Origin of the sequence: Bacteroides sp. An279, assembly GCF_002159615.1 — a bacterium.
Taxonomy (GTDB): domain Bacteria; phylum Bacteroidota; class Bacteroidia; order Bacteroidales; family Bacteroidaceae; genus Phocaeicola; species Phocaeicola intestinalis.
The window spans coordinates 1-43083 of record NZ_NFJA01000024.1 but is presented as its reverse complement, the minus strand read 5'-3'; the positions used below and the strand labels follow the sequence as shown (position 1 = coordinate 43083).

The window sequence follows — 43083 nt, the reverse complement described above, 5'->3', positions numbered from 1 at the left end:
TGACGAAGAACAGGAGCGAAAAGGACCAAAAAATCGCCCAAAGCACACACGAAAACGGATACATCAAGCCAAGAAAAACTTTTTGGAGAAATTCAAAACAGCTTCTTACAAACAATGCAGATATATTGGGATGAGTTTTTGAGGCATTTCCGTTTGTGTGATGAGGAAGATAGCGGGCTATCTCTGACGAAAACAAAAACGGGAAGAACCCCCAAAATCGCCCAAAGCACACACGAAAACGAATACATCAAGCCAAGAAAACTTTTGGAATATTTCAAAACAATTTCTTATTGCCATACAAAGATTATTTTTTCACCCAATCATGGAAACTAAGGAATAGGTTTCTTTGACAGAGAAGGTAAAAAAATGTATCTTTGTAAAAACATCAACCCAACCATTATCAACTTTTTACATAAAATACAATAGAGCAACATGAAACTTCAAAAACTGATTGGCTTGACGGCTGGTTTGTGCCTAAGCAGCATAATTTACGCCTCCGCTCAAACGCAACTGACCGACTATGTAGACCCGCGCATCGGGTCGGAAGGACTGGGACGGGTATTTATCGGTCCGTCTTGCCCTTATGGAATGGTCAAACCTTCGCCCGACTGCACTCCTTCACCCAATAGCGGCTGGCTGCCCATGCCCGAACGGGTGGACGGATTCTCGCAAGTACACGTAAGCGGAACCGGAGGAGGTCCCAAGTATGGGAATATTTTAGTGACGCCTTTCTGCAACGGAATGGACCAAACCCAACACTTGGATTATCGGGCTTACGAAAACATCCGGCTGGGATATTACGATACCCGATTTAAGCAGAGCGGCATCCGTACGGAAATCACCACTACGGAGCGGGCTTCGTTCTACCGCTTCACCTATCCCGCTGATTCCTTGAAATCATTGGCTATCGATGCCGGTTTCTTCTTGGGAGAAAGCCCCGTGCCCGATGCACGTGAAGCCCAACAGTTCGTAGGTTCGGAAATAGAAATCCTGTCCGACCATGAAGTAAGCGGCTATACCCGAATCCGGGGAGGCTGGAACAACGGACGCGCCTATACGGTTTACTTTTACGCCGAAACCGACAAGCCTTTCACCCAGTGCCGCACATGGAAAGGAAGCAAGATAACCGACGAACGCTCCCAATTCGATTCGTATGAGAAAACCGGCGCCTTGCTCCGTTTTGCCCAAGGAGACTCGGTGGTGCAACTGAAAATCGGCATCTCTTTCCTGAGCAGCCAACGTGCCAAGCACAATGCCCATACCTACATTCCCCACTGGTCTTTCGAGAAAGTGCATAACGGCCTGCTGGCACAATGGGAAAAGCTGTTCAAGGCGATTGAAATCGCTCCCGAAACTCCTGAATCGCAAAAGCGGATGTTCTATACCGCGCTCTACCACACGATGATTATGCCCGTAGACCGCACCGGAGAGAATCCGCTTTGGAACGACCCTGAGCCTTATTACGATGACTATTACGCCATTTGGGACACTTACCGCACCTCTACCCCACTCATCACACTTATCGACCCGCAACGCGAAACCGACATCGTGCGCTCGCTCATCACCATCTATAAACGGGATGGATACATGCCCGACGCACGAAGCGGAAACGCCAACGGACGTACGCAAGGAGGCTCGAATGCCGAAATCGTCATCGCCGACGCTTTTGTGAAAGGCTTGAAAGGCATCGACTATGAACTGGCACTGAAAGCGATGTTGCAGGATGCTACCGTGCCTCCCGGAGGAAACCAGGAAGCGGAAGGACGGGGCGGACTGGTCCCCTACCTGGAATTAGGCTACATCCCGTATGGCATTCCACGTGCAGGAAACCGCACCGTAGAATATGCGTATTGCGATTATGCCATCGCATTGGTAGCCAAAGGACTGGGAAAAGAAGACCTCTACCGACACTATCTGAAACAATCGGAGAACTGGAAAAACCTGTGGCGGAGCGATTACGAACACGAAGGGGCAAAAGGATTCATCATGCCGCGCGACAAGGAGGGGAACTGGCTCGACCAGATACCTTTCGGTAACTCGAAAGTGCAGAAGCCTACGTACACCTACACACCGGTCACCTTCGAAGGACCGTGGTACACCCCGTGGTGGGACATGTTCTTCTACGAAGCCAGCTCGTGGGAATACTCGCTCAGCATCCCTCACGATGTGCCGGGGCTTATCGCACAATGCGGAGGGAAGGAGAAATTCGAAGAACGCCTCGACATCTTCTTCGACAAAGGCTTTTATAATGTGAACAACGAGCCTTCGTTCCTTACCCCCTGCCTGTATCACTGGATAGGGAAACCCTGGCGGAGCGATGATCGCATCCGCGAAATCATCACCACCCACTTTAACGACTCTCCGATGGGACTTCCCGGAAACGATGATTCGGGAGCGATGTCTTCGTGGCTTGCCTTCCACATGACAGGACTTTATCCCAATGCCGGACAAGACTATTATCTGATACATGCCCCGATGCTGAAAGAAACCACCTTCCATCTGGAAGACGGAAAAGACTTTACCATCCGAGCAGAACGCCTCTCGGACGAGAACCGGTACATCCAGTCGGCGACTTTGAACGGAAAGGATTACCCTTACTCCGCCCTGCGCCATAAAGACCTCGTGGCTGGCGGCAAACTGGTATTGAAGATGGGAAACAAGCCCGGCAAATGGGGAACAGAATTAGGATTATAAACGAATATAGTTGCATCATGAAAAAGATATATCTTCTCTCTTTATTGATTATAGGTGCATGCTGCACCGGAAGTATATGCGCGCAAACCGCCCTGCCTGATACATTACTGTTCGTGTTCAAACTCCACGGACAGACCCGCAAATACGAAATGTCATTCCGCGAAAAGAACTACACGTTGCGCATCGACTGGCGCATCTTGCGGAACCTGCATTGGCAAAAAGGAAGCTACCTGATGGCTCCCGCATCGCAAGAAGCGGGAAACACATTATGCTTCCTCCAGCCCGTAGACAAAGAAAACCGCCTGTTAGGCATAAACGAAACCGCCTACATGCTCTCACGCCAAGCCTACAAGGAACTGAAGACGACTGGGGCATTTCACTATAACCAGACGGTTTACAAGAAAGGAAACAAAAAAGGAGAAGCCTTGGGATGCCCGCTCATCTATTGCATAGACCAAACCGAAGGAGCAGAAATATGGATATTGGATAATGAGTCCCTGCCCTTGGTATGGAAGATGCAGAACAATCCGCTGAACGTAAACTGGCAGGTAGAGCATCCTTCGGCTACATACAAGGACCCGATAGAGGTAGTGGTACACCGGGGCGCCAACCATTTGGCACCCGAAAACACGGTAGCTTCGGCATACGCAGCTTTGGAACACGGTGCCACGTGGATAGAGCTGGATGTACGGAAAAGCAAAGACGGAGTGCTGTATAACCTGCACGACGAGTCCCTCGACCGCACCACCAACGGGCAAGGCGCATTAGCCGATATGAATTCTGACGAAGTGGACAAATTAGACGCAGGAAGTTGGTTTGGAAAAGAATATGCCGGCACACGTATCCCTCGCATCTCGGAAATGCTCGATTCGCTCTACGGAAAAGCAAATGTATTCTTCGATGTGAAACGCGGCACGCCCGTAAAAGACCTCGTAAGACTGGTCCGCCTGAAAGGATTCGCCACGAACAGTTTCTTCTGGTTCGCCGATGAAGGAATGCTGAAAGAGTTTGTCCGCCTTGCTCCGGAAATGAAAATCAAAGTAAATGCGGATGACATCGCCCGCCTGCAATATTGGATGACGGTATGCCGCCCATCGTACGTAGAAATCAATCCCGAACAAATCACACCGGAATTCAAGGCGTTCTGCAAGGCTAACGGCATCCGCATTATGGCAGCTATCCTAAACGCAAATGAAAAAGCCTATCGCACTGCTATAGAGAAAGAGCCAGACTTGGTCAATCTAGACCAGCCTGAACTTTTTCAGAAAGTGCTTGCCGAATAAAAGACGATTTCACTTATACACAAGAAAGAGGCTGTATCAAAATGAAAACTAATTTTTATTTTGATACAGCCTCCTTTTCTATCTAAAAAATCGACCTTTATTTATACTCGTCCCAACTCTTGATGGCAATGTCATCAATGCTCATCGAGCAAAATGCATTGATAAACGCACTTGCCAGACGGGCATTTGTTATCAACGGGATATTCAAGTCAATAGCCGCACGCCGAATCTTGTAACCATTGGTAAGTTCACCTACCGACAAGTCACGCGGAATGTTCACCACCATATCGATTTCTTTCTTGTGAAGCATCTCAAGTGCCTGCGGATGTCCTTCTTCGCTGGGCCAGTACACACGGGTATTCTCAATGCCGTTCTCGGTGAGGAACTTCGAAGTACCGCCAGTAGCATAGAGATTATAGCCTTTCGCTTTCAATGCACGCGATGCCTGAAGCATATCCACCTTCTGCTTGGTGCTACCCGTAGAAAGCAGAATATTCTTTTCAGGGATACGATATCCCACCGAAAGCATCGCTTTCAGGATGGCGCATGAAGTATCATCACCCAAACAACCGACTTCGCCCGTAGATGCCATATCCACGCCCAATACAGGGTCGGCTTTCTGCAAGCGGTTAAACGAGAACTGGCTCGCCTTGATGCCTACATAATCCAGTTCGAAGAGGTTCTTTTCGGGTTTCTCTACCGGAAGACCGAGCATCACCTTAGTGGCAAGTTCAATGAAGTTTATCTTGAGCACCTTGCTCACGAACGGGAACGAACGGGAAGCACGGAGGTTACACTCAATCACCTTGATATCATTGTCGCGGGCAAGGAACTGAATATTGAACGGTCCGGAAATGTTCAGTTCCTTGGCTATCTGACGGGAAATGCGCTTGATACGGCGCACTGTCTCCACATACAGTTTTTGGGGAGGGAACTGAATGGTAGCATCTCCCGAATGTACACCGGCAAACTCGATATGCTCGGAGATGGCATAAACGATAATCTCACCGTTCTGAGCCACGGCATCCATTTCCACTTCCTTGGCATGTTCGATGAACTGGCTCACTACTACCGGATGTTTTTTCGATACATTGGCGGCAAGCTGCAAGAAACGTTCCAGTTCGTCTTGGTTGGAACAAACATTCATAGCTGCTCCTGAAAGTACATACGACGGACGTACCAATACCGGGAAACCGACTTTCTGAATAAAGGCGTTGATATCATCCATCGAAGTCAATGCGCTCCATTCGGGCTGGTCTACACCGATACGGTCGAGCATAGCCGAGAACTTATCGCGGTCTTCAGCATTGTCGATACTCTTGGCAGATGTTCCCAAAATGTTCACTTTTTGTGCATCGAGGCGCATGGCAAGATTGTTTGGAATCTGACCGCCAGTCGAAACAATGATTCCATGCGGATTTTCCAAGTCAAGAATATCCATTACGCGTTCAAATGTCAGTTCATCGAAATAGAGACGGTCGCACATATCATAGTCGGTAGAAACCGTTTCGGGATTATAGTTAATCATTACCGAACGATAACCTTCCTCGCGGATGGTATTCAATGCCTGCACGCCGCACCAGTCAAATTCCACCGATGAACCGATACGGTAAGCTCCCGAACCAAGCACCACAATACTCTTGTGGTCGCCCAGGTAATGCACATCGTTTGCCACACCGCTATACGTCAGATACAGATAGTTGGTCTGTGCAGGATATTCAGCGGCAAGGGTATCAATCTGTTTTACGACCGGAAGTACACCGATGGCTTTACGGTACGCACGCACGGCAAGAATGCCGTCTTCCATCTCACCTTGATAACCGATGGCACGTGCCACCTGAAAATCGGAAAATCCCTGACGTTTGGCTTTATAAAGCAATTCTTTCGGAAGTTCGGAAAGCTGTATATGATTGTTCCCCCATTCGTGCAGTTCTTTGGAAGTCTGCATAATGTTTTCCAGTTTGTAAAGGAACCATTTGTCTATCTTGGTCAGGTCGTGGATTTGGTCAACGGTATAACCGGCACGCATCGCCTTCGAAATAACAAAGATACGCTTGTCGGTAGGTTCGCGCAATGCCTTGTCGATATCGGCAATGACCAGTTCTTTGTTTTCTACAAAACCGTGCATGCCCTGCCCTATCATACGAAGGCCTTTCTGAATCGCTTCCTCAAACGTACGTCCGATAGCCATAACTTCGCCTACCGACTTCATCGAAGAGCCTAACTCACGGTCTACACCGTGGAACTTGCCCAAGTCCCAGCGCGGAATCTTACATACCACATAGTCGAGTGCTGGTTCGAAAAATGCCGATGTGGTCTTGGTCACTGAGTTCTTCAGGTCGAACAGTCCATAGCCCAGTCCCAACTTGGCAGCTACAAATGCCAGCGGATATCCTGTTGCCTTCGATGCCAGTGCAGAGGAACGGCTCAGGCGGGCATTTACCTCAATCACACGATAGTCTTCCGATTCAGGGTCGAAAGCATATTGCACATTACATTCGCCCACGATACCGATGTGACGGATGATACGGATGGCAAGCTCGCGCAGCTTATGGTATTCACTGTTGGTCAGCGTCTGGCTCGGAGCAATGACGATACTTTCACCCGTATGAATGCCCAGCGGGTCGAAGTTTTCCATATTGCAGACCGTGATGCAATTGTCGAACCGGTCACGCACTACCTCGTATTCCACTTCTTTCCATCCTTTCAGGCTCTTTTCCACCAAAACCTGCGGAGAGAAGGAAAATGCTTTTTCCGCCAGCACATTCAGTTCTTCTTCGTTATCGCAAAAGCCTGAACCAAGACCTCCCAAGGCGTATGCTGCACGGATAATAACCGGATAGCCCAAGTCGCGTGCCGCCTGGCGTGCCTGCTCAATATTCTCGCAAGCCTCGCTCTTGATGGTCTTCACGTTGATTTCATCCAGCTTCTTCACAAAGAGTTCGCGGTCTTCCGTATCCATAATGGCCTGTACGGGAGTACCCAATACCTGCACGCCGTATTTCTCGAACACCCCTCCCTGATAGAGAGCGACACCGCAATTCAATGCCGTTTGTCCGCCAAACGAGAGCAACACCCCATCCGGACGTTCCTTATCGATGACTTTCTCCACAAAATAAGGAGTGACAGGAAGGAAATAAATTTTATCAGCCACACCTTCCGAAGTCTGCACCGTAGCGATATTGGGATTGATAAGCACCGTTTCGATACCTTCTTCCTTAAGAGCCTTCAGTGCCTGCGAACCGGAATAATCAAATTCGCCAGCTTCACCGATCTTCAATGCGCCGGAACCCAGCAACAATACTTTCTTTATGTTATCTTTCATTGATATTTCTATAATTAGTTGTTAGTTCTTATTCCTTTTTTGAAACGCAGATTAGCGCAGATTCACGCAGATTAAATTTTTTATTAAAATAATCCGCGGAAATCTGCGTTAATCCGCGTTTTATCCTAAATCTCAGAGCAGTTTCACGAACTCATCGAAAAGGAATTCCGTATCTGTAGGCCCGCTGGCTGCTTCCGGATGAAACTGAGCCGAGAACCAAGGATTGCATTTGTGGCGGATTCCTTCGTTCGAGCCATCGTTCATGTTGATGAAAAGCGGTTCCCAATCGGCTCCCAAGGTATTATTGTCCACCGCATATCCGTGATTCTGCGAAGTGATGAAACAACGCTCCGTCCCTACCATACGTACCGGCTGGTTATGGCTCCGATGACCGTACTTTAACTTATATATTTTTGCACCTCCTGCCTTCGAAAGCAACTGATTACCCATACAGATACCGAAAATGGGAAGTTTTTCGTTCTGCATCGCTTTGCGGATGTTCTGCACAGCCGCATCGCACGTATCAGGGTCGCCCGGTCCGTTGGAAATAAAAAGCCCGTCAAAGTCCAGTCCGTTAAAGTCGTAATCCCAAGGCACACGGATAACCTCCACACCGCGCTTGAGCAGACAACGGATGATATTGGACTTCACCCCACAATCCACCAACACTACCTTCTTGCGCCCGTTACCCTCGTTATAGCGAATCACGTCCTTACACGATACTTTATCCACATAGTTCACTCCGGCGTATTGCGCTTCGGGAACGTTGTCCGGTTCATCATCGAACACAATCTTTCCCATCATCACACCGTGCTCACGCAACACCTTCGTAAGTTCGCGTGTGTCAATGCCTGTGATACCGGGAATCTGCTCACGCTTCAACCAGTCTGCCAAGCTCTCCACAGCATTCCAGTGGCTATACCGCTCGCTATAATCACTCACGATAATCGCCTCAGCATGTATTTTTTCACTCTCCATAAAAGTAGGCAAACCGTTCGCCTCGAATGTGAACGGAGGCACCCCGTAGTTTCCTACCAGCGGATAAGTCAACGTCATCAGCTGACCTGCATACGAAGGGTCTGTCAGGCTTTCCGGATATCCGGTCATCGCCGTATTAAACACCACTTCACCCGCTACCGGCTTCTCATAACCGAACGACTTGCCGTGAAACCGGCTCCCGTCGTCAAGGATTAACGTCACGTTTCTCATTCTAATCTAATTCGTCTTTATTGTTTTGTGTTTTTTTCTTATTCTTAGTATAAAGATAAATTCCTATAGCAACTAAACAAAGGCCTATCAGCAAATTATCCGCTATTATCGCAATACCCATACCTAAAGCTATAAATACAAGCCAAAGATAATTTTTGTCCTTTTGTTCACTCATTGCTTTTTATTATCTTTCTTTCCTTTCAAACCGCAATCAATAGTAATGCCAACGAGTAAGCCTAAGGGCATCCATAAGGCTATGTTATCAAGGCAAACACCGATTGTCACTCCCAGCATCAGCCCTACTGCCAAACCATATCCGGCATCAAATTTCGATTTGTTTTTCTCTTCCATATCACTTTTTCATTTGTTCATCCGACCATTTCTGAAGGCGTTCGTATTCCTCTTTCGTAAGCCGCATAAACGAACCATGCTGAGGATGGGCTACGCCTTCAAGGGTAACGGGCGAATGAAAATTCTGAAGATATTCATCAGCCTGGCAAATGCGGTACCGCTTGGGATTGGATGAATATTCGATATAAGCAACGCGCCACGTAGAATCGCCCACCAGCTGGAATGCCGAGCAGCCTTCGCACTTCTTGTTGCCCTCGAACTTCACATAATCGTTTTCATCCTTTATCTTATAAGGTCCGGTCAGTTTGCCAGATGTAGCGGCAAAGATGCCCGGCGTACCTCCCTCTTTCTTGATAAGCATGTGGTAAAGCCCGTCGGCAGGCACATAGTTGATGTCAGCATCAATGGTAGCATAACCCCAGTCGACCAGCACACGAGGCTTGGTCAATCGGGTGAACGAAGCATCGGCGTACGAATAAAATACCCGGTCGTATTGGTCCTCGGCAGGATTGAGCAAGGAATAATAAATCATGTATCCTCCTTTGGTTCCGTCGGGCCATACATAAGCAGGGTCCCAAAAGATTTGAGGTGCCCATACCCGCTTGATGCCGGCATAATCCTTATACACATCCGGTGAATCGGGATCGCAGAAAATATCCGGTCCCTTGCGGAAGTCGAAGGTAGTAGAAGTCCAATGAATCAAATCATCGCTACGGAGCAGGTTGATGCCATAGTTAAACCATTGCTTGCTCTTTCCGACACACATGTCAGTAGTAACCATCAGATAACCTTTCCCGTCCGAAGTGCGGCAGATAAAAGCATCACGCGCGCCTCCCTCAATAGGCGAAAGCTTCTGCACATCATACACGGGACCTCCGTCCAACAGGTCGTGATAGTTCAGTCCGTCGCGGCTCAAGGCGTATGCCGTCCATTCCCCGCGTCCGCTCATGTGGCAATACAGATACCCGTAATCGCCTTTCTGCACATTTTGCGCATGTCCTCCGGCAAGAGCCAAAGCTGCAACCGAAGCCAAGAAAAATCTTCTCATACCTTATTATATATAGGAGTTAAAATTGGTATATTTGTTCAATGTAATCAATAAATGCCTTGTTGACCAGTTTCACGCCCCCTGGAGTAGGATAGTCACCGCTGAAGTACCAGTCTCCTTCATGGTCGGGACAAGCCTCGTGCAAGCCATCGAGCGTCTGGTAAACGATTTCCACTTTTGCCTGTGTGCCCACAGGGGTAAGAAGTTCCACCATCTTGCGTGAGATTTCCTCATCGGTAAATGGTGCATAGATTTCTTTCACATAATTCACCATGTCTTCTTTAGGCAAGCCCACTTGCTCTTTCGACTTACGGTATGCATCTTCGATGACGCGACGCATCCCCCTGTCCTCCAACAAGGCAATAGCGGCACGGAAAGCAATGAACTGCTCCATACTTGCCATATCAATGCCGTAATAGTCGGGATAACGCACTTGGGGCGAAGATGACACAATGACAATCTTTTTCGGATGCAAACGGTCAAGAATACTAATAATGCTCTGCTTCAGCGTAGTTCCCCGCACGATGCTATCGTCGATTATCACCAGGTTATCGGCATAGGGAACCAGACTTCCATACGTTACATCATATACATGGGCGGCAAGGTCGTTCCGCGTATTGCCTTCGGCGATAAATGTACGCAACTTGATATCCTTGATAGCTACCTTTTCGCTCCGGATGCGTTGCGACAGGATTTGTTCCAGTTCCGTATGGCTGGGCTTATGCCCCAATGCCTCGATGCGCTGCACCTTGAGCTGGTTCAGGTAATTGTCGAAACCTTCCAACATGCCATAGAATGCCACCTCCGCCGTATTCGGAATAAAAGAAAATACGGTATGCACCACATCGTAATCGATTACTTTCAGAATCGGATCCACCAGTTTCTGCCCCAAGAGTTTCCGTTCGCGGTAGATATCCATATCGCTTCCCCGGCTGAAGTAAATGCGTTCGAACGAACAAGCCTTCTTCTTCTTCGGCTCATTGATTTGCTCCAGACGCATCTGCCCCTTCTTGTTCACCCAGATAGCCTGCCCGGGCAAAAGTTCGTTGATGCTGTCTGCAGGCACATTCAGTACCGTCTGAATGACCGGCCGCTCGGATGCAAGTACCATAATCTCATCGTCCATATACCAGAATCCCGGACGGATGCCCCACGGGTCACGCACGGCAAACGCTTCACCGCTTCCCGTCAGCCCGCATATCACATATCCTCCATCCCACTTCGGAGTAGAAGTCTTCAACACATTGGTAATGTCAATACGGTCTTCAATCGTATGCGTAATGTCCATTCCTTCCAGCCCTTCCGCCTTACATTCATTATAAAGGCGTTCCACTTCGCGGTCGAGCCGGTGCCCCACCTGTTCCAGCATGATATACGTATCGGCATACTTGCGCGGATGCTGACCCGCGGCTGTAATGTCGGCAAATATCTCATCGACATTCGTCAAGTTGAAATTGCCGCACAAGGCAAGGTTCTTTGCCCGCCAATTATTGCGCCGCAAAAAGGGATGCACATACGAAATGCCACTTTTGCCTGTGGTAGAGTAACGCAGATGCCCCATATAAAGCTCGCCGGCAAAAGGCAGGCATTGCTTGGCATATTCCGCATCTGCCATCTGTTCGGGAGTAAGCTCTTTGAAATAACCGTGCACCGTTCCGAATATTTCGGTAATCGCTCCCGACCCTAACCCTCTTTCACGGAACATGTATTCCTCTCCCGGATTTGCCTGAAGCTTTACACACGCCAGTCCGGCACCTTCCTGCCCGCGGTTGTGCTGCTTTTCCATCAACAGATACAACTTGTTGAGCCCATACATCCATGTTCCGTATTTCTCTTGATAATATTCCAACGGTTTAAGCAACCGTATCATCGCTACTCCGCATTCGTGTTTAAGTGGTTCCATATTACTCGTTTTCGTTTAGTCGCCGTTAAGATAAAAAAAATACCTGAATTACCGAATCGGTAAGTTCAGGTATTCATGTACATATGCTAATTTTTTATGTAAAAATAAAACTTATACATTCTCTTTTTAATTATAAAAGTTCGGGCATAAAAAAAGACCCACAATGTGAATCTTCGAGCCGAAAGCGGGACTCGAACCCGCGACTTACTCATTACGAATGAGTTACTCTACCAACTGAGTTATTTCGGCTTATGGCTTTTTCTGAAAAGCGATGCAAAGATACGGCTTTCTTTGAACCTACAAAAGAAATCGGCAGTTTTTTTTCAATTATCCACAAAAAAACGTTTATAAGACAACATTCACCTCCACAGAGAACAATGCATAAAAATATCATTATATTACATACACAAGCAACTTATTCAATATTTTGTCATATACATAAACAAAACTTTTGCTATTTAATCAGAAAACATCTATTTTTGTGGCACTAATAAATAACAGCATCCATGAAATATCCAATTTTATCAGCAGAAGAAGCTGCAGCGCTTATCATCGACGGACAGACGGTCGGCATCGGAGGATTCTCGTCAGTAGGTACACCGAAAGCAGTCCCCGCTGCATTAGCAAAGCGTGCAGAAACATTACACAATGAAGGAAAACCGTTTAAAATAGGACTTATTACCGGAGGGGCAACAGGAAACCAGGTGGACAGTGCCCTGACCGAAGCGCATGCCGTTGCTTTCCGCACTCCTTTCCAGTCGAACAAGGAAATGCGGAATGCCATCAATAGCGGCGAGGTGCAATATTTCGATCTTCACCTTTCGCAAATCGGACAAGACGTGCGCTACGGATTCTTGGGGAAAATCGATGTGGCTATCATCGAAGCCTCCGGCATTACCCCTGAAGGCGACCTCATTCTGAGCACCTCGGTAGGCATTTCGCCCACCCTGACATGTGTGGCAGACAAAATCATTATCGAATTGAACGAAGCTCATGCGGGCAAATTGACGGGAATGCACGACATCTTTGTGCTCGACAATCCGCCTTACCGCCGTGAAATCCCTATCTATAAGGTAAACGACCGTACCGGAAGCATCAGCGTGAAAGTAGACCCCAAGAAAGTGGCTGGAGTGGTGTTGACAAACGAGCGTGACCAGATAGCCGCCTTCACTCCTCTGAACGAAACCACACGCCAAATCGGACAAAACGTAGCAGACTTTTTGGTAAAGGAATATCGTCAGGGAGCGATTCCCAAAGAATTTCTTCCCTTGCAATCGGGCGTAGGAAACATTGCCAATGCCGTATTGGGAGCTTTGGGCGGCGACCCGCACTTGCCTGCCTTTTCGATGTATACCGAAGTGATACAGAACTCCGTTATCGACCTGATGCTGGAAGAGCGCATCCGTTTTGTGGCAGGCAGCTCGCTTACACTCTCGGACGATAAGTTGGACCTGCTTTACGAACACATCGGTGAAATGAAAGACCGCGTCCTGCTCCGTCCGCAAGAAATCACCAACCACCCTGAAGTCATCCGCCGGTTAGGTATCATTGCGGTTAATACAGCACTTGAAGCTGACATCTTCGGCAATGTAAACAGCACTCATGTGTCGGGAAGCAAGATGATGAACGGCATCGGAGGCTCGGGTGACTTTGCACGTAATGCCTACCTGTCTATCTTTACCACCCCTTCTACGGCGAAAGGCGGGCTTATCTCGTCCATCGTACCTCAAGTATCGCACGTAGACAGTACCGAACACGATGTACGCATTCTTGTGACCGAACAGGGAGTAGCAGACTTGAGAGGAAAATCACCGCTTCAACGGGCACGTCTCATCATCGAGAATTGCGCGCATCCCGACTATAAAGAACTGCTTTGGGATTACCTGAAACTTTCGGAAGGGCATTGTCATACCCCGATGTCGCTCCGTAACGCCTTTCAGATGCATCTGGCATTTGCCGAAACAGGTGATATGCGGAACACGAAATACGTATGATTTGTTCACCACAGAGGACGCAGGGGTTTTTAATTTACGATTGGGCAATTTACTATTTTGATATGGAATCGTACTTCGTAAATTGAGAAAAATAGATTTTCCCCTGTACCCTCTGTGGTGAGTTTCTGATTTCTCCCCGGAACAGTTGTTTCCACATTTGGATTACATGATCGTTTCAGACGGCTTCCATTTATGGTTTCCATATGAAAACCGTACGGTTTCCATATCGAGAACGTACGGTTTCCAATTCAAAACCGTACGGTTTTGATATCAAGAACGTAAAAGTATGCCTGCTGAAACAAAGATACGACCTATATGCAAAAACAAATGTTCCTTACCGTCTTACTCTTGTATATGCCATCAAATGTAGATGGTGTGGAACATGCAGGAAATGCACAAATCCATACTCAAAAGCTCTGTTGTGAATATTTCAATCAAATCTTTGCTTTCAGCGATGCCTGGCAGATGCCGTTCAATCCGCATTTGTCGCATTTCGGATTGCGTGCCGTACACACGTACCGTCCGTGCAGGATAAGCCAATGGTGTGCCTTGGGTATCAAGGCTTCAGGAATATAACGGGTAAGATGCTTTTCGGTAGCAAGCGGAGTAGTGCAGGTGCCGGGCACCAGCCCGATGCGGTGGCTCACACGGAACACGTGAGTATCGACCGCCATGGCGGCTTTATGGAACACCACGCTTTGGATGACATTCGCTGTCTTCCGTCCTACTCCGGGAAGCTTCACCAGTTCTTCCAGCGTATCGGGCACCTGCCCTTCATAATCACGCACCAGCATCTGTGCCATTCCTACCAGATGCTTCGCCTTGTTGTTGGGATAGCTCACGCTCCGGATGTATTCGTAAACCACATCGGGAGTGGTGGCAGCCATAGCTTCTGCCGTAGGAAAATCACGGAACAATGCCGGAGTAATCATATTGACCCGCTTGTCGGTGCATTGTGCGCTTAAGATAACGGCTACAAGCAACTGGAAAGGGTCTTCGTAATGCAATTCGGTTTCTGCCACGGGCATCGCCTGCTCGAAATAAGCGATTACCCGGTCGTAAAGTTCTTTTTTTCTCATTTTTCTTTCGTTCCCATTTTTATATAAAAAGTGCCGTTGAGGCAAATCGCAATCTCTCCGGCTTTTAATACCATTTCTTCCGCTTAAAGTACACGCATACACCGATGGCGATGAGCAACATCAGTCCCCAAGCATAGAGGTATCCGTATTTCCAGTCCAGTTCGGGCATGACGCGGAAGTTCATCCCCCAGATGCCGGCGAGAAAAGTCAGCGGAATAAAGATGGTAGACACCACGGTGAGCTGGCGCATGATGTTGTTCATGTGCCGGTCGTTGCTGGAAAGAATCATATCGACCAGCGCACCGAGCAGGTCACGGCATCCTTCCAATGTTTGCAGGACAAATTGCAGGTGGTCGTTTACATCGTTGAAGAACGGGCGGCTCGCCTTATGCAGCAACCGGGTATCTTCAGGATGAAGAAGTTTGGCGATTTGTTCCTTCAGCGGGAAGATGCATTTCTTTATCAGGCGATAATTACGCCGGAACACGTGCAGGTCACCGATTGTTGGGTCCATCACACCGGGCGTGAGCAAGCGCTCTTCCAAGTCTTCCAGCTTGTCTTCCATATCCGAAATGATGGACATGAAACTGGTCATCACACTATTCAGAATCACGCTCAGCAGAAAGTCTGACGAGCGGGTACGGATTTTCAACACGTCATTTTCTATCGCCGTATAGATTTCATCGAAAAAATCGGTATCGTTTTCCGTAAAAGTGAGCAGGTAATCTTCGCCTTGCACCAGGCAAAGCTGCTGGGGAAGATATTCGTCCTCACCTGTAGCGGAAAGCAGTTTCAGGATTACGACATTATAGTCTTCGTGTGCTTCAATCTTGGTGAGATGAAGCGAATTGAGAATATCCTGCTCGGTAAGGAACCCAATGCCGAAATGCCGGCATACCTTCTGTATTTCTTCCGTATCCTTCAGCCCATGTATCTGAATCCAGTGCATGGAGCCCGCCTTGAAATAAGGCAATATGTCTTCTATGGTGTCACCGTCATGGTTTTCCGCTCCGGCTGGTCCATACGTACACAAGTGCAGGTGCGTCGGGGTCTTGCTTCCTCCGATATAGTTCAGTTCTTCCGTCAAAAGATTGTTCTTTGCCATAATCTTGCCTATAGAAAGTGTACAAATATAGGGTTTTCTTGCTAATCCGACAAATTATCCGTAACTTTGCGCCCGATAAAAAGATGAGGATGTTTCTTTGCCGAAACATCTTCCGTGTATTCTAGGACAACCACGTAAAAAACAGGAGCGATGAAAAAAGAAAATCTCGTATCGGTGCCTTTTATGGTTTTGGGCATCGTGTTTTGTGTATGCCTCGTAGCGGCAAATCTATTAGAAACCAAAGTCGTGCAGTTGGGACCGATAGCGGTTACTGCCGGGCTGATTGTTTTTCCCGTCTCATACATTATCAATGATTGCATAGCCGAAGTGTGGGGCTTCCGTAAGGCTCGTCTCATCATCTGGATGGGATTTCTTATGAATTTCATGACCGTTGCCTTGGGCCAGCTTGCCGTAGCATTGCCCGCTGCCCCGTTTTGGGAAGGTGAAGCGGGATTCAATTTTGTATTTGGCATGGCTCCCCGCATTGCCGCGGCAAGCTTGCTGGCTTTTCTGGCAGGCTCGTTTATCAATGCCTACGTGATGAGCCGTATGAAGCTGTCTTCACAAGGAAAACATTTCTCGGCGCGTGCCATCCTCTCTACGGTATATGGCGAAAGTGCCGATTCGCTTATCTTCTTCCCCTTAGCATTCGGCGGACTGATGCCGCTTTCCGAGCTGGGCAAAATGATGCTGGTGCAAGTAGCGCTGAAGACGATGTACGAAATCATTGTACTCCCCGTTACTGTCCGTGTCGTACGTTACATCAAGCACATTGACGGAACGGACACCTACGACGAGAACATATCTTACAATATTCTTAAAATTAACGAACTATAAATCAGGGACCAGGTGACTAGATAACTAGGTACTAGGTTTTAAATAGTCTTAGTATTTGGTATTAAAAAACTAGAACCTAGTCACCTAGTACCTAAGATAACAAAAACAATGGATAAAAACAAAGCATTAGTCGTATTCAGTGGCGGACAAGACTCCACCACTTGCTTGTTTTGGGCAAAAAAACATTTCAAGGAAGTATATGCACTGACTTTCCTTTACGGGCAGAAACATGTAAAGGAAGTGGACTTGGCACGCGAAATCGCCCGTAAGGCAGAAGTACATTTCGATGTGATGGACGTATCGTTTATCGGGCATTTGGGTAAAAACTCGCTTACCGACCTTTCCATTCCGATGGACGAAGAAAAGCCCGAAGGCAACTACCCGAACACTTTCGTACCGGGGCGCAACCTGTTTTTCTTGAGCATTGCCGCCGTATATGCACGCGAACGGGGCATCAGCCACCTGGTGACAGGTGTATCGCAAACCGACTTCAGCGGTTATCCCGATTGCCGCGATTCATTTATCAAATCGCTCAACGTCACGCTTAACCTTGCCATGGACGAGCAGTTCGTCATCCATACCCCACTGATGTGGATAGACAAGGCAGAGACCTGGGCTTTGGCAGACGAACTGGGAGTGCTCGACCTGGTACGCCACGAGACCCTGACGTGTTATAATGGAATCCCTGGAGACGGATGCGGACATTGTCCCGCCTGCAAACTCCGCCGGGAAGGATTGGAAAAGTACTTGGAAAATAAACAATGTGACAATAAATAATGTGCCAATGTAATAATGTGCTAATGTGCTAATGAATTAGCGTATTATTTCATTGTTTATTGGCACATTGTTTATTGGCACATTATTTATTAGCTCATTAGCAAATTAAAAAATCATGGAAAGAAAAGACGAATTGACTATCTTGGGAAAGACCACCGCTTACAAGCAAGATTATGCCCCCGAAGTGTTGGAAGCGTTTATCAACAAGCATCCCGAAAACGACTATTGGGTACGGTTTAATTGTCCGGAGTTTACCAGTCTATGCCCTATTACAGGGCAGCCCGACTTTGCGGAAATACGCATCAGCTATCTGCCCGACATGAAAATGGTGGAAAGTAAAAGCTTGAAACTATACCTCTTCAGCTTCCGCAATCATGGAGACTTCCATGAGGATTGTGTAAACATCATCATGAAAGACCTTATCCGCCTGATGGATCCGAAGTACATCGAGGTAACGGGCATCTTCACACCCCGTGGGGGCATCTCCATCTACCCGTATTGCAATTATGGGCGCCCCGGCACAAAGTACGAAGAACTGGCGGAATACCGGATGAGAAATCACGATATTTAGACACATTGTCCAAAGCCTCCTCAAACGAACATATGTGATACGACTGACTTACTAAAGTATAATCATTACCTGTCAGGCAAGTTCCAGCCCCAGTTCCTCTTTCAGTTTCAAGAGGTCGGGGTTTTTCTTGCTCATCATTTGGAAGCGTTCCAGATGACTATAGGCACGCACATTTTCATTGGGAGCACTCACACGTACTTTCATCTTAATTTTCCGATTATGAAGTTTGTTGCGCAAATGCGCCTCAATACCTGCCCCCAGATTGGTCATATACTTCTGCACCATTTCGTTATCCACAACTACTTCAAACGTCACACCGTCTTCCAGCAAATGTGGATGAATATTGCGCATGCGTGCTGCATTTGCCGCCTCTTCTTTCGGAAGATTCACAGCAAATTCGTTCCAATAAACATTCAGATCTCTTTCCGTAATGAGGTAATCTTCATAATCCTTGTCTTCGGAAGAAGAGGTCGACACATCGGTCGACCTCACCGTATCTTGCTTTTGTGCGACATGTGGACGACGGATAGAAATCCCCATACTCCCAGCCTTTACCACCGGAATCTTTTTTCCCGCCTCTTGCTTGGGAAGCGGATTTGCGTGCATAACCGGACCAACAGGTGCGGCAACCGGTTGGGAAGAAACCGTCTGGGGATAAATTGCCTCAGACTCAGATACTGTTGAAGGCTGAACTTGCGCTGCCGGACGAGACGATTGGACCGGCTGGGATTGATTGAATACGGGTTTTAAGGTCTGCTTAGGGCTACGCCCCTCACTTTCCTCATCCGGTCCGCCCAGTTGTGCCAGCTGAATCAAGGTCAGTTCTATCAACAACCGCTTGTTTTTGCTCACCCGATAGTTCAAGTCACAATCATTGCAAAGCTTCATCGCCTTAAAAAGGAAGGATGCCGTACATTTCTGAGCCTGTTTCAAATATCTTTCACGGATAGAAGCCCCGACTTCCAGCAAAGGCAAAGTAGCAGAGTCATGACTCACCAGCAGGTCGCGGAAATGCGAAGCCAGTCCGGTGATGAAATGGTTGCCGTCAAATCCTTTCTGCAATACATCGTTGAATGTAAGAAGGCAATCGGGCACTTTGTTCTCCAGAATGAAATCTGTCAGTTTAAAATAATATTCGTAATCCAGCACATTCAGGTTTTCGATGACACTCCGGTAAGTGATGTGTCCGTTGGTGAAGCTTGCCACCTGGTCGAAGATAGACAAAGCGTCACGCATTCCTCCGTCCGCTTTTTGGGCAATAACCGTAAGTGCCTCGGGTTCCGCGTCTATATGCTCTTTCAAGGCCACGCCTTCCAGATGCTCCACCATATCGTTCACGCTGATACGGTTGAAATCGTATATCTGGCACCGGCTCAAGATAGTAGGAAGTATCTTGTGCTTCTCAGTCGTAGCAAGAATAAAGATTGCATGCCGGGGAGGCTCTTCCAGCGTTTTGAGGAAAGCGTTGAATGCTGCTTGCGAAAGCATGTGCACCTCGTCGATGATGTACACCTTGTACTTGCCCACCTGAGGCGGGATGCGTACCTGCTCGATAAGCGAGCGGATGTCTTCCACCGAGTTGTTTGATGCCGCATCCAGTTCATGGATGTTATAAGAACGCTGCTCGTTGAAAGCCACACACGATTCGCATGTATTACATGCCTCGCCCTCGGAAGTAGGATGAAGACAATTGATGGTTTTGGCAAAAATACGGGCACATGTAGTCTTCCCTACTCCTCGCGGTCCACAGAACAAATAGGCGTGCGCCAGTTTATGATTGGCTATCGCGTTTTTCAAAGTAGTGGTCAGTGCCTTTTGACCTACAACGGTGTCGAAGGTCGAAGGACGGTATTTTCGTGCCGATACGATATAATTCTCCATACTTCCGGTGCTGTTAATGATACGATAATTTTATTCGATAGCACAAAAGTACATAAAATCTCGGTTTTTCTTAAGGACTTGCCACGAAATCTTTTTATCTTTGTACCGTTATCTGAGCAAAAAAGTATCCGATATGAGTAAACTGAAAGCTGTGTGGAACTATATCCGCCGCCACAAATATCTGATTACCATCCTGGCATTCCTCTTGATTATCGGCGTGCTGGATGAAGAAAACAGCCTGATTCAGCGTGTAAAGCACAAACGTGAGATATACGAACTGAAACGTGAAATCAAGCATTACCGTAATCAGTATGAAAAAAGCAGTGAGGAACTGAAAGAATTAACCTCAAACCCTGAGATGTTGGAAAAGGTGGCACGCGAGAAATACCTGATGAAGAAACCCAATGAAGATATTTACATCTTCGAAGAAGACTTGGACAAAAACAATGACAAATAAATACTATCCGACAATATCCGTTATCGGAGCCATCCTGCTATTAGGAGGCGCTATTATCCAAATTACCCAAGCAGTATGGGCACCTTACGTATACCTCGTAGGAGCTATACTTTTCGCCTATGTACAAGTAACAGACAGATACGAAGGGGCAAATCTTATCATCCGCCGTCTGCGCCGCCAGCAGATGCTGGGAGCTGCTCTACTGGTACTAGCCGGAGTTATGATGATACTTTGGCACCGTAACGAATGGATATTGTGTCTTACCATTGCTGCCGTACTAGAGCTCTACACGGCATTCCGCATTCCTCAGGAAGAGCAAAAAGAAAAACAATAACATACGTTCTACCTTTCCTATACAAAACAAGAATGGCACACAGACATTTTTTCACACTGTCTATGTGCCATTCAAATTATACTCAACGAACAATCGTCATTTCATCTATCAGCCTTTGGATGCCCGCATACTTGTCGATGATGAACAACACGTAGCGGATGTCCACACAAGCGGCGCGCTGAAGCTGCGGGTTATAAGCGATATCCCCCGTCAGCCCTTCATAGTTCCGGTCGAAACCGATACCTATCAGTTCGCCTTGAGCATTGAACACCGGTGAACCAGAATTGCCTCCGGTATTATCGGTAGCCGTCACAAAGCAAACCGGCATACGTCCGTCGGACATTGCATACGGACCGAAATCTTTCGTGCGATATAATTCCTTCAGCTTATCGGGCACAATAAATTCAGGATTGTCCGGATCTTCTTTTTCCATCACCCCTTTCAGCGTGGTGTAATACAGATACTCTTCTCCATCCGCAGGTTCATACGAGCCTATCTTGCCGTACGTCAGGCGCAACGTAGAGTTGGCATCCGGATAGATAGCTTTCCCTTCCTTTTGCTTCAACGCCAGCATACCTGCCACCCACGTCTTGTGCGCACGGTTATAGGCATTGGTTTCGGCTTTCATCTCCTCGCCTGTCTTCCGATAACCTTCCTTTACCGAACGGGCATATTGCACCATCAGGTCATTCTTCAACTTATCCGCACCGGGATGCGCCAGGAATGCTTCCAATGCTTCGGGAGTGTTGAAGATTGAACTATCGAAACAAGCATCTACAAAGGCATCGGTATTCCCTCCGAACCGCTCGTTTACCACCTCAAAGATACCGATATGCTGAGCCGCAGGAACCAACCGTGCATAAAGGGCAATCAATTGCTTCGATACTTTCCGGTCCACTTCGGGACTGTAATCCTTATTGAAGAACTTCGCTCCCTCTGTCCGCAAGGCAGATACCGCTTCGTCTATCTCTTTCTTCTTTCCATTCTCCAAAGCTTTCAACAAACCGTCTGTATCAGGCACTTTCGAAAATTCCGTTCCCAACATCAACGCCTCATAAATGGCTTGCTGGTGATAAACGGCATCATGACGTTTGGCTACAATCTGCTTAATGGCATCGTAGGCTTGCTGATAGGCATCGTTTCCCGTCTCACGCCCGTATGCCAGCAAACGCTCTTGCTCTGCTTTCTTGCGGTCAAGCACTTTGAGGCGCACCAGCCCTTCGTTCATGCCAATGGCGTTCTTCCAATAGTTGGCAGACGAAGCATACTTAGCCGCATACTGGATGCGGGTCTTGGCATCCTTTGCCATTTCTTCACCCAATACCCGAAGCCGCACGCCCCGCACGGTATCGCGCATAAAGTTCGTGGTACTCATACGCTCTTCCACCTCATCGCTAATCATGTAACGCCAATTGCGTCCGGGAAATCCCATCACAAACGTGAAGTCACCTTCCTTGATGCCGCCGGCATTGATAGTCAGATGCTTCTTCACCTTCAGAGGCACATTCTCGGAAGAATACAAAGCCGGCTTCCCGTCTTTCGAGGCATAAATGCGGAAGATAGAAAAGTCTCCGCAATGGCGTGGCCACATCCAATTATCGGTATCAGCACCAAACTTTCCGATAGACGAAGGAGGAGCACCTACCATACGGATGTCCTTATAAACGGTCTTAACGAACAGATAATACTTATTGGCACCATAAAACGGTTTCAGTTCGAGTACCGTAAAGTCATCGGTCTTTATCTTTTCTTTCTTGGCAAACCGAACCGTCACTTTCTCCAGATAGGAAGGCGAAAGATAATTCAGTCCTTCGGGGTCTTCGTCTTTCTTTAATTGTTCCAATACATAATCGGTCACATCAAGGATGCGGTCGATAAAAGTCACGGTCAGCCCTTCGCAAGGAAGCTCTTCGGCGTATGTCTTCGCCCAAAATCCATCGGTCAGGTAATCGTGTTCTACAGAACTGTGTTGCTGGATATAACTGTACCCGCAATGGTGATTGGTAAGCACCAGCCCTTCCGCCGATACTACTTCGCCCGTACAGCCTCCGCCAAAGTGAACCACCGCATCTTTCAGGCTGATGCCCTCAGGACAATACACCTTATCAATGCTGATGTCCAGTCCCAAATCTTGCATCACCGCCGCATTCTGTTTCTTCAGGTCGGTCAGCATCCACATGCCTTCATCGGCATGAGAAACCAGAAAGCAAGCGGAAAAGAATGTTATCAATAGGGATTTTCTCATAATGCTTATAAAAAAATCACCACAGATTACACAGATTATTTTAATTGACAATTATCATAATCACGTATGAATAACATAAATAATCTGTGTAATCTGTGGTGAAAAAACTTATTCTACAATCGTCATTTCATCAATCAGGTTCTTGCATCCGCCCAATTTCTCCACGATAAACAATACATAGCGGATATCTACGGCAATGCAACGCTGAAGGTTGTTATCGAAATTGATGTCACCCGAAAGCGACTCCCAGTTGCCGTCGAATGCAGCGCCAATCAACTCACCGTTACCGTTCATCACCGGTGAACCGGAGTTACCGCCCGTAATGTCGTTTGTAGTCAGGAAACAAGTCGGCATCTCCCCGTTGGGCAAAGCATAGCGTCCGTAATTCTTCGTAGCGTAAAGTTCTTTCAGCTTCGCCGGTACAACAAATTCCGGATTATTGGGGTCTTCTTTCTCCATTACACCCTTCAACGTAGTATAATATTTATAATGTACGCCATCCTTCGGGTCATACGATTTCACATTACCGTAAGTCAGACGAATGGTGAAGTTGGCATCCGGAGCTTTCGGCGTAGGAGCATACATTTCGCACAAGCCGCGCACGTAGGTCTTGTGGAGCAAGTCGATATCGCCACAAGCCTTGTCATAGTCTTCGTATAACTTCTGTAACATTTCATTCTTGCTGGTCGAATACTGGACCGCCAAGTCATTGTTGATAGCTTCCAGTGTCGGATTGGCAAGAAACGCATCGAAATTCTTCTGGTTAGAGAAAATGCTGGTATCATACAAGGCATCGATATAAGCATTGTAATCGCCATTATATTTCGTCTTAATAGTCTCATAGAAAGCGGGAAGCGCATCTGCAGGCACGCTCTTGGCATAAAGCGGAATCAAGACCTTAGCCACCTTGCGATCCACTTCATGGTCATAATCCTTGTTATGCACATTGGCATATCCTTCTTTCAATTGCTCCAATGCTTTCTCGATATCTTTCTTCTTGTTCTTTTCAAGCGCAACCTTCAGGTTATCGAAAATCAAATAAGTAGCACCAAACTCGATGCCTGAACGGAAAGTTTCGGTGAAATAAGTCAATTGCTTGGCTAGCGGAGTCACCCGAGTTACATACTCATCGATTTTAGCCACCACCGAAGCATAATCGGCATTGTTCTTTTCTTTCGCGAACTTAGCAAAGTTGGCTTCCTGTTCTGCCTTGGTTTCCAATACACGGTTATCCACGATAGCCTTGTTCATTCCAATCGAATTTTTCCAATAGTTGCTGGAAGAAGCAAACTTGCTGGCATACTGGATACGTACCTTATCACTTGCTGCCATTTCCTTGCGCAACACTTCCTGACGTGCCTCGCGCACCTGAATGCGCGGTGTATTGGTTCCGTCCATGCGGAGTTTCACCTCGCTTTGGGTCAGATAGCGGCTGGTGCTTCCGGGAAATCCCATAATCATGGCATAGTCGCCTTCCTGCAATCCTCTCAACGAGATGGCAAGATGCTTCTTTACCTTTAAAGGCACATTTTCGGCACTATAAGGCGCAGGGTCCCCGTTCTTGTCGGCATAGATACGGAACATCGAGAAGTCGCCCGTATGGCGGGGCCACATCCAGTTATCCGTTTCACCCCCGAACTTACCGATAGACGAAGGAGGAGCTGCCACCATACGCACATCGCTATAAGTCTTGATGAAGAACAGATAGAACTTATTCCCCTGATAGAAAGGCAATGCCAGAGTTGAGATGCCCGGTTTTCCTTTCAGGTCGCTCTTCTTCAACGCCTCATCCGCCAGCTTCTTCAAGTATTCAGAGCCGAATGAATTAAGTTCCGTCACCTTTCCTTCCTTAATGTCTTCATTTACCTGCTCGGTTACGTCTACAATACGTTCCACAAACTTGAAAGTCAATCCCGGAGTAGGAAGTTCTTCAGCACGGCTTTTCGCCCAAAACCCATCAGTCAGGTAATCATGCTCCACCGAGCTATGCTGCTGGATAGCATCGTATCCACAATGATGATTTGTAAGAATCAAGCCTTCGGGCGAAATGATTTCACCCGTACATCCGCGCCCGAAAATACCTACGGCATCTTTCAAAGCCACATGATTCGGACTATAAATATCATCCACGCCTATCTTCAAACCTTGTGCCTTCATACGGTCGGCAAGGTTCTGCTCCTGCATCAGCTGGAGGAGCCACATTCCTTCATCGGCTTTCGCCGGCGCAAATACCGCACAAATCAGTGCGAATGCCAAAAGTTTCAGTTTTCTCATGTCGTTGTTATCAATTTAACTGTTTATTATTTCTTTCTTTTTTCTAATCAGCGAACAAAGATAGCGAAAAAAGCGTTTCCTGCATCTACATTCAGTAATAATCCTCTATTAAGTTTAATTTTTGATAATTTATTTCCATGAAAATAGTAAACGTTATACATTTGCCACACAAATCTTATAAGGCTTATATCTATGCATAAATGGTATTTGTTTCTACTATGTTGTACAATACTCTGCACCTCGTGCGGTAAAAAATACAAAATAGAAGGTGTATCTTCTGTTTCGAGTCTTGACGGTAAAATGCTTTTTATCAAAGTCCCTTCAGGTGACAAGCTGGTCAGCATCGATTCGGCAGAAGTGATACATGGCCTTTTCAAAATGGAAGGCAAGGTCGACTCTACGGTCGTAGCTTCCCTCTTTATGGATGACAAGTGCATCATGCCGGTAGTCATTGAGAAAGGAAACATCGACATCAATATCAACAATGCCGGCTTTACACTGAAAGGAACTCCCTTAAACGACAGCTTCAACGAATTTATCCTGAAACGTAATTCGCTAAGCGACCGTGCCGATGAAGTGGAGCATCTGGAAGCACGCATGATATTGGATGGAAAAGACCCTGCAGAAGTACACCGTGAAATAGAGAAGCAACGCAACCAGGTGGCCACACAAATAGACAGCCTTGCCAAGACATTCATACAGACTAACTACGACAACGTATTGGGACCGGAAATATTCATCATTCTGTGTTACGGCATGCCTTATCCCGTATTGACTCCAGTAATGCAAGACATCATCAACGAAGCCCCAGCCTCGTTCAAAGAAAACCCTATGATAAAAGAATTCATTTCAATTGCCCAAAGCAATATGGACAATTGATTTTTACGTAAACAGCCAATACAATACATACCCCGGAAAAATGAATATATACTGCATCGGCAGTTGAATATAACTGCATCGGCGATTGAATATAACTGCATCAGCCTACGGATATATACTGCATCAGCAAACACAGTACTAGTGTGTTTTTCAACTCGCCGGATTGGCTAATTTCAGATGCGTACCTTTGCATCAGCCAGATACTAAATGACTAGGTTCTGAATAGTTTTACAAATGGCATCCAATACCTAAAACCTAGAACCTAGTCAATCAAAAAATAGCCTAAAAACTTAGAAGCTGTTTTTGAATTTCTCCAAAAAGTTTTTCTTGGCTTGATGTATCCGTTTTCGTGTGTGCTTTGGGCGATTTTTTGGTCCTTTTCGCTCCTGTTCTTCGTCAGATAGCCCGCTATATTCCTCATCACAGAAGCAAAAATGCCTCAAAAACTCATCCCAAATCATCGCACGATAAATTCAAAACAGCTTCTTAGAAGCTTTATTTTTCCTATGCTACTTTCTCCAACCGCTTCATCACCGAGAAGATGAACAAGGCAGCCAAGAGACAGAGTACCATCAACGTACCCCATACCACATAAAGCGGCATATCTCCCCATAACCAAGAAGCCACCGAAGTGAGGTAATTACCGATAGCCGTAGCCACGAACCAACCTCCCATCATCATACCCTTATACTTAGGAGGAGCCACTTTCGACACGAACGAAATACCCATCGGAGAAAGAAGCAACTCGGCAAACGTCAATACCAGGTAAGTCGATACCAGCCAGTTGGGCGATACAAACGAAGCAGTTCCCGCCTCAATAGCCTGAGCCTGCTCGGTAGGACAAAGCAAACCGACCGAAGCAGCCAACATCAGCACATAACCGCAAGCAGCCACCAACATACCCAAACCGATTTTACGCGGAGCCGAAGGCTCTTTGCCACGTGCTGCCAACGAACCGAATATCGCCATAGATACAGGCGTAAGTGCTACGACAAAGAACGGATTGAACTGCTGGAAGATAGGCGCATCCACCGGAGTGCTTGCAGGAAGTGCGACGTACTGATAACCCAAGAAGCACATTGCCAGAAAGATGACCACACACGAAACAAGCTTGCCTTTGCCTGTTTTCGACTGGAAAAACGAGAACAGGGCATAAACGATGAATATCACCGCCACCAGGTTCCATACGCTGAACATCATGCTTTCCAATCCTTCCGAGCTGCGTGCGGTAAACTGCTTGGCAAAATAAGTCAATGTCAAACCGTTCTGATGGAATGCCATCCAGAAGAAAATCACCACGGCAAATACCAGACACAGTGCCACGATGCGCTCTTTCGTCTCACGCGGCGAAAGCTCCTCGTGCTTTTCTGCCGCAGCAGCACCCTTGCCTGCTTCTTTCACACTTCCCCCTTCCACGTGGCGGAACGTGCTACGGAACCCGTAATAGATAGCCATGGAAACAATCAGCGAAACACAAGCCACGCCGAACGCAAAGTGATAGGAATCGTTCGCACTTACACCCAGGCTGTTCTGCGCATACTTCATAATCTCGACCGCTGCTGTCGGAGCAAAAAGCGCACCGATATTAATCGCCATATAGAAAATGCTGAACGCCGAGTCGCGCCGCTTGGCATACTGGGGATCATCGTAGAGGTTGCCTACCATCACCTGCAGGTTTCCTTTGAAAAGTCCCGTACCGCAACTGATTACGACCAGTGCGGCAAACATTGCCACCAGCCCCAATGTGCTGCTTCCCATCGGCAAGGCAAGTAGTACATAACCGGCAAACATCGCAATAACGCCCACCGTCACCATACGCCCATAACCGAACTTATCGGCAAGAATACCTCCTATAAACGGCAAAAAATAAACTAAAGCCAAAAACATGGCATAAATGTTGCCGGCTGTACTCGGCGACATGCCGAAATTGTCCATCAAGAACAAAACGAAGATAGCCAGCATTGTGTAATAGCCGAAACGTTCGCCTGTATTGGCGAGCGCCAGCGCATAAAGACCTTTAGGTTGTCCTTCAAACATACATAAAACTATTTTAGATTAATAAAAAAACATTTTTCCACCGACAAAGGTATGAAAATTACTTATTTTTGCAAAGGAATAAGCACCATACGTTATGAAAAAGATTGTTTTAGCTATCGATTCGTTCAAAGGATGTCTCACATCGGAAGAAGTGGAGCAATGTGTAGCAGAAGAAATACATCGCCTCCACCCTCAATGCCAAACCGTAGCCATCCCTATTGCTGACGGAGGAGAAGGTATGCTCGACACACTGATAAATGCCATGCAAGGACAAATCATTTATACCCGTGCCCACGACCCGCTCATGCGAATGCGTACAACACGCTACGGCATACTGGGCAATCAACAAACCGCTGTTATCGAAATGGCGGAAATAAACGGCCTGACCACACTCTCTCCCGCCGAACGGAATCCGATGGAGACCAGCACATACGGTACGGGAGAACTGATAAAGGAGGCTTTGGAAAAGGGATTCAGACGGTTCATTATCGGTATCGGAGGAAGTGCCACCAACGATGCAGGCATGGGCATGATGCAGGCACTCGGTGCACGGCTCTACGATAAAGAAGGAAACGAATTGGGACAAGGAGGGAAAATCATGCAACACATCGCACGTATTGACCTCGATCTCCTGCATCCGGCTCTGAAGGAAACAAGTTTTACCGTAGCTTGCGATGTACAGAATCCTTTCTACGGGCCACAAGGAGCCGCCTATGTCTTTGCCAAGCAAAAAGGAGCTACCGACGAACAAATACATCTGCTGGACAAAGGGATGCAACATCTCGCCCGTCTCATCGAACAGGATTTTCACATCTATATAAATAAGGTAAAGGGAGCGGGAGCTGCCGGAGGGCTTGGCGGAGCCTTCCACGTATTGTTGAAAAGCCGGCTTCAATCGGGTATCGAATTACTGTTGGACACCGTAGGATTCGATGAACAAATCAAAGACGCCGACCTCGTCATCACCGGAGAAGGCAAGGCAGACCGCCAGACTTGCGAGGGAAAGGTTCCTGCAGGAGTACTGAAAAGAGCGACAAAAGCCGGCATCCCTACCCTTCTGCTGGCAGGAAAGACAGAAGACCGCGACTTATTGGAAAAGATGGGGTTCTGCCGGATCATCCAAATCTCACCTGACACGTTGTCTCCCGAGCAAGCCATACAACCGGATATTGCACGGGAAAACATCCGCAAGGCTACGCAATGTGCCTTCAAAACAATGCAGCCACTTCCGCCCGCGCCTCACGTATCAGGTCATCAGGAGCAAGCTTGATTTGCAGCCCCCGTACGCCTGCACTTACATAAATAAAAGGAAAATCCAGGCAGGTTTTATGAATATACGTCGGGAAATGCTTTTTCATCCCGATAGGCGAACATCCACCGCGTATGTACCCCGTGAGCGGAAGCAATTCCTTTACAGGTATCAAATCACACTTCTTATTACCCGAAACCTTTGCCGCTAATTTTAAGTCGACTTCATGCTCGCCAGGAATCACACAGACAAAATATCCGCTCTTATCGCCGTGCAACACCAAGGTCTTGAATACACATTCGATGTCTTCTCCCAACGATGCCGCCACATGCACGGCACTCAAGTCGTTCTCGTCCACTTCGTAAGGAATCAGTTCGTAAGGCACTTTTGCCTTATCCAGCAAGCGTGCCACATTGGTCTTGTTAATTTTCATAAGCAATTTCGTTTGAATCTCACCACAGAAGACACAGAGTGCCACAAAGGAACACAGAAGAATAGGTCAATAAACAATATGCTAATGTAAAAATAAATTAGCACATTGCCCTATTATTCATTGGCACATTAAAATAGAATCTGTGTGCCTCTGTGGTGAAAATATGCACAATTTCATACCGCACATGGTATCATTCTTCATTCTTAATTCTTCATTCTTAATTCTTCATTCTTAATTCTTCATTTACCTTCAGTTCTTCCTTCAAAAACTTAGGCGTATAACCTTTCGGACTCAGTGCCACTTCTTCGGGCGTGCCGGTAGAAAGCACCTCGCCTCCTCCCCTTCCGCCTTCGGGTCCCATATCAATGATATAATCCGCCATTTTAATGACGTCCAGGTTATGCTCAATGACAATCACCGTATTGCCCTTGTCCACCAGACGGTTCAGCACGTTCATCAGTACCCGGATGTCTTCGAAGTGCAAGCCTGTGGTCGGCTCGTCCAAAATATACACGGTCTTGCCTGTATCGCGTTTCGAAAGTTCAGTGGCGAGCTTCACACGCTGGCTTTCGCCTCCCGACAAGGTGGTGGAAGGCTGCCCCAGCTTGATATAGCCCAACCCTACTTCCTGCAACACCTTAATCTTATTCAGAATCTGTGGCACGTTTTCAAAAAACTCTACCGCACGGTTGATGGTCATATCCAGCACATCGGCAATCGACTTTCCTTTGAAGCGCACCTCCAGAGTCTCGCGGTTGTACCGCTTGCCGTGGCACACCTCACAAGGCACCAGCACATCGGGCAAGAAATTCATCTCAATGGTCTTGTAACCGTTTCCTCCGCATGCCTCGCACCTGCCTCCTGACACATTGAACGAAAAGCGTCCGGGCTTGTATCCGCGCATCTTCGCTTCGGGAAGACTTACAAAGAGATTCCGGATATCGCTGAACACGCCCGTATAGGTAGCCGGATTGGAACGCGGCGTACGCCCCAACGGCGACTGGTCGACATTAACCACCTTATCAATGTATTCCAGCCCTTCGACGGCATCGTAAGGCAACGGGTCTTGCAACGAGCGGTAGAAATGTTGCGAGAGAATGGGCTGCAAGGTATCATTAATCAACGTAGACTTGCCGCTTCCGGAAACCCCAGTCACGCAAATCAGCTTGCCCAACGGGAATTCCACATCGACATGCTTCAGGTTGTTTCCCCTCGCTCCCCGAATCCAAAGCGATTTCCCGTTTCCTTCCCGGCGCTTGGCAGGCACTTCGATTCTCATTTGCCCGTTAAGGTATTGCGAGGTCAGCGTACTGGTCTTCAGCATCTCAGCTGGGGTTCCGGCGAAGACCACTTCCCCACCCAGCCGTCCGGCTTTTGGTCCCATATCGACAACATAATCAGCCGCAAGCATCATGTCCTTGTCGTGCTCTACCACGATGACGGTATTTCCCAAATCACGCAATTCCTTCAACGAATTTATCAGGCGGATATTGTCGCGCTGGTGAAGCCCGATGCTCGGCTCGTCGAGGATATACAACACGTTTACCAGTTGCGACCCTATCTGCGTGGCAAGGCGGATGCGCTGGCTCTCGCCTCCCGAAAGGCTGACCGAAGAACGGTTGAGCGACAGGTAATCCAACCCCACATCCAGCAGGAACTTCAGGCGGGTACGGATTTCTTTCAAGATTTCCGCTGCAATCAGGCGCTGCTTCTCTTCCAGAAAAGGCTCCACATGCTGCAGCCATGCATAAAGCTCGCTAATGTCCATCGTAGCCAGCTGGTAAATGTTCTTATCGTGGATACGGAAATGTAACGCCTCCTTATTCAACCGCGCCCCCTTGCATTCGGGACATACATCGGTCTTGGCAAACTGATCCGCCCATTTCTGTGCGGTAGCCGAAGCCTCCCGGTCCTGCATCAGCTGGATATATTTGACAATCCCCTCGTACGTCACAAAATAATCGGACGAAGCATGTATCAGGGAATCTTTTATCTTCAAACGTTCGTCGCATCCGTACAATATCTCGTTAATGGCATCCTCGGGCAACTGGTTGACCGGTGTCTTCAGGTTTGCGTCATACCGTTCGAGCAAGGCATCGATTTGCCAGAATATCATGCCATTCTTATACTTTCCCAGGGGAGCAATCGCCCCTTCGTAGACCGAGAGGGAACGGTTGGGAATCACTTTGTCCACATCTATCAGATTGACGTAACCCAATCCCTTGCAACGCGGGCACGCACCCTGAGGCGAATTGAAAGAGAAATTATGAGGAGCCGGCTCCTTGTACGAAAGTCCCGTGACGGGACACATCAGCCGCTTGCTGTAATGGCGTACGTTTTCGGTCTGCGCATCGAGTATCATCAGCAGCCCGTCACCCTGCTGCATCGCCGTAGCCACGCTCTGTTTCAGGCGTTTCTCCTCTTTGTCCGTCACCACGGTCTTATCGATAACCACCTCGATATCATGGTTCTTATAACGGTCCAGCTTCATGCCATGCACAATTTCCTTCACCTCTCCGTCGACCCGCACATACAGGTAGCCTTTCTTCCGCACCTGTTCGAAAAGTTCTTTATAATGCCCCTTCCGAGTACGCACCAACGGTGCCAGGATATAAATCCGTTTTCCTTTATAGTCGCGCCGGATAAGGTCGAGAATCTGTTCTTCGGTATACTTCACCATCTTTTCGCCCGACAAATACGAATAGGCTACTCCGGCACGCGCAAAGAGCAAACGCAAATAGTCGTAAATCTCGGTAGTGGTACCTACGGTAGAACGAGGATTCTTATTCGTGGTTTTCTGCTCAATGGAGATCACCGGACTCAACCCCGTAATCTTATCCACATCGGGCCGCTCCATTCCTCCCAGGAAATTGCGGGCATATGCCGAAAAGGTTTCGATGTAACGACGTTGTCCCTCGGCAAAGATAGTGTCAAAAGCCAACGATGACTTCCCGCTCCCACTCAGACCTGTAATGACCGTCAGGCTGTCGCGGGGTATATCTACATCTATATTCTTCAAGTTGTGCACACGGGCACCCTCTACACTGAGCGTTTGGTTTTCTTCTTTCATACTTAACAGGTGATATATCCTCGCAAAGATATAAAAACCTTACCGAACTGCCATACTCCGCAAAGAAAAAGTAACAAATGACGCAAGCCAGATAACTTCGTCTGGTGTAAGATTATTAATCTTCCGCTTGTAAGATTATTAATCTTGCAGCCTGAAGATTATTAATCTTACAGCGGATGAACCTATCACTTATTCAGTCCTTTGTTGTAAACAAACCTTTCTTGTCGCCCTGCTGTATATCACGATAATCACTAGGGTGGTCAGCATCTCTGACAAGCACAATGCCAGCCAGATGCCCTTCGTCCCTATGGCTTGGGGCAAAAGGATGAAAGAAGGTATCAAGAAGATAAACCCGCGCAACAGAGCCAGGAAAGTTGCGGGTTTCACCCGTTCCACGCTCTGATAATATCCTATAACGGTAAGGTTAAGGATAAAGAAGATGAAAGCAGCAGAGAAATAGGGATACCCTGCAATGGCTATACGGGCGGCAGGATTATCCGGACTGATAAACAGCCCCACCAGTATATGCGGAAACAAAGTGAATGCAGCCATGATGATGCCTCCGCTCACAACAGAAGTAAGCAGCGCGATACGTTCTGTTGCCACCACTCTTGACCGATAGCCCAAGCCGAAATTATAGCTGATGATGGGCTGCGCCGACTGTGCAATGGCATTGCCGACCATAAACACGAACGGTATGTAGTAGCAAACTATGCCGAACGCACCCACACCGTTATCGCCCAAGTATTTCATGAACACCTGATTGCCGACAAACATCAGCGTGGCAAGCGTGGCTTCCGTCAACAAGGCGGACGAACCGATGCGGCACTGGTATCCTAAGTTGCGGAAAGAAAGCCGCATGCTTTTAACACTCCACTTGACCGGATAAAAGCGCAATTTACGGGCAAACCGGAACAGATAGACAAGCCCGATGAGACCACCGGCGAACAAGCCTATCGTAGCGGCAAATGCCGCACCCATCAATCCCCAACCTAAAGGAAATATGAACAGCCATCCAAGCAGGACGCTGATAAGGGCTGCTGCCACGTTGCACATCATGGCAAGCCTTGGAGCACCGTCCAAACGTATGATGAACAGGCAAACGGAACACCACATCTGGAACATCAGCGAAGGAACAAACCACAGAAGGTATTCCCTGACCAGCGGGGCAAGATGTTCCGACGCGCCTAACAGCCGTGCGGTGGCAGAAGGATAAGCCATCATCAAAACAGCCGGAATGAGCGCCACAACCGTTACAAACAGGATGGCCTGGGTCACATTGATACGGGCCGCTTTGGACTTTCCACGTGACAATTGTATGGAAGCCACCACCGATGAGCCTGCCCCGACCATCAGTCCCACGCCGGTAAACAGCATGAGCAAGGGGATGCAGATATTGATGGCGGCAATGCCGTCGCTGCCTATCCCATGCCCGACAAATATGCCGTCTATGGCTGTGACGGCCGACATGCTCAACATGCCGAACAATGTAGGGATAAAATACTTCTTGAACAGTGTAAATACTTTCACTGTACCTAAATCAATAGCATCTCTTTTCATTTTCTTATCGTTTTATTTTTATTGTCATGTTATTCGACAAACAAAAAGCCGGATAAGGTGATTGGTTTTACCCAGTCATCTTATCCGGCATATTATCTGCCCTCCGATGAGGATTACAAAACGCTTTCTTTCGTAATTTCGCTGCAAAGGTGGGTCAAAGATTTGGAGTATGCAAAATTCTGGCTGATTTTTTTCAAAACAGTTTCTGAATGTCAACATTCTGCCCCTACATGGGTTATTTACGGAATTCATTAACCATCTTACCCCATAGTTGTAAGACAAACATCCGCATGTAATGCGACAAGTTGAACTTGTTCGAATCCAACATAACTTCCTTGCAAAATGCAGTAGTACTGACTTTGCCAATGAAGTATAAAAAGCAAATTTAGAAGCTGTTTTGAATTTCTCCAAAAAGTTTTTCTTGGCTTGATGTATCCGTTTTCGTGTGTGCTTTGGGCGATAAATTCAAAACAGCTTCTTAAACATCACCTAAAGCCCTTGCCTTTTCGCCTCTTCCCAGATAGCGTCCATCTCTTCCAATGACATATCCGTCAGTTTCCGTCCGGCTTTCAGCGTATGTTCTTCCAGATAGTTGAACCGGCGGATAAACTTCTGATTTGTCCGCTCCAAAGCATTATCGGGATTGATTTTATACAGACGTGCGGCATTGATAAGGCTGAACATTACGTCGCCGAACTCGGCTTCCGCCTTCTCCTTATCCATTGTGGCTACTTCCGATTCGAACTCGCTGATTTCTTCCTTCACCTTGTCCCATACCTGCGTACGGTCTTCCCAATCAAATCCCACGTTACGCGCCTTGTCCTGAATGCGGTATGCTTTTATCAGTGAGGGCAATGCCTCGGGCACTCCGCTCAACACAGACTTGTTCCCGTCTTTTTCCTTCAGCTTGATTTGCTCCCAGTTCTCGGAAACCTGCTCTGCCGTGTCCGCCTTCACTTCGCCGAATACGTGTGGATGGCGGAATATCAGCTTGTCGCACAGGCGGTCGCACACGTCCTTGATGTCGAAATCGCCCGTCTCGCTTCCTATCTTGGCATAGAACACCACGTGAAGCAACACGTCGCCCAATTCCTTGCAAATGTTTTTCTTGTCGTCCTTCATCAGAGCGTCGCACAACTCATACACTTCTTCTATCGTGTTGGGACGCAAACTCTCGTTGGTCTGCTTCCGGTCCCACGGGCACTTTACCCGCAACTCGTCGAGCACATCGAGCAACCGCCCGAAGGCTTCTATCTTTTCTTCTCTTGTATGCATATACCTATCATTTTATCGTTTGCAAAAGTAAGGAAAAGCTTCGGAAAAACCTATTGCGGATTTGAAAAAGTCAGAGGGAATTAGGGGGAGTTAAGGAGTTAGAAGGAGTTAGAAGGAGTTAGAAGGAGTTAAGGAGTTAGAAGGAGTTAAGGAGTTAAGGAGTTAAGCCAATACTTTTACTGATGTTTCCACCAACAAAGCTATTGACTTAACTCCTTAACTTCTTAACTCCCGATTGGCATGAATCAGAAAGACAATCCGTCGTTCCAACCCGGGTTCTGAGTCAGATTCGGATTCAGCGACCGTTCGTTGATAGGTATCGGATACAGGTAATCACGCTCTTCATTGAAAGCCGTGCGTACAATATCGTGATGATAATCGACATACCCATGATCGCCTTCCGACAGAATAATGTCCGACCCTATCTGATATACCTGCGCATCGGGCACTTCGGGTTCAGTATCGCCTTCATCGTACAAAACCACGTCAATCTGACCGTCGCCGCTCAGGTCATATTCACCTGCGCCGGGGAAATACATGCCCATAATAGACTGGTTGATGCAGGCACCCGCTTTCCAGCGCACCAAGTCATCGAAACGGAAACCTTCCTGAGTCAACTCAATGGCACGCTCGCGACGGATTTCCAAGATAACCCCTTGATTGCTTCCGGTCACATTGGTATAGCCATAATCGGCAGACGACAGGTAACTATCGGGATTTGCGTTAGCCTGAGCCATATCCAAATGCGGCATACCTACACGGTCACGGATTTCATTCACCGACTTATCCAAATCTTCTTGCGTCAATGTTCCCAGTTCTGCCTTAGCCTCAGCAAAATTCAGCATGACTTCAGCCAGACGGAATACAGGAAGGTCGCAGGTAGAACGGTCGTTACGGTCTACCTGACCGCCCGAAGCTGTCGGGTCTTGCACATATTTTATCGGCTGGTATCCTGTTACACTAACCGACAAGTCGGGAGCCAAAATGTCCGTCTGCCCGATACGGTGATAACCCGGAGTACGAATGCTCTGAGCCAAACGCGGGTCACGGTCTTTCACTTCCTCTGTAAAAGGCATCGTTTCCCATCCTTCACGGTCGGTAAAGCGTGTTCCGTCTTTCATCAAATAAGCATTGATGAGTTTACGGGTTACGCCCGGACGTCCTTGTGTAGGAACCAATGTATGTGCCGTAGCATTGTGGTAAACACTCATGCCGTAATCGAACTTGATGGCAAGGATGTATTCATCGGGATTGGCATCTTCTTCAGCAAAAAGCGTCAAGTAATCCTCTTCCGGATTATCCGTCGAATACAGATGATATTTACCGCTGTTTATCAATTCTTCCGCTGCATCCGCTGCCTGTTGTAAATAATAGGTATAATCATGTCCGTCCAAAGTCAGGTTATGATATTTCCGGTATGTTCCTTCATACAAGCAGAAACGAGATTTCAATGCCAATGCTGCCCAACGGTTTACACGGAAAGGACTGCTGGTTTCTTCTTCCTTGGTAGGCAGATTCTCGATAGCATAATCTACATCAGCCAGCATATTGGTCATCACCAATTCACGAGAATCACGGGCTTTATACAAATCGGGGTCGTCCGAAAACAGTTCTTTATCATACCAAGGCACATCGCCGAAACGCTTTACCTTATCATAATAGAAGAAAGCACGGAAGAAACGTGACACAGCTGTATATTTAACGGCTGCTTCTGCATCCTCACACTTATCTATATTTCCCAACAAGGTATTAATACTTCGCAAAACAGTCCACGACCATCCGCCCCCACTGGCAGGCACGATACGGTTTTCACCTCCCAACATCTCGTCAGATAATTCCTGTTGCACATACAAATCGCTTTGTTCATCGTAAGGCGACTTATTAAGAATGCTATTATAGAAATTATTGCTGAAAAGCTGAAGGTCTGTTTCGGTCTTGAAATAGTTCGTGTCCACAATCTTATCCAGCGGCTCTTTGTCAAGCCAGTCATCACACGAAGAAAGTCCGGCAAGCAACGCCAACGCTATAAATATAGTTTTCTTTTTCATAATTGTTTTTTCTCTTCTGTTTAAAAGTTCATGTTAGAAAGTGACATCAATACCGAACAGGAACGACTTCTGCCACGGATAGAAAGCATTGTTGTAAGCATCGCTCCGGTCGATAGCGCCTTCTGGATCAACATACTTGGTATGTTTCTTGAGAGGAGACCAGTAACAGAGGTTTTCACCTGTAAAATAGATGCGTATAGCTTCAATACCGGCTTTTTGAGTCCATTGTTGTGGAAGGGTATAACCTACGGTTAAAGTTTTGAAACGCAAGTAACGCAAATTCTGCAAATAACGGTCGTTTACATTGCTCAGCACACCGCCTGATGCCGAATAAGCCATCGCACGCGGGAAATAAGCGTCCGGATTTTCGGGCGACCATACATCTTTCAAGAAATCTTTCTGCAAGAAAGACAAGTAAGGATAAGAATACGGACCCCAGAAAGGCATCGACTGACCGGTAGGATACCAATAGTGGTTACCTGTTCCTTGAAAGAACGCCGACACATCAATACCGTTCCAGCGTACACTTGCCGTAATACCGTATGAAAGCGAAGGCAATTCATTACCAAGTATCTTACGGTCTCCCGGATTGTCTACATTGTTGCTGCCGATACCGATTTTATTATCGCCATCCAAATTGACAAACTTCACGTCACCAGCCTGCCAGCCTCCAGTCTGCCCCTTCAATACATAACTCAAATCCAACTGTTCTGCGTATGCCTTTGCTTCTTCGTCACTTTGGAAAAGCCCGTCTGTTACGAATCCCCAAATTTCACCAATTTCCATACCTTCGTAATAAGGTTGGGCAAAAGTCTTGTCTTTGTTATCATACTTTGTAACAACACTCTTATAGTCACTCAAGTTGAAACCGATGCTATACTCGAACGGCTTGCTGCCCAAAGTCAACTGGTCACGCCAGTTCAACGTGATTTCATATCCTTTTGTACGCAAATCTGCCGCATTCATATCAGGCACACTTGCGCCATATACACCAGGCAGTTCCACACCGTCGGTCAACATATCCCGCGTATCACGTATATAGCCATCCACTGTTAGGTTCAAACGGTTGCCCAACATTGTCAAATCGAAACCAAAGTCCCATTGCTGAGCGGTTTCCCACGTCATATCCGAAGCGATAGGTGCTCCCAATGTAGAATATTTAGGCAATACGCTTCCTTCGCCGAATGTGTAACCTAAGTTGGCGATTGAAATCAGACGGGCAAACGTATAATAAGAAGATACATTCTGATTACCCAAACTACCGAACGAAGCCCGAATCTTCAAGTTATCTACCAAACGGCGTGCCGGACGGAAGAAAGGTTCTTCCGAAATACGCCATCCTACAGAAGCCGAAGGAAAGAATCCCCAGCGGTTGCCTTTCGCAAAACGGGAAGTACCGTCGTAACGCCCGCTCACTTCGAACAGGTAACGGCTCTTGTAATCGTAGTTGATACGGCCGAAGATACCCAATAGCGCATATTCGTTCTGACCACCTCCTACACCGGTTATGACCGCTCCGTCTGCATTTTGACCGACCAAACCTAAATCATCCAAATCGGCAGATACCAGGTTTTCGCCGTATGCCGAAACATTCTTGCTTTTCCAAGCCTCGTAGTTCATACCGGCAACTACGGTCAAATGATGTGCATCGTTGAACGTATCGGTATAGTTTCCATAAATATTGGTTGAATAATAATGACTCGTATTAACCCATTCATCCAAACGGTTGGCACCCGCACCTGTAGCATACGAAAGTAATTCGCCATCGGGATATTCACGGTAATACATCGGATTGGAACGGCTCGTATTACGGGTCTGATACAGACGATACGTAAAGTCTCCCGTAAAGCTCAATTCCTTTATCGGAGAATACACTACACGAGTGGTATTCGAGAAGTCTGTGCCACGCTCTACATTGCGGTGCGAATCTTCACCCAATAAAATATGACGCCCATTTGCCACTTTATAATTTAAATAAGGTGTACTATACAACCATGAACCGTCGGGATTCTTCTGTGGAAAGCAAGCTAAAGCGTGGCGGGCACTGTATGCCAACGTATTTTCTACACTGCCATCACCCAAATAGTTGTATTGCGAACCATAGAACGAAGTATTATTCGACAAAGTAAACCATTCATTGATACGGAAATCAATCTTCGAACGCAGATTGTATTTCCGGAAAACATCGGGATTCTCACGCAAGATACCAGTCTGCTTGTCGAACGAACCGGAAAGGAAATACTTGATATCATCTTTTCCTCCACTGATAGAAAGATTATGTTGCTGCATCGGACGGTTATCGCGATACAATTCATGCCACCAGTCGTGGTTTCCATAATATACCCATTGGCGGCGTCCGTTTCTCACTTCTTCCACTACCCACGGACGGTCGGGATGTTCAGTCTTATCATTCACACGGTCCAGCAAAGCCTGCATATCTTGGTCTGTATAATCGACATACAACGTACCCGAATCAGCTTGCCAAAATTTATTAATGGTATATACCGACCAATAACCGGTTGTTTCATATTCGGTAGAAGTGGTAGGAGCTTGCCAACCGAAACGTCCGCTATAATGTACTGTAGCCTTTCCGTCTTTAGCGGCACCCGACTTAGTAGTAACCAAAATCACACCGAAGGCAGCACGTGCACCGTAAATAGCTGCTGCAGAAGCATCTTTAATAACCGAAATAGATTCTACATCATTCGGATTGATACGGTCCAATTCGCCTACTGCACCGTCTATCAGCACCAACGGTTCGGCATCGTTGATAGAAGTCACACCACGCACATTGATACTGGCAGAGCTTCCTGGAACTCCAGAAGAAGTAGTGACGTTCAGACCAGCCACCGTACCCTGTAACATATTGCTCAATGAACGGGTTACGCGGTTTTCCAATTCATCACCTCCTACCGTCGCAACCGCACCGGTCAGGTTTACTTTCTTCTGTTTACCGTAACCGACCACAACCGTTTCGTTCAGCAAAACGGCATCTTCTTTCATGTGAACAGTTACGCTGGATTGATCAGGAGCAACCTTTACTTTCTGCGAAGCAAAACCGATGTAAGATACATTCAAAACTACCTCTCCTGCAGGCACTTGAATCGTAAACGCACCATCGATATCGGTTACCGCTCCAATGGTAGCACTCTCTACCGCAACCGTCACGCCGATCAAAGGCTCATCGTTTGCGTCAAATACTTTTCCCGATATGGTTCTGTTTTGAGCAGAAAGTGTCATAGCACTCCCCACTACGAACAACATCAAGAATACAACTACTGATTTTAATGTTCTCATTGTTTATGAATTAAAGAAATGTGTATTTTATAAGTCGATAGTCTGTGTATAGACTTCGCCGAAACGGTTGGTAAACTCTATTTTGATTTGTCTGGCACCATCGGAAGGCATGGCACGGAACAAGTGAGCCGTAGGTTCAGCCTGGCTGCGGTCTTTCAGTTGCGAAGCACGCTCTTCATCCGAACCGACAAACTGTTCCATATCCCCCATCGGCTTGCCATCCTGATACCATACCACACGGCAAGCACTGTCCCAGTCCCAGACATTGGCTACCACAAAACTGCTTTGAGCCGTAAACTCTCCTTTATTATATATACGGAACTGATAAGCGAAATCGCGGCGCGTTGCTTTGTAATGCCATTTCACATTATCGCCATCTACATCTACTACCATATAGCCATTGGGTGCACCACACTGGTTTACCCAACCAGCCCACCAGCCGCCACAAGCTGCGCCGATGTTGTGCTCGTAAAGCGTAGGAGTCACTTCGTTGTTCTGGAAGAAATGCGTATGCCCGGAGAATACATGCACCTTATAATCTTTCAATACTTCCTTCAAAGCATCCGCATTACGGACATTTCCGCCCGGCGACACTTTATTCCATACCGGCGCATGCAGGTTCAAGATAACCAGACTTCCTTTGGGCACATAACTTAAATCCTTCTTCAGCCATTCCAACTGCTGCCCTGTAAGGCTTTCTACATAATTCTTCCCACCCACATAGTTGATGTCTTTCATCGTTACAATGTGCGCCTTGCCGATATTAAACGAATAATCGGTGGGACCGAAATAGCTTCCGTATATCCTTTCACCGTATACCGGAGTGCCCATCGCCATATTGTGAAGGTCTTGGTATTGCTTATCGAAATCATGGTTTCCGATGCATTGGAAGAAAACAGCACCGGTATTTTTTACCGACTCTTGATATTCATCGAACAATGGCATGTTGTCCCACACCAAATCACCCAAGGTCATGGCAACCACTTCACGCGTCTGCTTTAAAGAATCGATAACTTCTTTCAAATCGGGTACCGTTTCCTGACGCCAGCGCTTCAGTTGTTTTTCATTTTTTACCTGAGGATCCGATATGGCTATATAATGGAAACGTCCGTCTGCTTGCTTCCGCTTCTCCAATACGAAATCATACTTTCCGCCTGCTTGAGCCAAGTCACGTACCGCAATATAATGTCCTGTAGCCAACCCGTCCTGCTGTGGCAAAACATACGCAGCCGGAGTAGATATTGCTACAAATTTACTGATTGTCGTATCCGAATTCAATGCCCATGCTCCCAGCTTGTCTGTCTTGGTAAAATGCACACCGTCATTTACCACCACACCAGGTATTCCCTTACCGCTTTGGTCTGTCACCTTCCCATTGAAACGCAACATTGCTTCCTGAGCACCTGAAGCCAGGCACATACCACAAAAGAAAGCACTAATAATTAAAGATTTACCATCCATCTTTACTTTTGATTTTATAAATTTAATCTAGTTTTGTTTACGAAAGCAAAAGTAAACCTGTGGCATTTCAAATCTGTTACACCTTAATGACATTACTATGTGAGAACAAAGACAAAACCAATACAAACAAAAAATGCATACCTGAACCCATGACAAGGATTCAAGTATGCATTTTGATGAACATAAGTGAGTGAACCGTTTCACATAAGTAAGTCGGGCGTTTCACATAAGTAAATCAGGCCGATCACTTATGTTCGTTCGAGGGAGCTTTTTAACCATCAAGCCCAAAAAACTTTTTAGAAGCTGTTTTGAATTTATCGTGCGATGATTTGGGATGAGTTTTTGAGGCATTTTCGCTTCTGTGATGAGGAAGATAGCGGGCTATCTGACGAAGAACAGGGGCGAAA

31 protein-coding genes and 1 tRNA gene are annotated in these 43083 nt (G+C 47.1%); 11 read left to right on the top strand and 21 right to left on the bottom strand.

The window, feature by feature from the left end; translation table 11 throughout:
• Positions 1-114: 114 nt before the first annotated feature.
• The 3 genes from B5F78_RS17095 (at position 115) to B5F78_RS17785 (ending at position 3977) form a co-directional block, all read left to right on the top strand.
• Positions 115-333 carry a hypothetical protein gene (locus B5F78_RS17095; RefSeq protein ID WP_162608494.1) on the top strand — a complete coding sequence of 73 codons (219 nt, stop codon included), beginning with the start codon at positions 115-117 and terminating at the stop codon, positions 331-333.
• A gap of 99 nt (positions 334-432) precedes the next feature.
• Entirely contained in the window at positions 433-2694 is a 2262-nt protein-coding gene (locus B5F78_RS06250) for a GH92 family glycosyl hydrolase (RefSeq protein ID WP_087406307.1), read from the top strand.
• 17 nt (positions 2695-2711) lie between these two features.
• Positions 2712-3977: a glycerophosphodiester phosphodiesterase family protein gene (locus B5F78_RS17785; protein ID WP_239473444.1), complete on the top strand. Its 1266-nt coding sequence runs from the start codon at positions 2712-2714 to the stop codon at positions 3975-3977.
• A gap of 97 nt (positions 3978-4074) precedes the next feature.
• On the opposite strand, the gene carB is transcribed toward B5F78_RS17785, so the two are convergent.
• From carB to B5F78_RS06215, 7 genes are all read right to left on the bottom strand, one after another.
• Positions 4075-7302, bottom strand: a complete 3228-nt coding sequence (gene carB / locus B5F78_RS06240) for a carbamoyl-phosphate synthase (glutamine-hydrolyzing) large subunit (RefSeq protein ID WP_087406306.1) — start codon at positions 7300-7302, stop codon at positions 4075-4077.
• 132 nt (positions 7303-7434) lie between these two features.
• On the bottom strand, positions 7435-8511 hold the full coding sequence (gene carA / locus B5F78_RS06235) for a glutamine-hydrolyzing carbamoyl-phosphate synthase small subunit (protein WP_087211457.1): 1077 nt from the start codon (positions 8509-8511) through the stop codon (positions 7435-7437).
• A 1-nt stretch (position 8512) separates the two neighbouring features.
• Positions 8513-8686 carry a hypothetical protein gene (locus B5F78_RS17090; RefSeq protein WP_022041169.1) on the bottom strand — a complete coding sequence of 58 codons (174 nt, stop codon included), beginning with the start codon at positions 8684-8686 and terminating at the stop codon, positions 8513-8515.
• Positions 8683-8862 (bottom strand): hypothetical protein, encoded by a 180-nt coding sequence (locus tag B5F78_RS06230; protein WP_022041168.1) that lies wholly within the window; start codon positions 8860-8862, stop codon positions 8683-8685. The genes B5F78_RS17090 and B5F78_RS06230 overlap by 4 nt, the downstream gene beginning before the upstream one ends.
• A 1-nt stretch (position 8863) precedes the next feature.
• Positions 8864-9910: a glycoside hydrolase family 43 protein gene (locus tag B5F78_RS06225; RefSeq protein WP_087406305.1), complete on the bottom strand. Its 1047-nt coding sequence runs from the start codon at positions 9908-9910 to the stop codon at positions 8864-8866.
• A 19-nt stretch (positions 9911-9929) separates the two neighbouring features.
• On the bottom strand, positions 9930-11813 hold the full coding sequence (locus tag B5F78_RS06220; RefSeq protein WP_022041166.1) for an amidophosphoribosyltransferase: 1884 nt from the start codon (positions 11811-11813) through the stop codon (positions 9930-9932).
• 176 nt (positions 11814-11989) lie between these two features.
• Positions 11990-12062: transfer RNA gene (locus B5F78_RS06215), tRNA-Thr, on the bottom strand.
• A 257-nt stretch (positions 12063-12319) separates the two neighbouring features.
• Between B5F78_RS06215 and B5F78_RS06210 the strand changes: the two genes are divergently transcribed.
• A complete protein-coding gene (locus tag B5F78_RS06210; protein ID WP_087406304.1) occupies positions 12320-13807 on the top strand; it encodes a succinate CoA transferase in 1488 nt (495 codons plus the stop codon).
• Positions 13808-14241: 434 nt separating this feature from the next.
• Here the strand turns inward: B5F78_RS06210 and nth are convergent, their stop codons facing one another.
• Positions 14242-14886, bottom strand: a complete 645-nt coding sequence (gene nth / locus B5F78_RS06205) for an endonuclease III (protein ID WP_013617429.1) — start codon at positions 14884-14886, stop codon at positions 14242-14244.
• Between the two features lie 64 nt (positions 14887-14950).
• Entirely contained in the window at positions 14951-15991 is a 1041-nt protein-coding gene (corA, locus tag B5F78_RS06200; protein ID WP_013617428.1) for a magnesium/cobalt transporter CorA, read from the bottom strand.
• A gap of 150 nt (positions 15992-16141) precedes the next feature.
• Between corA and B5F78_RS06195 the strand changes: the two genes are divergently transcribed.
• The 3 genes from B5F78_RS06195 to queF all read left to right on the top strand — a co-directional run bounded on the left by B5F78_RS06195 (position 16142) and on the right by queF (position 18176).
• Positions 16142-16828: a queuosine precursor transporter gene (locus B5F78_RS06195; RefSeq protein ID WP_022041162.1), complete on the top strand. Its 687-nt coding sequence runs from the start codon at positions 16142-16144 to the stop codon at positions 16826-16828.
• A gap of 108 nt (positions 16829-16936) precedes the next feature.
• A complete protein-coding gene (gene queC / locus B5F78_RS06190) occupies positions 16937-17605 on the top strand; it encodes a 7-cyano-7-deazaguanine synthase QueC (protein ID WP_087247321.1) in 669 nt (222 codons plus the stop codon).
• Between the two features lie 115 nt (positions 17606-17720).
• A complete protein-coding gene (gene queF, locus B5F78_RS06185; protein WP_022041160.1) occupies positions 17721-18176 on the top strand; it encodes a preQ(1) synthase in 456 nt (151 codons plus the stop codon).
• A 72-nt stretch (positions 18177-18248) separates the two neighbouring features.
• Here queF and B5F78_RS06180 read toward each other — a convergent pair whose 3' ends face one another.
• The gene (locus B5F78_RS06180) at positions 18249-20057 is read right to left on the bottom strand and encodes a DNA polymerase III subunit gamma/tau (RefSeq protein ID WP_087406302.1); all 1809 of its coding nucleotides are present in this window, start codon (positions 20055-20057) and stop codon (positions 18249-18251) included.
• Between the two features lie 133 nt (positions 20058-20190).
• On the opposite strand from B5F78_RS06180, the gene B5F78_RS06175 reads away from it, so the two are divergent.
• Both B5F78_RS06175 and B5F78_RS06170 read left to right on the top strand, forming a co-directional pair.
• Entirely contained in the window at positions 20191-20514 is a 324-nt protein-coding gene (locus B5F78_RS06175; protein WP_022041158.1) for an FtsB family cell division protein, read from the top strand.
• Complete coding sequence (locus B5F78_RS06170) at positions 20504-20848, top strand: hypothetical protein (RefSeq protein WP_087406301.1); 345 nt, start codon at positions 20504-20506, stop codon at positions 20846-20848. Before B5F78_RS06175 ends, B5F78_RS06170 begins: the two co-directional genes overlap by 11 nt.
• An 82-nt stretch (positions 20849-20930) precedes the next feature.
• Here the strand turns inward: B5F78_RS06170 and B5F78_RS06165 are convergent, their stop codons facing one another.
• Together B5F78_RS06165 and B5F78_RS06160 are read right to left on the bottom strand one after the other, a co-directional pair.
• Entirely contained in the window at positions 20931-23093 is a 2163-nt protein-coding gene (locus B5F78_RS06165) for a S46 family peptidase (RefSeq protein ID WP_087406300.1), read from the bottom strand.
• 108 nt (positions 23094-23201) lie between these two features.
• Positions 23202-25367 carry a S46 family peptidase gene (locus tag B5F78_RS06160; protein ID WP_087406299.1) on the bottom strand — a complete coding sequence of 722 codons (2166 nt, stop codon included), beginning with the start codon at positions 25365-25367 and terminating at the stop codon, positions 23202-23204.
• A 192-nt stretch (positions 25368-25559) separates the two neighbouring features.
• Here B5F78_RS06160 and B5F78_RS06155 point away from each other — a divergent pair, with 192 nt between their 5' ends.
• The gene (locus B5F78_RS06155) at positions 25560-26246 is read left to right on the top strand and encodes a DUF4369 domain-containing protein (protein WP_087406298.1); all 687 of its coding nucleotides are present in this window, start codon (positions 25560-25562) and stop codon (positions 26244-26246) included.
• A 290-nt stretch (positions 26247-26536) separates the two neighbouring features.
• Here the strand turns inward: B5F78_RS06155 and B5F78_RS17085 are convergent, their stop codons facing one another.
• Positions 26537-26707, bottom strand: coding sequence for a hypothetical protein (locus tag B5F78_RS17085; protein WP_162608495.1), 171 nt, complete (start codon positions 26705-26707; stop codon positions 26537-26539).
• Between the two features lie 43 nt (positions 26708-26750).
• A complete protein-coding gene (locus tag B5F78_RS06150) occupies positions 26751-28283 on the bottom strand; it encodes a peptide MFS transporter (RefSeq protein ID WP_022040353.1) in 1533 nt (510 codons plus the stop codon).
• Between the two features lie 94 nt (positions 28284-28377).
• Here B5F78_RS06150 and B5F78_RS06145 point away from each other — a divergent pair, with 94 nt between their 5' ends.
• On the top strand, positions 28378-29553 hold the full coding sequence (locus B5F78_RS06145; protein ID WP_087406297.1) for a glycerate kinase family protein: 1176 nt from the start codon (positions 28378-28380) through the stop codon (positions 29551-29553).
• Here the strand turns inward: B5F78_RS06145 and ybaK are convergent.
• The 7 genes from ybaK to B5F78_RS06110 form a co-directional block, all read right to left on the bottom strand.
• Positions 29492-29965, bottom strand: coding sequence for a Cys-tRNA(Pro) deacylase (gene ybaK / locus B5F78_RS06140; RefSeq protein ID WP_013617433.1), 474 nt, complete (start codon positions 29963-29965; stop codon positions 29492-29494). The two genes, B5F78_RS06145 and ybaK, sit on opposite strands and share 62 nt — an antisense overlap.
• Before the next feature lie 217 nt (positions 29966-30182).
• Positions 30183-33035, bottom strand: coding sequence for an excinuclease ABC subunit UvrA (gene uvrA / locus B5F78_RS06135; RefSeq protein ID WP_087406296.1), 2853 nt, complete (start codon positions 33033-33035; stop codon positions 30183-30185).
• A 189-nt stretch (positions 33036-33224) separates the two neighbouring features.
• A complete protein-coding gene (locus tag B5F78_RS06130; RefSeq protein WP_087406295.1) occupies positions 33225-34595 on the bottom strand; it encodes an MATE family efflux transporter in 1371 nt (456 codons plus the stop codon).
• Between the two features lie 489 nt (positions 34596-35084).
• Positions 35085-35870 (bottom strand): nucleoside triphosphate pyrophosphohydrolase, encoded by a 786-nt coding sequence (gene mazG / locus B5F78_RS06125; protein WP_087210364.1) that lies wholly within the window; start codon positions 35868-35870, stop codon positions 35085-35087.
• Positions 35871-36115: 245 nt separating this feature from the next.
• Positions 36116-37918: a RagB/SusD family nutrient uptake outer membrane protein gene (locus tag B5F78_RS06120; protein WP_087406294.1), complete on the bottom strand. Its 1803-nt coding sequence runs from the start codon at positions 37916-37918 to the stop codon at positions 36116-36118.
• Between the two features lie 33 nt (positions 37919-37951).
• Positions 37952-41215 carry a SusC/RagA family TonB-linked outer membrane protein gene (locus B5F78_RS06115; RefSeq protein WP_087406293.1) on the bottom strand — a complete coding sequence of 1088 codons (3264 nt, stop codon included), beginning with the start codon at positions 41213-41215 and terminating at the stop codon, positions 37952-37954.
• 27 nt (positions 41216-41242) lie between these two features.
• Entirely contained in the window at positions 41243-42676 is a 1434-nt protein-coding gene (locus B5F78_RS06110; RefSeq protein WP_087406292.1) for a calcineurin-like phosphoesterase C-terminal domain-containing protein, read from the bottom strand.
• Positions 42677-43083: the final 407 nt, after the last annotated feature.

Coding starts and splice junctions, on each gene's coding strand:
- B5F78_RS17095 (WP_162608494.1), top strand. CDS start 115: ATGCAGATATATTGGGATGAGTTTTTGAGGCATTTCCGTTTGTGTGAT.
- B5F78_RS06250 (WP_087406307.1), top strand. CDS start 433: ATGAAACTTCAAAAACTGATTGGCTTGACGGCTGGTTTGTGCCTAAGC.
- B5F78_RS17785 (WP_239473444.1), top strand. CDS start 2,712: ATGAAAAAGATATATCTTCTCTCTTTATTGATTATAGGTGCATGCTGC.
- carB (WP_087406306.1), bottom strand. CDS start 7,302: ATGAAAGATAACATAAAGAAAGTATTGTTGCTGGGTTCCGGCGCATTG.
- carA (WP_087211457.1), bottom strand. CDS start 8,511: ATGAGAAACGTGACGTTAATCCTTGACGACGGGAGCCGGTTTCACGGC.
- B5F78_RS17090 (WP_022041169.1), bottom strand. CDS start 8,686: ATGAGTGAACAAAAGGACAAAAATTATCTTTGGCTTGTATTTATAGCT.
- B5F78_RS06230 (WP_022041168.1), bottom strand. CDS start 8,862: ATGGAAGAGAAAAACAAATCGAAATTTGATGCCGGATATGGTTTGGCA.
- B5F78_RS06225 (WP_087406305.1), bottom strand. CDS start 9,910: ATGAGAAGATTTTTCTTGGCTTCGGTTGCAGCTTTGGCTCTTGCCGGA.
- B5F78_RS06220 (WP_022041166.1), bottom strand. CDS start 11,813: ATGGAACCACTTAAACACGAATGCGGAGTAGCGATGATACGGTTGCTT.
- B5F78_RS06210 (WP_087406304.1), top strand. CDS start 12,320: ATGAAATATCCAATTTTATCAGCAGAAGAAGCTGCAGCGCTTATCATC.
- nth (WP_013617429.1), bottom strand. CDS start 14,886: ATGAGAAAAAAAGAACTTTACGACCGGGTAATCGCTTATTTCGAGCAG.
- corA (WP_013617428.1), bottom strand. CDS start 15,991: ATGGCAAAGAACAATCTTTTGACGGAAGAACTGAACTATATCGGAGGA.
- B5F78_RS06195 (WP_022041162.1), top strand. CDS start 16,142: ATGAAAAAAGAAAATCTCGTATCGGTGCCTTTTATGGTTTTGGGCATC.
- queC (WP_087247321.1), top strand. CDS start 16,937: ATGGATAAAAACAAAGCATTAGTCGTATTCAGTGGCGGACAAGACTCC.
- queF (WP_022041160.1), top strand. CDS start 17,721: ATGGAAAGAAAAGACGAATTGACTATCTTGGGAAAGACCACCGCTTAC.
- B5F78_RS06180 (WP_087406302.1), bottom strand. CDS start 20,057: ATGGAGAATTATATCGTATCGGCACGAAAATACCGTCCTTCGACCTTC.
- B5F78_RS06175 (WP_022041158.1), top strand. CDS start 20,191: ATGAGTAAACTGAAAGCTGTGTGGAACTATATCCGCCGCCACAAATAT.
- B5F78_RS06170 (WP_087406301.1), top strand. CDS start 20,504: ATGACAAATAAATACTATCCGACAATATCCGTTATCGGAGCCATCCTG.
- B5F78_RS06165 (WP_087406300.1), bottom strand. CDS start 23,093: ATGAGAAAATCCCTATTGATAACATTCTTTTCCGCTTGCTTTCTGGTT.
- B5F78_RS06160 (WP_087406299.1), bottom strand. CDS start 25,367: ATGAGAAAACTGAAACTTTTGGCATTCGCACTGATTTGTGCGGTATTT.
- B5F78_RS06155 (WP_087406298.1), top strand. CDS start 25,560: ATGCATAAATGGTATTTGTTTCTACTATGTTGTACAATACTCTGCACC.
- B5F78_RS17085 (WP_162608495.1), bottom strand. CDS start 26,707: ATGATTTGGGATGAGTTTTTGAGGCATTTTTGCTTCTGTGATGAGGAA.
- B5F78_RS06150 (WP_022040353.1), bottom strand. CDS start 28,283: ATGTTTGAAGGACAACCTAAAGGTCTTTATGCGCTGGCGCTCGCCAAT.
- B5F78_RS06145 (WP_087406297.1), top strand. CDS start 28,378: ATGAAAAAGATTGTTTTAGCTATCGATTCGTTCAAAGGATGTCTCACA.
- ybaK (WP_013617433.1), bottom strand. CDS start 29,965: ATGAAAATTAACAAGACCAATGTGGCACGCTTGCTGGATAAGGCAAAA.
- uvrA (WP_087406296.1), bottom strand. CDS start 33,035: ATGAAAGAAGAAAACCAAACGCTCAGTGTAGAGGGTGCCCGTGTGCAC.
- B5F78_RS06130 (WP_087406295.1), bottom strand. CDS start 34,595: ATGAAAAGAGATGCTATTGATTTAGGTACAGTGAAAGTATTTACACTG.
- mazG (WP_087210364.1), bottom strand. CDS start 35,870: ATGCATACAAGAGAAGAAAAGATAGAAGCCTTCGGGCGGTTGCTCGAT.
- B5F78_RS06120 (WP_087406294.1), bottom strand. CDS start 37,918: ATGAAAAAGAAAACTATATTTATAGCGTTGGCGTTGCTTGCCGGACTT.
- B5F78_RS06115 (WP_087406293.1), bottom strand. CDS start 41,215: ATGAGAACATTAAAATCAGTAGTTGTATTCTTGATGTTGTTCGTAGTG.
- B5F78_RS06110 (WP_087406292.1), bottom strand. CDS start 42,676: ATGGATGGTAAATCTTTAATTATTAGTGCTTTCTTTTGTGGTATGTGC.